This is a genomic window from Aeromonas intestinalis (assembly GCF_054052485.1).
Map to the genome: position 1 here is coordinate 1 of NZ_JBSTYK010000021.1, position 56273 is coordinate 56273.

Here is a 56273-nt window from a genome sequence, read left to right on the forward strand (position 1 = left end):
TGCTGATATAACATGGAGTTGGCATGGAATTGCTCCTGATTGGTTAAACGGTAATGACACTCAACCGAAACCGTTAGCAGCGTCCATGCCACCTTGTTTACTCCTTATATTTCAATGAATTACCAACACCTCCGCATATCCATCAGCACAAATGGCGCAACAAGACGTCCCTATCAGCCTATTTAACTACCCAATATTGCATTTACAGAGTATTACGCTGATAAATAGGCAATCCATTGCGCATGACCGACGAGTCCACTGCTACTCATCCACATTGGCGACCGATGCCAGCTCCACATTCAGCCTGACGACCCCCTGCTTGAGTGCCCAGGAGATGGCCTGGCACTTGCTGTTGGCCCCCAGCTTGGTCACCACGTTATTCAGATGGAACGTCACCGTGCGCGGGGTGATCCCCAGGATCTGGGCGATGTCGCTGGTCTGCTTGCCCTCGGCCGCCCAACGGCACACCTCCAGCTCCCGCAGGCTCAGGGCGTCGTGGGGGGAGATCCCCACCAGACAGACTCGCGCCACGGCTTCGAAGATGTGCATGGAGAGCCAGGTGAGGGAAGGCACATCCGCCAGCCACTGTGACTCGGTGCGCGGCGCCGTGGTGATGAGGGAGAGCAGACCGACATGACCGTTGGCCCCGTGCCAGGGGAAAGTGATCCCATCGCACAACCCCGCCTCCCGGGCCAGGGTCATGACCGACAGACTCTGCGCATCGCACACCCCCTCCTTCATGAGGTCCGCCCACAGGATGGGGGTACTCTGCACCATGCCACGCTGCACCACGGGATCGATGGCGAAGAAGCTGGCCTGGGTATAGGCATCCACCCAGGCCTGGGGGCAACCGTTGAAGATGATGACATCCGGCCGCTGTATGGTATTGGGGAAGATCAGGGCCATGCGAAAATGCTCGAACCCCATGTGTGCCGTCAATGTCCGTAACAGCGCCACTATGGTGCGCTCATCGTCAGCCTCGTCAAACCGGGCGATGAGATCTAATGCGTCAGTTGTATCCATGTCATTGTCTTGCTTGAAACGGTAGCCATATTGTTCAACCCCAACCCCAATGGGCGCTGAACCAGCCGTTAACGAATTGCAACAACCAGGCTACAAAAAACAAAAAGCCCGGTGACGCGAGTCATCTGGGCCATATGAAAGAGGGGTGGAACCACTCGAAACCAAATCTAACCATCCCATAAAAAGGGGAAAAGTGATAATTATTAATATATTTAGTAAATAAAAACTCCAATTGACATATTTAACACAACCAAATCCCATTAAATGCAGCATATAAAACTACAGCAGGGTGCGAAGCGGGCCATCCAGAGGTGCGTCGCCCATCGTTCATTGCACAGCGCGCCCCCACAGACGCTGTCCACGAGGATCCCGGCAGGCTGATTCGATGCTGACACCTGAGCCGACCTGCACCGGACACAGCAAAGGCCCAAGCCGGGGCAAACAACGGGCCGTCAGCTCCCGGCAAGGACGCATGACCATGAGCCCTTGCCCTCCGTCAAATCGATGGACAACGCTTCTTCTCAGGGACGCTCCCCCAGCGCCAACCGGCGGTTGATGTCGGCAATCACGGGCGCGATGTCTGCCAGGGTGTCGATGACATAGTGGGCCCCCGCCGCGCGCAGCTTGGCCTCGGCGGGAGCGCGGCGCACAGCGACCTCCTCCTGCCCCATGGCCGCAAACTCTTCCCAGGTGGCACCGAATTCGTTGCCGGAGACAGAGAGCCCCACGGTCCACATGCCGGCGTTCAGCCCCTCGCTGATGCCGGGCACGGCGTCATCCACCTTGATGCAGCGATGCACCGCGCCTATCCCGAGCGCTATCACGTTGGCCAGCGCCATCCAGGGGCCGGGACGCCCGCCCGCCTTGAGATCATCGGTGGCGACCCAGTGATCCGGGCGATAGCCCAGCTCGGCCGCGGCCGGCACCAGGGCCTCCATCACGGGACGCGGATAGCCGGAGCAGGAGCCGATGCGCAGACCCTGCTCCCGCAAACTGGCAAGCACCGGCAGAACTCCGGGGATGGGGGCGGCGAAGCGGGTCACCGCCGCTATCTGCAGCGGCATGAAGGTGTGATAGAGGTGATCCACCTCGTCGCGGCTCATGGGGTGGCCGAAGCGGGCCTGCCAGCGGGCATCCACCGAGGGCAGACGGCCGAGGGTGGCGATGTGATCCCACTTGCCAAGACCCATGGGCTGGCGTGCTTCCTCCAGAGTCACCTCGAAATCAAACGCCCGGGCAAAGGCCTCCACGAAGATGGACGTCGGCGCGAAGGAGCCGAAGTCCACCACGGTTCCGGCCCAGTCGAGGATCACGCCCTGAACGTCAGTGGCGGGGTGAGAAGCGGTCTGCATGTCAGTCATGTGAGTTTTCCTGTTCCTGTGAGGTTTCGATCTCGCCGAGGGCCTGATCGAGGATGGCAATGGCCTGCACCAGATCGGCGCGGCTGATGTTAAGGGGGGGTGAGAGCTGGATGACGTTGCCCTGGGAGACCTTGAAACTGAGGCCCAGCGCCAGGCAGCGATAGAGCAGCCGCTCGGCGGCCTGGCTGGCCCGGGCCCGGCTTTGGTGGTCAGTCACCAGATCCAGCGCCCACAGCAGGCCGATGCCGCGCACCTGGCCTACCAGGGGATGACGCTCGGCGAGCTTGCCAAGTTCGGCGGCCATGAAGCGGCCATCCTCCTGCGCCTTGGCCAGCAGCCCCTCTTCGCGGATCACCTCGATGGTGGCCAGCGCCGCCGCGCAGCCGATGGGGCTCTTCTCATGGGTGTAGTGACCGAGCGAAATGGCGGCCGCCTGATTGAAACGATCCCGGGTGATGAGGGCTGCAAACGGCACCACACCGCCCCCCAACCCCTTGCCGAGGCAGATGATGTCCGGCTCGATGCCGAACTCCTCGAAACTGAACCAGTGACCGGTACGACCCAGGGCATTGGGGATCTCGTCGACGATGAGCAGCACCCCATGGCGATCGCAGATCTCCCGCACCCGCTGCCAGTAAGCTTTGGACGGTACCTGCACATCGGTATTGCGGATGGGCTCGGCGATGAAGGCGCCTATCCCCCCTTCCTTCTCGATCACGTATTCCAGGTAGTCGGCGTAGTGCAGATCCTCCCCTTCCCCGCGATACCAGGCTCCGCGATAACGGGTAGGGGGCGGGATCCGCTCCACCCCGGGGAGCAGCGGCCCCATCCCGACCCGAAAACAGGCCTCTCCCCCCACCGAGATGGCATCGAGGGAAGCGCCGTGAAAGGCATCCCACAGCGACACCACCTTGCTGTTGCCGGTGATGAAGCGGGCAAGCTTGAGGGCGATACCCACCACCTCGCTACCCCCGGGGGCAAACAGCACCCGGTTGAGATCGCCGGGGGCCAACTCCGCCAGGGTGCGGGCACAGTCGATGGCGACCGGATGGGTGTAGCGACGCGGCGCAAACGGCAGCTCAGTCAATTGCTGCTGCACCCGCGCCACCACCTTGGGGTGGCCATGGCCGAGCTGATGCACGCTGTTGCCGTGAAAATCCAGATACTGATGGCCGGAGGCACTGGTCAACCGGCACCCCTGCGCCCCCGCCAAGAGATCGAGACAGGGGCTGGAGAGGGCCTGATGGAGGAAATAGCGGCCATCGTCGGCCAAGCCATCGCGCACGGGTTCAGGCTGACCCGCCCACCAGCGCTGGCGCGCCGCCCCCAGATTGATGTCCCCCTCGGTGTCGGCGAGGCCGCCGCCGGGCAGGGTCGGGTAGCCGCTCATCGCGCTCCCTCCTGCCAGTAGCAGGCATCCGCCATGGCGGCCAGCAGGTCACGCACCTTGGCCGGCGTCACGTCGCCGATGTTGCCGATGCGAAAGCAATCCGCCCGTGAGACCTTGCCCGGGTAGATGACGAAGCCTTGGGCCTTGAGGCGCTGATAAAAATCGACGAAGCGGTAGTCGGGATGGGTGGGGGAGTAGAAGGCCGTGATGATGGGAGATTGCCAGGCCGTGGGCAGCAGAGGCTCGAAACCGAGGGCGGCCATGTCTGCCACCAGGGTGCGCTGGTTCTCCTGATAGCGGCGATGGCGCGCGGTGATGCCCCCCTCCTCTTCCAGCTCCCGCAGCGCCTGGGCGAACGCCAGCACGGTGTGGGTCGGCGAGGTGAAGCGCCACTTGCCCCCCTGCTGCTCCATGGTCTGCCACTGGGCGTGCAGATCGAGGGAGACGGAGCGGGCCCGTCCGGCGCAAGCCGCGAGGGCGGCGCGGCGGGCGATGACGAAACCAAAGCCCGGTACCCCCTGGATGCACTTGTTGGCGGAGCTGATGAGGAATTCGATGCCAAGCTGCCCCATGTCGATGGGGATGCCGCCGAAGCTGCTCATGGCATCGACGATGAAGCGGATGCCGCGGCGCTGGCAGAGCGCCGCCACCTCCTCCAGCGGGTTCAGCATGCCGGTGGTGGTCTCGCAGTGCACCATGGCCAGGTGGCTGATGCCGGGATGCCCATCAAGCAGGGCGTCGATGGTCGCCACCTCGGGGCGCTCGGTCTCGCCACAGTCGAGCTCGAGATGATTCAGGCCGAGGCAGCGCGCCATCTCCACCATGCGGGCCCCGTAGGCACCGTTGTTGATGATGAGCAGGCAGTCATCTTGCCCGAGCGCCGAGCCCAGCACGCTCTCCACCACATAGCTGCCGCTGCCCTGCAGCAGCACGGCACTGTAGTCGGCGGCATATTGCGAGGTCATGGCAAGACGCACCAGCTCGCGGCGGATGGGCTCCACCACCCCCAGGTTGTAGTCCGCATCCCAGGTGCAGCTGTCCTGCAACATGGCGGCGCGCACCGTGGGGGTGGTGGAGAGGGGGCCCGGGGTCAGCAGCAGGTAGTCGACGGCAGCGGGGGCGGCAGGAATGTGGGTCATGGTTTGCTCCATTTGGTATATACCAGATTGAGCTTATTGTGCTGAACGCCCCCTTCCGGGTCAAAGGGGTGCCCCTACGTGCAACAAAAAATTCATTTTTGGCGCCATCATCGCGATAATCTAGAGATCCTGAATCGGGGACCAAAACTGGTCTCTACCAAGCATGTTTTCGTCCACAAGGATCCCCATGAGCAAACCTCAATACCTGCAGATCAAGGATGCCCTCACCACCCAGATCCAGGCGGGCGGGCTGCAGGCCAACGACAAGCTCCCCTCCGAACGGCTGCTGGGAGAGCTTTACGGCACCACCCGGGTCACCATCCGCGAGGCCCTGGTGCAGCTGGAGGCAAACGGCCTCATCTACCGGGAAGACAGGCGCGGCTGGTTCGTGACCCCGCCCCGCTATCGCCTGAACCCGAGACTCACCTCCAACTTCCACCAGATAGTGCGCGAGCAAGGGGGGGAGCCTTGTACCGAGCTGCTGGAGAAGGGCCGCCAGCCGGTGCCCCCCGCCCTGATGACGCGGCTGCAGCTCAAGCCATTCGACAGCCTGTTCCTGCTCAAGCGGCTGCGCTACGCCAACGGGCGCGCCCTCTGCTACTGCGAGAACCACTGCCTGCCCGAGCGGGTGCCCGGCCTGCTCGAACTGGATCTCAACGGCAGCCTGACCGAGATCTACGAGGCCCACTACGGTCTGCAGTACGCCCGCATGCAGGTGCGCTTCTTTCCCACCGCCCTGCCGGACGAGGTGGCCAAGGCGCTGGGGGCCACCGCCGGACTGCCGGCCCTGCGCCTTGAGCGACTCAACTTCGATCAGCACGGCCGGGTGCTCGATTTCGATCTGGAATACTGGCGCCACGACAGCCTGGAGATCGAGGTGGACACCGGGGAGTAGCCTCATCAAAACGTCACGGGGCTGTCACCCGAACGTCACAAACCTCCCCTAGCCTCTCTCTCGACCAATCTGGTTTATACCAACACTTGATGGAGACAGAGGATGAAACAGGGAACCCCCTTGCTGGCGAGCGCACTGCTGGCCGCCATGACAGCCCCGGTGATGGCCGCGACCGACCTCACCGTCTATACCGCCTTCGAGCCGGAGCAGCTCGCCGAGCTGAAAACCGCCTTCGAGCGCCAGCACCCGGATATCACCATCAAGTGGGTACGGGACTCCACCGGCGTGGTCACCGCCCGGCTGCTGGCCGAGAAGGCCCAGCCCAAGGCCGACGTGGTGTGGGGACTGGCGGCCACCAGCCTGATGCAGCTCGACCAGCAGCAGATGCTGGCAGGCTATGCTCCCAAGGGGCTGGACAAGCTCGACAGCCGCTTCCGTGACCCCAAGGCCGAGCCGCACTGGATCGGGCTTGACGCCTTCTTCAGCGCCATCTGCTTCAACAAGGTCGAGGCCGAGAAGCAGGGGATCCCGGCGCCGACCAGCTGGAGCGACCTCACCAAGCCCATCTACAAGGGCAAGGTGATCATGCCGAACCCCAGCTCCTCCGGCACCGGCTTCCTGAGCGTGGCGGGCTGGCTGCAGACCATGGGCGAGCAGCAGGGGTGGCAGTACATGACCGGCCTGCATCAGAACATCGACCGCTACACCCACTCCGGCTCGGCCCCCTGCAAACTGGCGGCCAGCGGCGAGACAGTGGTCGGCATCTCCTTTGACTTCCCCGCCACCAGCCTCAAGGGCAAGGGCGCTCCCATCGACGTGATCTTCCCAAGCGAAGGCTCGGGCTGGGACATGGAGGCCGCCGCCATCCTCAAGGGCACGCCCAAGCTCGAGGCCGCCAAACAGCTGCTGGACTTCGCCGCCACCGAGCAGGCCAACAGCCTCTACAACAAGTCCTTCGCCGTGGTCGCCATTCCCCAGGTCGCCAAGGCCAGGGACGGGTATCCTGCCGACATCAAGGGCCAGATGATCGAGAACGACTTCGCCTGGGCCGCCCGCGAGCGCAACCAGATCCTGAGTCAGTGGACCGCCAGCTTCGACGGCAAGTCCGAAGCCAAGCAGTAAGCGCCGTTCAGGTGAACAGCTGTCAACAAGGCCGACTCCCGTCGGCCTTTTGTCGTTGCGGGCAAGCGGCGCGTCCGACATCCATTCCCACCAGGGTGCTTGCCTTGCCCCCTCCGCCCTGACCCGCCGTCACGGCCCCGACCATCACGTTCCCGTCATCTTTCTGTCATGGCACGGTCACACTCCAATCGCAAACTGGTATATACCAAAACAGCAGTGAGCTCGACCATGACCCGGCCCTATCTGGATATCCAGCACCTCAACAAGCACTTCGGGCACTTTCAGGCCCTGACAGAGATCTCCCTTGGCATCGAGCAGGGGGAGTTCGTCTGCTTCCTCGGCCCCTCCGGCTGCGGCAAGACTACCCTGCTGCGGGCCATCGCCGGCCTGGATCTGCCGGACGAGGGCGAGATCTGGCAGGGAGGGCGCGACATCTCCCGGCTGCCCCCCCAGCAGCGGGACTTTGGCATCGTCTTTCAGTCCTATGCCCTCTTCCCCAACCTGACGGTGGCCCAGAACATCGCCTTCGGCCTCGAGAATCAGGGGCAGGACAGAGAGAACATCCAGCAGAAGGTGCAGCACTGGCTGGCCCTGGTCGGCCTCGATGCCCAGTCCCACAAGTATCCGAGCCAGATCTCCGGCGGCCAGCAGCAGCGGGTGGCACTGGCCAGGGCCCTGGCCCTCTCCCCCGGTCTGCTGCTGCTCGACGAGCCCCTGAGCGCCCTCGACGCCCTGGTGCGCACTCATTTGCGCAGCGAGATCCGCGCCCTGCAGCAGCGCCTCGGCATCACCACCATCATGGTGACCCACGATCAGGAGGAGGCGCTCACCATGGCGGATCGCATCGTGGTGATGGAGGGGGGGCGCATCGTGCAGGTAGGCACCCCGCAGGAGATCTACCACCAGCCGGCGAACCGCTTCGTGGCTAGTTTCGTCGGCACCATGAACTTCCTCGACGCCCTGGTGCTGAGCCCGCAGCAGGTACGCCTGAACGAGCAGCCCCTGGCGCTCGCCAACCGGGCCCAGGCCGGCAGCAAGTTGCAGCTCGCCATCCGCCCCGAGACCATCAGTCTGTCTCCCTCAACCCACGGCGGCTTGCAGGCCGAGGTGGAGCAGGTGGAGTTTCTGGGCGCCACCCAACGCCTCATCTGCCGCGCCCAGACCTATCTCGGCCCCCAGCAGGTGCTGGTGCAGCGCCCCAACGACGAAAAGGCCCAGTGGCGTACCGGCATGACCTGCTCCCTGCACTGGCCCGCCGACGCCGTACGCTGCTTCGACGGGGAGGCCTCATGATGATGCAACCCAAGACCCTGGGGACAAACCGCCCAAGGCTTCGCTGGCGCCAGCACCTCGGCGGCTGGAGCCGGGACAGCGTCATCCAGCTCGCGCTGCTGCTGATCGGCATCCTCCTGCTGGCCGGTGGCCTGCTGCTGCCCCTGCTCGCCATGCTGCAAAAGAGCCTGCAGGATCTGGACGGCAACTGGGTGGGGCTCGCAAACTTTCGGGACTACTTCCTCTCCCCCCACCTCACCCGCACCATAGGCAACACCCTCTGGCTCGGCCTGCTCATCACCACCCTGGTGATCACTGTCGCCTTCGGCTACGCCTACGCCCTCACCCGCACCTGCATGCCCGCCAAGGGACTGTTTCGCCTCATCGGCCTCATTCCCCTGCTGATGCCCTCCCTGCTGCCCGCCATCAGCCTGGTCTACTGGTTCGGCAATCAGGGGGTCGCCAAGGGGTTGCTCGGCGGGGAGAGCATCTATGGCCCCATCGGCATCGTGATGGGGCTGGGTTTCTGGTGCTTCCCCCATGCCCTGATGATCCTCATCACGGCGTTGGGTCACAGCGACGCCCGCCTGTACGAGGCCGCCAGGGTGCTCGGTAGTTCACCCCTTCGCACCTTCCTCACCGTGACCCTGCCCACCGCCCGCTACGGCCTGCTCAGCGCCGCCATCGCGGCGTTCACCCTGACCATCTGCGACTTCGGGGTGGCCAAGGTGATCGGCGGCCAGTACAGCGTGCTGGCCACCGACATCTATCGCCAGGTGATCGGCATGCAGAACTTCTCCCTGGGGGCGGTCGCCAGCGTCACCCTGCTGCTGCCCGCCCTGCTGAGCTTCGCGCTGGAGCACAGGGTGCGCAGCAAGATGCAGGAGCAGAGCAGCAGCAAGTCCGTCCCCTATCGGCCAAGCCCCCACAAGGTGCGGGATCTGCTGGCGCTGCTCTGGTGCGGGCTCTGGGCCCTGCTATTCCTGGCCCTGGTCGGCATGGCCATCTACGGCTCCCTGGTGCAGTTCTGGCCCTACAACCTCAACCTGACCCTGGCGCACTACGCCTTCGACAGCAACAGCGTCTACGGCTGGCAACCCTTCACCAATACCCTCAAGCTCGGCGCCCTCACCGCCATCTTTGGCACCGTCCTCATCGTGGTGCTGGCCTGGGCCCAGGAGAAGGGGCGCCACTTCGCCCCCCTGCGCCAGCTGATGCACCTGCTCGCCATGCTCTCCCTGGCGGTGCCCGGCATGGTGCTGGGGCTGGGTTACATCTTCTTCTTCAACCGGCCGGACAGCCTGCTCGGCAGCCTTTATGGCACCCTGCCGCTGATGGTGCTCTCCTGCATCATCCATTACTACACGGTGGGGCACATGACGGCGCTCACCAGCCTCAAGCAGTTGCCGCGGGAGCTGGAGCTGGTCGCCATCTCCCTTCGCATCCCGCTGCTCAAGGCATTCTGGCGCGTCACCCTGCCCGCCAGCCTGCCCGCCCTGCTGGAGATCTTCATCTACCTGTTCGTCAACGCCATGACCACCACCTCGGCGGTGATCTTCCTCTACTCCAGCGACAGCGTGCTCGCCTCCATCGCCGTGCTCAACATGGAGGACTCCGGCGACACGGCCGCGGCCGCCGCCATGGCCACCCTGATCCTGCTGGCCGCCGCCAGCGTCAAGCTGCTGCAACTCGGTCTCAGCCGCACCCTGCTGGCGCGTACCCAGCGCTGGCGCCAACCCTGACGTTCAACGGAGACAACATGCCCCACACTCAACTCTCCTTCTGGCTAGCCGAGGCCCTGGCCGCCGAGCAGCCTGCCGAGCCTACTCCTTTGCAAGGGCAACATGACGCGGATGTCTGCATCGTCGGCGGCGGCTTCACCGGGCTCTGGTGCGCCATCCAGCTCAAACAGGCGCAGCCCGAATTGCGGGTGCTGGTGCTGGAGAAGGGGCTGTGCGGCGGCGGTGCCTCCGGTCGCAACGGCGGCTGCCTGCTCACCTGGTCCGCCAAGTACCCCAGCCTGTGCAAGCAATTTGGCGAGGCACAGGCCGCCTGGCTGGTACGCACCTCGGAGCAGGCGGTGCACGAGATAGCGCGTTTTTGCGAGGTGCACGGCATAGCGGCAGAGCTGCGAGTGGAAGGCACCTGCTACACCGCCACCAGCGAGGCCCAGCGCGGCGCCATGGCTCCCATCATGGCGAGACTGGATGAAGCGGGATTGAACCGGTGGCAACCCATAGCGGCGCAGGATCTGGCGGGTCAGTGCGGCTCGGCGGCACATCTGGAAGGCGTGTTCAGCCCCCACGCGGGCTCGGTGCAACCCGCCCTGCTGGTGCGCGGCCTGCTGCGGGTCGCCCGCACCCTCGGGGTGGCGGTCTATGAACAGAGCCCCATGCTGCGCCTCGATGCCGGCCAACCGGCCCGCGTTCAGACGCCAGCGGGGAGCGTCAGCGCCGGCAAGGTGGTGCTCGCCATGAACAGCGCCATGGTGGAACATTTTCGCGAGTTTCGCCGCGCCATCGTGCTGGTCTCCTCCGACATGGTGATCACGGAGCCCGCCCCCGAGGCCCTGGCCGCCCAGGGAATGGATCACGGTCGCAGCACGGTGGATGGACGCACCTTCGTCTACTACGCGCGCTCGACCCCGGCCGGGCGCCTGATGCTCGGCAAGGGGGGCAACACCTTCGCCTTCGCCAACCGTCATCTGGCCAGCTTCGATGAACCCAGCCGCTACCTGGCCCCCCTCACCCGGGCCTTGCACCGCTTCTTCCCCGCCCTCAAAGACGTGCCCATCGCTGCCAGCTGGTGCGGCGCCTCGGACCGCTCCGTGGACGGCCTGCCCTTCTTCGGCCACTGACGCCGCCAGCCGAACATCGTCTACGGCCTGGGTTATTCCGGCAACGGGGTGGCCCAGAGCTGGATCGGCGGCCGCATCCTGGCGGCCATGGTGAGGGACGATAAACGGCAAGAGGATGCCCCCTGGCGCCGGTGCGCCCTGGTGGGGGGGCCGCGCGGCTACTTTCCACCCGAGCCCGTGCGCTGGCTGGGGGCCATGCTGGTGCGCAGCGCCATTCGCCGCAAGGAGCGGGCGGAGGATGCAGGGCTGCCCGTGCGCTGGTTCGACAAGCGTCTCGCCCGCCTCGCCGACGCCGCCGGCAAGGCCGACAAATAGCGAGCGTTGAGCCCGGCCAAGCGCACGATGGGCGAAAAAGGCCCCCATTATTCATTCAGTGAATGACAATCAAAAAATCATTCACCGTATTTATGGGGCAAGGGAAATGCCGCCTTGAGGAGCGTTCGGGCCAAGGTGGCGAGCAAAAACAGGGTCGAGCCCGGCAGCCCGGCGAGGAGATGGATGAATGGGAAGAGAGGAAAACAAAAGAGCCCAGATGATGAAATCATCTGGGCTCTTGAATGAATGGCGGAGGAGGTGGGATTTGAACCCACGGATGGTCGCCCATCGCCGGTTTTCAAGACCGGTGCATTCAGCCGCTCTGCCACCCCTCCGCAGCAGTGCGCCGAATACTACCCATCGCCTTCCCCCTTGTAAATCCCCGCCCCATCCGTTTGCCGATTTATTGGCCTAAATGACGCACAAATCCCGCAAACTGGGCATAACCCGCGCTTTTTCAATCGGATAACTTGACTTGAAAACAGACTCAACCACTATAGGGCCCACCCCCATATTCCCAGCAAGATGGACTTATGAGAATCAAACATGCCCTCTGTGCCGCCCTGACCGGCGTGACCCTGTTCGCCGCCCCGCTGCAGGCGAGTGAGCTGACCAAGAGCGATGTCGAGCAGATCGTGCGCGATTATCTGGTCAAGAATCCGGAAATTCTGGTCGAGATGTCCAATGCCCTGCGCGCCAAGCAGGAGAGCCAGCAGGCCGAGAGCGACAAGGCCCTGATCCAGGCCCACGCCAAGCAGCTCTACGCCAACAACGACGCCGAGAGCGGCAATCCCAAGGGCAGCCTGACGGTGGTGGAGTTCTTCGACTACAACTGCGGCTACTGCAAGCGCGCCCATCCCCTGGTCAAGCAGCTGCTCAGTCAGGACAAGGACATTCGCTACATCTACAAGCAGTTCCCCATCCTGAGCGAGACCTCCTACTACGCCGCCCGCGCCGCCCTGGCGGTGCAGCTCGGTCAGCCGGACAAGTATCAGGCCTTCCACGACAAACTGTACGCCCATCAGGGCCCCCTCGCCGACGAAGCCCAGGTGAAAGAGATCGCCAAGGCCGCCGGCGTCGACTGGAGCAAGGTCGAGGCCAAGATCAAGGATGGCAGCATCGACAAGAACCTCGGCACCAACCGGGCTCTGGCCGAAGCCATGAGCATCTCCGGCACCCCGGCCTTCATCGTCGGCGACCAGATCCTGCGCGGTGCACCGCGGGATCTGGCGAGTCTGCAGGCCATCATCAAGGACGTGCGCGCCGGCAAGAGCATCCAGTAAGCCCGCCCGTCGCCCATAAAAAACGCCCCGGCCATGCCGGGGCGTTTTGCTATCTGCGCACTGGCCGCTCAGGCCTGATAACCGTTCGGGTTCTGGCTTTGCCAGCGCCAGGTATCGGCCATCATCTGCGTGAGGCCCCGCTCGGCCTGCCAGCCCAGCTCGTCCCGGGCCAGGGTCGGTTCGGCCCAGCACTCGGCGATGTCGCCGGGACGACGGGGTTTGACCTGATAGGGGATGGGGCGACCGCTCGCCCCTTCAAACGCCTTGACCATCTCCAGCACCGAGTAGCCCTGGCCGGTCCCCAGGTTGTAGGTGAAGACGCCGGTGTCGCTCTCGATGCGCGCTAATGCCTTCAGATGGCCGATGGCGAGATCCACCACGTGGATGTAGTCGCGCACTCCGGTGCCGTCCGGCGTCGGGTAGTCGTCGCCAAACACCCCCAGCTCCTTGAGTTTGCCGACCCCGACCTGGCTGATATAGGGCAGCAGGTTGTTGGGAATGCCGTTGGGATCTTCACCGATGAGGCCGCTCTGGTGGGCGCCGACCGGGTTGAAGTAGCGCAGCAGCACGATGGCCCAGCGCGGGTCGGACTTGGAAAGGTCCCGCAGGATCTCTTCCACCATCAGCTTGGAGCGGCCATAGGGGTTGGTGGCACCGGTGGGGAAGTCTTCCCGCAGGGGCACCGAGGCGGGATCGCCGTAGACGGTGGCCGACGAGCTGAACACCAGCCGGAATACCCCCGCCCTGGCCATCTCCTCGCACAAGACCAGGGTGCCGGTCACGTTGTTCTGGTAGTAGGTGAGCGGGATCTGGCTGGACTCCCCCACCGCCTTGAGACCGGCGAAGTGAATGACAGACTCTATCTGGTAGCGGGCAAACAGCCCCTGCAGGCAGGCCCTGTCCAGAATGTCCCCTTCGACGAAGTCGACCGCCTTGCCGGTGATCCGCTCGACCCGTTTGAGGGACTCCGGCGAGGCGTTGGAGAGGTTGTCCAGCACCACCACTTGCTGGCCCGCCTCCAGCAGTTCGACCAGGGTATGGGAGCCGATATAGCCGGCGCCCCCGGTAACCAAGATTGTCATGTGTTATCCCGTATGCCGATGAAACTGGCCAGAGTGTACCCGCCTGCTCGGTGCGGGAAAAGCACAAGTCTCTGATGACACCATCAGTAATCCAGGCTGATATCCCCTTTGGCGGTGCAGGAGCAGGCCAGCGCCACCCCGCTCTCGAGATCCTGCGGGCTCAAGGTCATCACGCTCTGGCGCTCGATCTCCCCCGTGGTGGTGCAGCGGCAGGCGCCGCAGACCCCGGCGCGGCAAGCGGCCATCATGGTCTCTCCCGCCCCTTCCAGCGCCGCCAGCAGGGTTTGGCCCGGCAAGATTTTCACCTTCTTGCCGCTTTTTTTCAGGGTCAGCCAGAAGTGGTCGTTGCCGGCTGCAACCGGCGCCGCTGCCGGCAGGCCGAAGGACTCCTGGTGCAATTGGTCGGCGGGCAACCCCAGCTCCGCCAGCATGGCGCAGACGGCGGTCATGTAAGGCGCCGGCCCGCACAGATAGACGTGGCGGCTCAAGAGATCCGGCGCCAGCTCCTGGAGCATGACGGGGGTCAGGCGGCCAACCCAGGGGTGAGTGGCGCAGGCTTGCTCCAGCACCAGGGCATGACGCACGCCGGGGTGGACCTCGGCCAGCGCAGCCAGCTCGGCGGCGAAGATCACGTCCTCGGGGGAGCGGGCGCTGTGGATGAAGCGGATATCTGCATCCGGCCGCTTGGTGAGTTCATCCCGCAGCATGGCCCACATGGGGGTGATGCCGGAGCCGGCGCTCAAGAGCAGCGGCCGCTCGCAGGGGATCGCACTCAGGTTGAAGTCGCCGAAGGGGCCATCGACCCGGATCTCGTCCCCCACTTGCAGGCTCTGGTGCAGATGATGGGAGACCAGTCCCACGTCCTTGATGGTGACCTGCCAGCAGGCATCCTGCGGGCTGGAGGACAAGGTGTAGGCGCGGCACTGGGGCTGGCCGTCAATGTGGGTATGCAGGGTGACACACTGGCCCGCCAGCACGGGGGGCAAAGTGCCCGTCAGGGGGGCGAACTGCCAGCTCACCACATCGTGAGTATCTGCCCGGCGGCCGATGCACCGCAGGGTCAAAGAGGTGGAGGTCATCGCAAGGCTCCTCTTGTTGAAAATAGGGGGAATCCGTCTTGGAAAAAAGGCGAGCCATCAGGCTCGCCAAAGGCTTACAACATCTGGGTCCGGCCCGCACAGGGGCCGGCACAAGGGTCAGGCTGCCAGGATCTCGGCCAGATCCGCTTCGGCACTGGTGGTGCCCTTGAGGCCGAACTGCTCCTCCAGCACCTTGAGCAGGGCCGGGGTGAGGAAGGCCGGTGCGGTCGGACCGGTACGGATGTCCTTCACGCCGAGCGCCAGCAGGGTGAGCAGGATGACGATGGCTTTTTGCTCGAACCAGGAGAGCACCAGGGTCAGGGGCAGATCGTTGACGCCGCACTCGAACGCCTCGGACAGCGCCAGCGCCAGCTGGATGGCGGAGTAGGCATCGTTGCACTGACCCACGTCCAGCAGACGGGGGATGCCGCCGATGTCGCCAAAGTCGAGCTTGTTGAACTTGTACTTGCCGCAGCCCAGCGTCAGCAGCAGGCTGTCTTGCGGGATCGCCTTGGCAAACTCGGTGTAGTAGGCGCGCTCGGCGCGATCACCGTCACAGCCCCCCACCAGGAAGAAGTGGCTGATCTCGCCGGCCTTGACCTTGTCGATCACCGCGGGAGCGGCTTGCATCAGGGCGTTGCGGGCAAAGCCGATGGTGATGAAGTGCTCGAGCTCGGTGTGCTTGAAGCCATCGAGCGCCTGGGCCTTGGCCACCACGGCAGAAAAATCTTCCCCTTCCAGATGGGTGACGCCGGGCCAGCCGACGATGGAGCGGGTGAAGATGCGATCCGCATAGTCGCCCACGTTCGGGTCGATGATGCAGTTGGAGGTCATCACCACGGCACCCGGGAAGTTGGCGAACTCTTTTTGCTGGTTCTGCCAGGCGGAGCCGTAGTTGCCCACCAGGTGCGGGTACTGCTTGAAGAAGGGGTAGGCCAGGGCGGGCAGCATCTCGCCGTGAGTGTAGACATTGATGCCGGTGCCGGTGGTCTGCTCCAGAATGAGTTTGAGATCCACCATGTCGTGGCCGGAAACCAGGATGCACTTGCCCGGCACGGGAGTGACACGTACCTGGGTCGGTTCCGGATGGCCGAAGGCGGTGGTCTCACCGAGATCCAGCATCTCCATGATCTTGAAGTTCAGCAGACCGATGTCCATGGCGCACTTGAACAGGGGATCCAGATCGCTCGGATCCGTGCCGAGCCAGCTCATGATGCGGTGGAATTCGGCGGCGACTTCGCTGTCTTGCTGGCTCAGTACCCGGGCATGCTCCATATAGGCGGCGGCACCCTTGAGACCGTAGAGGCAGAGCAGACGCAGCCCCATGATGTCTTCGTTGACTTCACTCTTGCCACGGTTGACCGCAGTCTGGGGCGCATGGGCCAGCTGTTCCAGCAGCTCGGCACCCGGCTCGAAACCGGCGGCGGCGGGCAAGCCGTTGACCTGCACCGCCAGCTCGGCCAGGCGAGCGGCAAGGTGGCGACGATGGGCCAGCGCCTGATTGACGTAGGCAACGATGCGGGCGGAGTCGAAGTTGACGTTGGTGAGGGTGGCGAAGAAGGCTTTGGGCACGAAGGCATCGATCTCGGCATCGACGATGCCGTGCTCGCGGGCGGCCAGCGCCCAGGCGCTGAGGCCTTGCAGCGTATAGATCAGCACATCCTGCAGATCCGAGGTTTCCGCCGTCTTGCCACACATGCCTTGTGCATAAGCACAGCCATTGCCTGCCGGGGTACGAATTGTTTGTTCACATTGCACACAAAACATCATGCCTCTCCTAATTGGACATTTCAGTTGTTTGTTTTGTGGCGATTCTATTCCCCTCATGGAAAACTTAATAGGCATTCAATTTACCAATTAAGTTTTCATTGATGCAGATCAAAAACAAAAAAGCCGCCCGAAAGGGCGGCAACAGGGTGGATAAAAGGAGAGACAACTCAAGGATCGGGTGACGGGAAAGCGGGTCGGGTCAACCCGCTTTACCCCCATTTCAAACCATCAGGCTGGATAAATACGCAGCTGCTTTCCAGCCTGTCAGGCCAGATAGGCGCGCAGCATCCAGACCAGTTTTTCCTGCTGCTGCACATAGTCGGAGAGGATGGAGGCCGTGCCCTCGTCACCGGCATCACCTGCCTGCCCCAGGATGCGGCGCTGGGCCACCAACAACTCGCGGAAGCTCTCCAGCAGGGATTCGACACAGGCGCGGCCGTCGTGCAGCCCCTTCTGTTCGGGGATGGCGGAGACCTTGAGGTAATCGCTGAAGCTGTGCATGGGCACGCCGTCCAGGGTGAGGATGCGCTCGGCCAGGGCATCGACCTTGAGCAGCAGATCGTTGTAGATCTCCTCGAACTTCAGGTGCAGTTCGAAGAACTGGTTGCCGCGGATGTTCCAGTGGAAGCCACGAACGTTCATGTAGAGGATCTGGTAGCTGGCCAGCAACTTGTTCAGCTCGGCAGCCAAGGCTTGTGATTGAACGGTATCAAGACCGATTGGGCTTTTCATCATTCACCTCCAGGTGGACATCAAATTGGGGAACAGGGCTAGAATATCCCCGCATAGACTCAAAGGACAATCGACTCTCCCTTGCCCATCCATAGTGAATGTCTATCAAAGCTCCCCTGCTCACCGGGTTGAACCATATACACCCCTTCGCCACCAGGACGAGACCGCAGGCTAGTTCCAGCCCATATGCCAGCGCGCCCCATCCTCCAGTTCATGGCAATCGAGTTCCTGCTCCTGCAGGGTATTGATATCCTGCAGCACCACCCTCGCCAGCCGCCCCTGGGCATCCCGCTGGCAGGAGACCACCAGATAGAAGTGCGCCCCCGGTCCTTGCTGGCCCTCTCGGGTCCACTTGGAAAACAGCAGAGTGTCGGTCGAAAAGGTGCTCATATTGGCTCCCCCTCCAGCTTGACCCATTCCCATATCCGGATCTGCGCTGCGACAGCGCATGGATCCCGACTCCCAAGACAAGTGTATCGGCTCCGGGGCAGCGCTCATCATACAGGGGATTTTTCCCCGCCCCCATCCGTCATCGCAGATTGCCAGCCACGCCTGAACGCGCTCAGGCGCCCAACCTGGCTCGCAGGGTGCGGACAAACCGTCCGAGCAGGGGCACTTGCTCATAGAGCATGGCGCCGAGATCGAAATAATCCCGCTGCAGGCGCACCTTGCCCCAGGGGTCGAACTGCAGCCGGGTCGCCCCTTCCACCCGTATCGGCTTGCCACCGGCGAGACGCGGGTGAACGAAGGTCATCACCCAGCCGAGCCAGGCCTCATCCCCCTGCTGTTGCTGGCTCACTATCTCGACGCGGCAATGCTCGAAGCGCCGATAGAGGGCGGAAAAATACCGGGTCAGCGCCGCCAAGCCCTCGATCCGGCAGACAGGATCCACGAACACCACCTGCTCCGCGTAGATCTCTGGCAGCCGGTGCCACTGCTGCCGATCCCGCTGCAGATAGATGACGATGAAATGGGCCAGCGGTGCATTCATCCTATTTTCTCTCCAGTTTCCGGAACATCTCGATGGCCCTTATGCGTGCCGCAGCGTGATCCACCATGGGGAGCGGGTAATCATGTCTATCATGCTGCTGCAACCACTCGTGAGGCCTGTGCAACTGGGCGGTCGGCACATCTGCGAGCTCTGACACCCAGGTACGGATGAAGGCTCCGTCCGGATCAAAACGTTGCCCCTGGGTGGTGGGGTTGAAGACCCGAAAATAGGGGGCCGCATCGGCACCCGTGCCCGCCGCCCACTGCCAGCCGCCATTGTTGGCGGCGAGATCCCCGTCGATGAGCTGGCTCATGAAGTAATCCTCCCCGAGCCGCCAGTGCAGGTGCAGATCCTTGGTGAGAAAACTCGCCACTATCATCCGCAGCCGGTTGTGCATCCAGCCGGTGGCATTGAGGCAGCGCATGGCGGCATCGACGATGGGATAGCCGGTGCGCCCCTCACACCAGGCAGAGAGCGCTTCGGGATCCCAGCCCCAGGGCAGGGCCCGGGTTTCGTCCCTGAACGGCAGGTTCATGGAGAGGTTCGGCACCAGCATCAGCAGGTGGCGGTAAAACTCGCGCCAGATGAGCTCGTTCAGCCAGACAAAGCCTGGCTGCGCCCTGGACTGGGGCCGATAGCCGAGCGTCTGCTGCAGCGCCGCCACACACTGGCGTGGGCTGATGATCCCCGCCGCCAGATAGGGGGAGAGGGTGGAGGTACCAGCCTGGGCCGGGAAATCCCGGTTCTCCCCATAGTCCAGCACGGCCTGCTCCAGAAAATCGTGCAGCCGGCGCAGGGCTTCGACCTCCCCCACCGGCCAGCGGGCCGCCTCCTCAGGTTCGCGTGCCATCCCCTCCACCAGGCCGGTCTCGGCAAGGGGAGTCCAGGGCAAGGGGATCCCCCGCGGCGCCGGGGAGCGATGAATGACGAACCCCTCCTCCTCCAGGGCCTTGAGCCAGGCCCGGCTGTAGGGGGTGAATACCTTGAACATCTCCTGACTGCCCGTCAGCACCCGCCCCGGCGGCAGCACGCAGCAGCCGTTGAACCAGTGACTTCGGATATCCATCCCCTGCAGCGCCTGGCTCACCGCCCGATCCCGCCGCTGCTCGTCGAGCTCGATGGCCTGATTGGCGTAGAGTTGGCGCACCCCGAGCCGGGTCGCCAGGGCCACCATCTCGGCCGGCACCTCGGCGAATGTCTCGACCCGCAGCAAGTGCAACCGAATGCCGAGGGCCGCCAGCCCCTTGCCGAGTTCATCGATCTGGGCCAGCAGGAAGCGCTGGCGGATGGGGGCCATCTTGTGTGCGCGCCACTGGGCCGGGCTGATGACAAAGAGCGCGGCGACGCCGCCCTCTTCATCCCCGCAGGTGGCGCAGGCGTGGCGCAGGGCCGGATTGTCCGCCAGCCTCAGATCGTTGCGAAACCAGATGAGCCTCATGGCTGTCTCCCCTGCGGTTCATCCATGGGTGTCACGAGCGGGCGATCAAGGGTCGGCGACCAGGCATGCACCGAGAGCCAGTCCGGCTCATAGAGGGTACCCAGAGGGCCGAACAGCTGACAGGTAACCGGCCAGGGTTCGGCGAGCTCCCCCTTACCAAGCCCGGCCCCCAGCAGCACCCGCCACGCATCCGGCACCCTTCCTGCCAGCAGAGCGGCCCCCCTGGGATCGCACGGGCCGACCAACTGCACCTCATGACCCTGGTTGATCAGCTCATAGGCATGCCAGAGCAGATCCAGCGGCCCGACCTGGCCCCAACTCGCCAGACAGACGGGGCTCCCCTTCTCCTGCCCGATGAGATGGCGCGCGAAGTGGGCCTGCAGCCAGCCCAGCCAGAAGCGCTGCAACCACTCCCCGTCGGGTCGCTCCCGCCAGAGCCCCAGCAACTGCGCCTGCAAGGGTTGCAGCACCCGCTCGCGTACCAGTTCGAAGGGATAGCTGGCGAGCAGCTCCTGCAGCTGCGCCTCCGCCCTGCGCTGGTTGAAGGCGAGCATGGCCTCCCCCAATTGCTGCAGGCTCTGTTGCCAGTGATCGCGGCTCAGCGGGAGATGGGGCTCGCTCAAGAGCCCCTTCACCTGACCGATGCTGACCCCGCGCTCCAGCCAGCTCAGGATCTCCCCTATCTGGCGAATGTCCTGCGCGCTATAGAGACGATGGCCCTTCTCGGTACGGGCGGGTTGCACCAGGCCGTAGCGCCGCTGCCAGGCCCGCAGGGTGATGGGGTTGACCCCGGTCAGGCGAGCGACGTCGCGAATGGGGTAGAGCCCCTCGTCATCAATCTGTTGTGGCATGAATCGTCCGTTCAATGAGCAATGCCGGGGGGCGCCTTGCCCCGCATCGGCGAAAAATTGTCTCCCTCCCCTCACAGGCCATATCGGAGCCTGAGGGATTCCGGGTGGGGATTGAGATAGACCTGACGAGCCAGATAGGGATTCGGGTGCTCGCGCAGGTGGTGGCGCAGCAGGGTCAGGGGCACCAGCAGGGGCACCAGGCCGGTACGGTACTTGTCGATGAGCTCGCACAGTTCCTGCTTCTGGGAGGGGGTCAGCACCCGCTTGAAATAGCCCTGCAGGTGCATCAGCACATTGGTGTGACCCCGCCGGTTGGCCCGCAGGCCAAGGGCTTCCATCAACCCCTGGATGTAGCGCTGCGCGATCTCGTCGAGGGGGGCTCGTCCCAGATCCCCCAGCAGGCGACCGAGGGTCTTGTAATGGCTGGTGGCGTGGGAGAGCACCAGATACTTGTAGCGGGCGTGAAAGTCCGTGAGGCTGGCGGCGCTGAGGCCGCGGGCACAGAGCTGCTGCCAGTCGTGGTAGGCGAAGACCCGCAGCACGAAGTTCTCCCGCAGCACGGGATCGCACAGCCGGCCATCTTCTTCCACCGGCAGCAGGGGGTTGGCCGCCATCAGCGCCCTGGCAAACAGGCCCACCCCCTCCTTGGCGCCTCCTTCCCCACCCGACCCCTTGTCGTTGGCGGCATAGACGCGCACCCGCTCCATGCCGCAGCTCGGCGACTTGGCGCAGAGGATGTAACCGGAGAGAAAATCGAGGCGCCCGGCCTGCTGCTCGCTGAAGGCGATGAGCCGCTCGGTCACATCCAGCGCACCGTCCCGGCTCTGGGCCCGCAACTCACCATCCCGCCGCACCAGCCGGATGGCGGCGCGGGGCGCACCGAGGCCGATGGCCATCTCGGGGCAGACGGGGTGATAGTCAAAGTGGGCGCCGAGCTCGCGCTCGCAGAAAGAGGAGTGCTTGTGTCCCCCGTCGAAGCGTACCGCCTGACCGAGCAGGCAGGCGCTGATCCCGACCCTTATCTTGTACATGACAAAGCCTCGCGTATAACTATTTCTCAGTTATAGCACTTATACAAGATTGGTAAAGCCGTATAACTTTTTTGCGCGCAGGACCACAGAAACAAGAAAGCCCATGGTCGACACCATGGGCAAAAAACCAAGACACTACTACGGACAGGAAGATCAGAAGCTGTACTTCACACCCAGGCTGGTGATGGACCCCTGTTGCAGATCCCAGTGGCGATAGGTGTAGTCGGCGGTCAACGCCAGATTCTGGGTCAGCTTGTAGGCGCCGCCCACTTTGAAATCGTGCATGTCATCGGTCATGTTGGCGTAGCGATAGCCGGTGGAGAGCTCGACCGCACCGATGTCGTAGCGCAGGCCCACTTCACCGTACAGGCTGCCGCTCTGCTTGCGGGTGATGTTGTCCCAGCCGGAGTCGTTCACGTTGGAAGCCAGTTCCCGCTCCATGCTGTAACCCATCAGGCCCGCTTCCCCATAGAGGTTCAGACCGGTGCTGAGGGGGGTGAACACCCCCATCCCCAGGTTGGAGATGCTCATGCTGTCGTTGCCGCTGTTGCGGGAGCTGTATTCGGTGCCCAGACGGCCGTAGAAATTGGAGCCGAAGCTCTTGGAGAGATCCAGGCTCAGACCCCCGAAGTCACGGTTGTTGCTGTCCTTGCCGCCGACGTAGTCGGACTTGGCGTGGGTCCAGGTCGCTGCGCCCTTGGCATAGCTGAAGGCATCCTGTGCCATGACGGAGGTGGAAGCGAAACCGGCCAGAACCAGAGCGGAGAGTGCGACTTTTTTCATGGGATTGACTCCATTTGTTGAGCTAGTGAGGACTAGCTGGAATGGGGTCATTGTGACGGACAAAGCGCGCGGTGCCGAGCGGCAAGCTGTTGCCAAAGCATTGCAGATGTAAGCAAATATTGCAGGGGATTGCCGGTGCAACATTCAAGAGAAAGGGGGCCCGGCGACCCCCTGCATCCCTCACCTTGCCGGCGCCTTTTCAAGGGCCGGGACGTTGACCTCCTGGCCTGATAGCGTCTTGGTGGAAGCGATTTATCTGCATAAATCGCAATTTCATGGTCTATTTAGCCACAAAACAAGCGACTGACAGCATGATCGCGATGGAATTAGCGGAATTCCACCTCGTCTATCTGCACCCTCACCCGCGGTTTGCCGCTCAGACCGGCGGGGCGGGCCACTTCGATGGCGCGGGAGGGACGCTGCTCGCCCTTGCGCAGGTAAGACTCCGGCAGGCGGTTCTCACCGGCCCAGAGGCGCACGGGCTGGCTGCCAAGCTGCACCCCTTGCTCGCTGAACAGGGTGACGCTGCCGTTGACCCGCACCACATTGCGGGTGCCGGTGTTGCTCAGCTGGAAGTGCAGTAGCAGGGGATCGGCCCCCTCCACCAGCTCCAGTTTGGCGGTGATCCCGTCCCGGGTCGCCTGGGAGAGCAGCTCGGGGTTGGCCAGCGCCTGCTCGGTCAGCACCGGAGCCGCCACCGTGGTGGCCGCGACTGTGCCCTTGGCGCCCGTCGCCAGCTCGGCGGGGGCCGCCGGCTTGACCAGCAGATACTCCCAGGTGAAGTCATCGTTGAGCTGGATCTGGCGGCCGTCCGGCAGGGTAACCTGGGTCAGGGGGGCGGCCTGCACCAGCAGGGGGGAGAGGCAGAGGGTGATCAGCAGTCGGGACAAGGGTTTCATAGGCGATGGCTCGATAGATAAGCGAAAGCCGTCAGTATAAAGAGTCGGGCGACCCTTGCCTATGACCGGCCTCACGCCCCGACTATCGACCGCTCAGACCACCCGCTCGAGGGGCTCGTCGATGACCGTCATGTCCAGGGTCACCAGATCGAAATCCGTGCTCTTCAATGCCTTGAGGATGCTGCCCTGCATGTCGAACACCCGGGCCCGCAGCCGCTGGGGCACCCGCACCCTGGCCAGGGTGGTGACCCGGTCCGCCAGGGTGTGGAAGAAGACTTGCGCCTCCTCCAACCCCATGTCGGAGAGCATCTGTTCGGCCATGTCCACCATGCGCAGATGGTGTCTGTCCAGGGTGACGGGGTCGATGAAGCGGCTGCTCAGACAACCGTTGCCCCCCTTGCCCCAATGATCCAGCCGCCGCTTGTGAAAGCCGTAGCGGAAGTCCTGATCCGTCATCCCCTGCTCGGCAAAGCACCAGAGGGTGTTGGCGGGCAGGCTGTCGAAGCGTTGCAGATAGCAGCGCTGCTCATCGATGGAGGCCGGCAGCAGTATGGGTTGATGGCCCCAGTTGCTCTCGAGGCAGGCCAGCTCGCACACATAGCGGATGGGGTCTATCACCTTGCCCAGCCGGCCCAGGTAGTTGCAGATGAGGATCTCGTCTGTCTGGATCACCTTCTGCTCGATGCCATGGTGCTGACAGTAGCGTTTGGCCCGTGACACCGCCTGGCGGCTGAGGGTGGGGCTGTCCAGGGTGACGGCGCGAATGCGAACCCCGCTGGCCCGGCAGAGATCCATGCAGTAGCAGGCGGCAAGCCTGCCCGAGAATGAGACGACGAGCTCATCATAACTGGCCAGGGTCTCGATGATGCGCTGTTCCCTAGCCTGAAAGGTCTGATCGTATCCCCGATTCAGCATGACAACATTGGCATCCATACAACGACTCCGGATGGTGAATTGGATACCATTTTGTTGTTATAAAGCTGAATAGACCCTTAAAGAATGAGGGTAAATCCATTTTTTATTCTGAAAAGATTTACCTTCCATGCTTTTTATGCTAGGAAATATCCGACTGACAGAGGCAATATCGCCCCTCAGATTGGCAATAATTTGCGCTCAATCATGTCATCTCGGCACATCTTATGGTCGAGAAAGATCAAGCCCTGCAGGCCGAGGGCCTCGGCGGCCCTGACATTGGCCGGACTGTCATCGATGAACAGGCACTCCTCCGCCTTGAGATCGAAAGAGACCAGCAGGTAGCGATAGATGTCGGGCTCGGGCTTCATCATCCGCACCCGCGCCGACACCACCTTGCCGCTGAAGAAACGCCAGAACGTCTGGTGCTGCTCCAGCCAGTCGATGCTGGCATGGCCCATGTTGGAGAGGGCATAGAGGCGATGACCGGCGCCATGCAGCTCCTCGATGAGGTGCACCATGGCGGGATCCGGCAGCAGGGAGGCGGGCACCGCCTGCAGGATGGCGAGGTTCTGCGCCGCACTGAGCCCGGTGCGCGCCTCGGCCTGGCGCGCCATGGTGTGAAGGGATAAGGTGCCCCTGTCCACCTCCAGCCAGTCCGGGTGATTGAACAGCCGCTCGGCCAGCCGTTCGGCATCCACCGTCCCCATCACGGAGCGCACGATGGCCACCGGATCCCAGCTCACCACCACGCGTCCCAGATCGAAGATAATCACCATCGTCTCACCTCCTGCATGCGGCCTGTGACGCCGCTGAAATCGGATGTTGAAAAAGGGACCAGTACGGCACTGACACCAGCCAGCCCCAGCTTCCCTACCCTGCCTTCAACACAGGGGGGCGGGCAAGTTTTACTTGCATCGGATGCCCAAATCCCTTAATGCTTATGGCGTTAACTCAAGGACACACCCATGCACGCACCATTCTTCTTCGTTTTCTCGTTTATCCGGCCCACATGAGGGAAGGCCCTGTCGTCGCATGAACAGAAAACAAAGACGAATCGAGCCTCCCCTAGCGGAGGCTTTTTTTGCATTCACCATCATCGAATAGTTGGATAGGGAACCACAATGGCGACGCTCGACGAGATCAGACAGGACATTACCCAGTTGGATGAGGAGCTGCTCGCTCTGCTGGCCAAGCGCAAGACCCTCAGCATCGAGGTAGCCCGTGCCAAACAGGCCAATCCGCGCCCCATCCGCGACACCCAGCGCGAACAGGACCTGCTGGTCGCCCTGATCCAGAAAGGCCGCCCCCTCGCCCTGGATGCCCAGTACATCACCCGCATCTACCACACCATCATCGAAGATTCCGTGCTCTCCCAGCAGGCCTATCTGCAGAGCCTGCTGAACCCCGAGCAGCAGGAGCCCATGACCAGCGTCGCCTATCTGGGCCCGCGCGGTTCCTACTCCAGCCTGGCGGCCCGCAAGTACCTGGCGCGCTACAAGGATCAGGTGATCGAGGTGAACTGCCAGAACTTCCGCGAGGTGCTCGACAGCGTGGAATCCGGCCGCGCCGCCTTCGGGGTGCTGCCCATCGAGAACACCAGCTCGGGCTCCATCAACGAGGTGTATGACGTGATGCAGCACACCACCCTCTCCATCGTCGGTGAGCTGACCTACCCCATCGAGCACTGCATCCTGACGGCGGTGCCGACCGAACTCTCTCGCATCAAGACCTTCTACGCCCATCCCCAGGTGTTCCAGCAGTGCTCCCATTACCTCGGCAAGCTGGACGGGGCCCGCCACGAGATCTGCGACTCCTCCTCCAGCGCCATGATGAAGGTCAAAGAGCTGGCAAGCCCGGACGCCGCCGCCATCGGCAGCGCCGCCGGCGGTGAGCTCTATGGCCTGGATGTGCTGGCCGAGCAACTCGCCAACCAGAAAGAGAACTACAGCCGCTTCATCGTGGTGGCGCGCAAGCCCATCGACGTGGCCTCCCAGATCCCGGCCAAGACCACCCTCATCATGTCCACCTCCCAGAAGCCCGGCTCCCTGGTGGAGGCGCTGCTGGTGCTGCGCAGCCATGACATCAACATGACCAAGCTGGAATCCCGGCCGGTGCAGGGCAACCCCTGGGAGGAGATGTTCTACCTGGATGTCTCCGCCAACCTGCAAAACCCGGAGATGCAGGCCGCCCTGCTGGAGCTGACCGCCATCACCCGCTACATCAAGGTGCTGGGCTGCTACCCGAGCGAAGACGTCAAGCCGACCACGGTGCCGCCGGTGCTGATGGGCAGCTAAGCCGCCCCCAATGCGCGAGGCGAGCCAATGGCTCGCCTCGCTTTTTTCACTCTCCGCCCCTCTCTCCCTGAACTTGCCTCTGCTTGTACCCCATGCTCACACCCGCCTAATCGTTTAATCAAATTGAACGAGAAGCACCCGGCATTTAGTTTTTTGATACAAAATGGACAACCTGCATGGCCCTCAGGCGCGCGGGATACGGTATTGGCGCTCACGTGGCGCCGGGCAGGCCAGATCCCGGACAGCAAAAAGGCGAGCCCCGGGCTCGCCTTGTTTGCATGGCGGCAGACCGCCCCTAGAACTGGCCCGCCATCAGCTGGTTGAGGCTATAGAGATTGCGGGTATCGAGCTCCATCTCGGTGGCATAGGTGTTGCCACGGGGATAGGTCGCCACCACCCGGGCACCGCGCACCACGCCAGCCACCGACACGTCCAGGGAGTTGGCGGTCTGGGTCAGATCCTTGTAGCTGCTGCTGCCCCGCACCTGCTGACCGTTGAGCTGTTCTGCCAGCTCCCGGTAGGCATCCATCTTGGAGGCACGAATGGCCTGCAGCATCTTCTCGGACTGGGAGGGGCCCGGCTGGATGTCGATCACCGCGTAGCCCACCGCCTTGAGCACGGGAAAATCGTCCGGCTTTTGCGCCACGTCGTAGTTCACGACCCGATTCCCGCTACAGGCGGTCAACAGCATTGCCATCAGGCAGCCCAACAGGATTTTCATCGCATCTTCCTCATCAGGGGGTCAGGTTGACCAGATGGCCGGACGGGCTCTGGCCCCCCCGCATCAGGTAACCCCGGTTGACGGATGCCCGGCCAAACGAGTTGCTGGCACCGGACAGATATTGTTGCGGGATCAGGCTCTGGGCCGTGGTCTCCACCATCTTGGTCCGCAGGTCGATGATGCGGGCATTGACCAGGATCCCCTGGGAATTGCGGCTGAAGGTGCCGGTCAGGATGCGGGAGATGGGCAGCCGGGAGGAGAGATCCTTGTAGTTGCGGCTCATCACGAAATCCCCCTGGGGGGTCACCTGGATGTTGCCCGTGGTCTTGAAGTCCACCACCACCTCACCGCGCCGGTTCAGCTCGTAGATGAAGCTCTCCTCGATCTGCTGGCCCATCCAGTTGGTGTCCTTCAGGGTGTCGAGATCGACGAAGGAAGCCACCGCAATGGGCTCGGTCAGGGTGGTGAGGGACTTGCGCTCCATCAGCTGATCGGTCATGCGCGCCACCAGCCAGTTGAGCTCCATCCCCTTGGCCGCCTGCCTGGGGTCGCCCTGATCCCGGTTGATGGGGTCGGCGGAGCCGCAGCCGGCCAATGCCAGCGCCAGGGTCAACGCCGTGAAGAATCTGTTCATTGATACCTTTCCTGTATCTACACCTGACTCTGTTATCGGTCGCGGCGGCCAACACTTGAGGCCCGAATTGCGCCGAGGATCGCGCCGGATCCGCAGAAGCGGATCCCGTTACCTGGCGCCAGATGGCCTCGGCCCTGACCTGGCGGCGATCCCGAAGAATGAGGCATGGATCTTGCTTTTATTTCGGGCAATGACATAGGCCTGCCGGTGCAGGCCGTTGGTCGACCTGCGCCCCCGTTGGCAACGGCCGATGTGGTCCGTCTATTCAAGGTATCTGATATGAGAGTTGCGCTGCTGTTAACCCTGCTGCTGGCCAGCCTGTCGGCCCGGGCCGAGATCATCGAGGCCCAGGGCAGTGCCGCCATCATCGGCGGCGATGAGGCCTATGCCCGCGAGCAGGCGACCCGGGATGCCCTGCGCCAGGCGCTGCTGGCAAGCGGCGCCGCCGTCTCCAGCATCCAGCGGCTGGAGAACGGTAGCCTGCGCTCTGAGCAGATCCAGATCCGCTCCGGTGGCGACATTCGCCAGTATCGACTCAAGCGGGAAGAGGTGCGCAACGGCCGCATGTACATCACGGTGCAGGCCGACATTCTGGCGGAACGCCAGCTCTGCCAGACCCAGCACTACGCCAAGGATTTGACGCTGGTACGCCTGCGCATGCGCTACCCGGATCAGGCGAGCCCGGGCGCCCTCGACGACATGCCGGCCGATCTCTCCCGCCAGCTGTTCGAAACCCTGGCCGCCGCACCGCAGGGGGTCGTCGCCCGCCAGTGGCTGGACGAGAACCTGCGCATCGACCCGTTGCATCTGCAGCAGGGGGATCGCAGCGTGCTGGAGGAACTCAAGGCCTTGAGTCTGCGCACCGACAGCCAGTACCTGGTGCTCGGCAGCATCGACGATCTCTCCCTCGAGCCCCAGGGCAATGAGCTGACCCGCTGGTACAAGGATCCCATCCGCAATTTCCGCATGCAGCTCTACCTGTTCGACGGCATCAACGGCAGCCTGCTCGGTCGCAAGGAGTACAAGGGGCGCGCCGAGTGGACCTTCTCCAAGCGCGATCAGGTCGGCAGCAACAGTGGCCAGTTCTGGCAATCGAGCTATGGCCAGGAGGTGAATTACCAGTTGCAGGAGGCGGCCCGCGACATCATCGCCGAGCTCTCCTGCGCCCAGGTCACCGCCCGCATCGTCGGCCAGCACGAGCGCGGCCCCCACATCAATCTGGGCAGGCGCAACGGGGTCAAGCTCGGGGATCAGTTCCGCGTCCAGCACAGCGCCGACTTCGTCGACCCGTATGGCAAGTCCCGCGTCATGCGCAACCCGGCGGCCGGTCTGTTCGAGGTGGTGCAGGTGTTCGAGGATGGCGCCGTCATCAGCAGTCAGAACAAATATTCGCCGTTTAACATCCAGGTCGGCGATTTGGCGGTATTGGAATAGGAATCAAGGGTTTAAAAGCGGGCGGCTTCTTGTATAATGCCCGCCACAAGGTTCCCGTAGCTCAGCAGGATAGAGCGGTCCCCTCCTAAGGGACAGGCCACTGGTTCGACTCCAGTCGGGAACACCATATAAAGCAAGGGGTTGGCATCATCAGATGCCAACCCCTTGGTCGTTTTGGACAAGTGCCACGGACCATCCCTTGGCGTCTTCCAGCAAGAGGAATGCGCGGCCTGAAGTGCCAGTGCAAACCTCGCTGACAGGAGCACCGCGATACGCTCGCGGCGTCCTCTTATCTCCCGGCATCATTCACCGCGCTCTCAGCGCATTACCTTCCGGCCATATGCGTTGGCGCAATGACGACATTGCAATCAACAGGCGAGCATTTGCCCTTTTCATTAATCCTGAAAATAATCGTCGATATATTTCAATACCGGGTTATTGCACCGGTAAAAATAATGATTTCGTTATTTTCGTCACCCACCATGAAATAACAATCCGTTTCAGCTTCGCTCATGTTTCTCAATCTGTTGATCCTGAATGATCTTGAGCAGGGATGGCAGAAAATCACGCTGCTGGTAATTGTCTTTATTCCAGAGCCCCCCCTTCATCAGTGCCTTGGGGCAATGGAATAACAGGGTATCGATAGAGACCTTGATAACCAGCTTGGGCACAGTCTTGCCATCCAGGCATATTTCACGGCTCGCTTCATCGGCATGAATGGATGCCGTCCCCCGAATTCTGACGACATCTTCGATGCCTGGCACCACAAACAACAGGCCGACTTTCGGGTTTTCGAGCAAATTGGTCAGCGTATCCAGACGGTTATTTCCCGGACTGTCGGGAAAGCCCAGAGTCTTGTCATCGAATACCTTCACAAACCCCGCATCGCCCCCCCGGGGGGACAAGTCCAGAAAGCCCTCTTTCGTGTGGGAAGCCAGAAAGAACAGGGTGCTGTTCTCGATGAATGTCCGGGTATGTTGATCGATATGGTGAAGGTCTTTCGCCACCGCCAACGGCGCCGGCAGGCTGTAAAGTTCCCTCAGTTGTTCCAGTGTGGTTATCTGACTCATCACATGCATTCTCTTTGGTTATCGGTCATGAACTATTTGTAAATGACACTGACTTTCGGCTCACTTCTAACTGCTAATGGTTTCCATTATCATAATCGCGCTCATGATAACGAGCCCCCAGCCACCCCTGCAATCAAATAGTGATTCGATTGAGTAGAAGCAAAACTGATGTTTAATGTTAAAGCGATTGTCATCACCCTTGTATTGGCACTGACCAGCACCCTGTGTCTGGCTGAAAATAATGTCAGTTATCCCATCACCATTACTCATGCCTTTGGCACCACTGTGATACCGAAAAAGCCACAACGGGTGGCGACGGTGGCCTGGGCCAATCATGAAGTTCCGCTGGCGCTGGGTATTGTGCCGGTGGGGTTTGCGGCCGCGAAATTTGGCGATGATGACGGGGATGGCGTATTGCCCTGGGTAAAGGCTCAACTGGATTCATTGCATGCCCCCATTCCCAAATTATTCGACGAGGGGGATGGCATCGATTTTGAAGCCGTCGCCGCCACTGAGCCCGACGTGATCCTGGCCGCCTATTCCGGGCTGAGCCGCTCGGACTATGACACCCTGAGCATGATTGCCCCCGTGGTCGCCTACCCCGATGCCCCCTGGGCCACGGATTGGCGCAGCATGATCCGCATCAACAGCCTGGGGCTTGGCATGGTGCAAGAGGGGGAGGATCTGATTGCGCAGATCGAGCAGGATATTGCCCGGCGTCTTGCCAAGTATCCCGAGCTGCACGACAAGACCGCCATGTTCATTACCCACCTCGATCCCACCGATTTGAGCGTGCTGCGCTTCTATACGGCGAACGATTCCCGCGTCAAATTCTTTGCCGATCTGGGTCTCGCCTCCCCTCGCAGCATCGAGGCGCTCAGCCGCTCCGGGCAGTTCTCCGGGGAGGCCAGCATCGAGCAGGTCGATGCCTTCGATGACGTCGACATCTTCGTCACCTATGGCGGCAAGGCCTTGCTCGATCCGCTTTCTGCCAACCCCTTGATGGCCAAGATGCGGGCCGTCAAGCAGGGCTCCATGGTCATGCTGGGTGGCGGGACGCTGGCGACGGCGGCGAATCCGACGCCGTTGTCCATCTCCTGGGTGCTCGACGATTATCTGGAGGCGCTGGCAGCCGCTGCTCGCAAGGTGAAATGAGCGGCATGCCATTGAAGCGCCATGCCTCTTCCGCCCCGCTGCTGAACCGCTCAACCAGCCTGTTGCTGCTGGTGCTGGTACTGCTCATGCTCAGCCTGCTCTCGGTCACCTTCGGCACCCGTGATGTCTCCTGGGCCGAGATCACCGGCGCGCTGCAGGGGCAGATCGATACCGTGGGGGAAGCCGCCGTCGCCATGCGCATTCCCCGTACCCTGCTGGCGGTGATCGTTGGCGCTTCCCTGGGCCTGTCCGGCGCCGTCATGCAGGGGATCACCCGCAATCCGCTGGCGGATCCCGGCATTCTCGGGGTCAACATAGGGGCGGCCTTCTTTGTGGTGATAGGCCTGGCGTGGTTTGGGATCGAGCAGCTGCACAGCTACGTGTGGATGGCCATTCTGGGCTCCGCGGTGACGGCGGCCTTCGTCTACACCATCGGCTCCATGGGCCGGGGCGGAGCCACCCCTCTGAAACTGGCGCTGGCTGGCGCCGCCACCTCCGCCGCCCTCTCCTGCTTTACGCTGGCGGTGGTCCTGCCGCGCAACGACATCGCGGGCGGTGTCCGATCCTGGCAGATAGGCGGGGTCGGCGGGGCCACCTTCGAGGCGATGCAATTCGTGCTGCCTTTCATGCTGGCGGGCCTGGTGATCACCCTGGCGACCGCAAGAAAGTTGAACTCCCTCGCCCTCGGGGATGACTTGGCCGCCGGCCTCGGTGAAAACGTGGCCTGGGCCAGGGGAAGTGCCGGACTCGGTGCCATCCTGCTGTGTGGCGCCGCCACCGCCATCTGTGGCCCCATCGGTTTCGTGGGCCTGGTTGTTCCGCATTTCTGTCGGCTGCTGGTCGGGGTGGATCACCGCTGGCTGCTGCCCTTCTCTGCTCTCGGCGGCGCCAGCCTGCTGGTGCTGTCAGACCTCGTCGGTCGCCTGATCGCCAGGCCCAGCGAATTGGCCGTCGGGGTGGTAACGGCCTTCATCGGTGCCCCCTTCTTCATCTGGGTGGTCCGTCGTCAACGGGTCAGGGAGCTGTGATGAATGAGCGAGTAAACCTGATCCGTCAGGTAAAAGCGGTACGCTTGCAACGATCCCGCCGCTGGATGGGCATCGCCTTCACCCTGTTGCTGCTCTCGGCGGCGGCCTGGTGGCTCACCCTGCTGCTGGGGCAGTCTTACACCCCGCCCTCCGTCGTCTGGCAAGTGCTGACCGGTGAACAGGTGCCAGGGGCCAGCTTCACCGTGGGGCAGCTGCGCCTGCCCCGCGCGCTGATCTCCCTGCTGGTGGGGATGAGCTTTGGCCTGGCCGGGGTCGTGTTTCAAACCATGCTGCGCAACCCGCTGGCCAGCCCGGATATCGTCGGCGTCTCATCGGGTGCCAGCGCCGCCGCCGTCTTTGCCATCGTGATACTCAAGATGGATGGATCCTCCATCGCACTCTTTTCCATCGCGGCCGGATTGGCGGTGGCCCTGTCGGTATACGGGCTCTCCTACTGCAACGGGGTCGCCGGCACCCGCCTTATCCTCATCGGCATTGGCGTATCGGCGATGATCGAAAGCTTCATCGCCTATCTGCTCTCCCAGGCCAACTCCTGGGATCTGCAGGAGGCGATGCGCTGGCTGGCGGGGAGCGTCAACTCGGTCCAGCTCCATCAGGCCTTGCCCCTGCTGTGCTCCCTTGCCGTCTTTGGCGGTCTGTTGCTGCATCGCGGCAAAGATATTGAAGCCTTGCGGCTGGGGGAGGACACGGCCGCGGCCTTGGGGGTGAATATCGGGCTGACACGTCTCGTGGTGATGATCTGCGCCGTCGGACTGATTGCCGTCGCGACGGCGGTAACCGGCCCCATCGCCTTCGTCGCCTTCCTGTCCGGCCCGATTGCGGCACGCATCGTCGGCACGAACGGCTCTCTATTCATTCCGGCGGCCCTGGTGGGCGCCAGCCTGGTGTTGGCTGGGGACTACATCGGCCAGTTCTTGTTGCCAAGCCGTTATCCCGTTGGTGTCGTCACCGGGGCCCTGGGGGCGCCGTACCTCATCTATCTCATCATCCGTGTCAATCGTAAAGGGGGTGCGCTGTGACCATCGCTCATCGCATGGTGGTTGAGCAGTTGTCTGCTGGCTACGGTGAAAAAACCATCCTGCAGGATGTGAATCTCGACATCATGCCAGGCAAGATCACCGCCATTGTCGGGGCCAATGCCTGTGGCAAATCGACGCTGCTGCGTACCCTGTCCCGCTTGCTGGCCCCGACCCGGGGGCAGGTTCTGCTGGACGGGAAATCGGTCCATCACACCCCGACCCGCATGCTGGCCCGCACCCTGGGACTCTTGCCGCAATCTCCCATCGCACCCGAGGGGATCACGGTCGGGGATCTGGTGGGACGAGGGCGCCACCCCCACCATCAGTTCATGTCCCGCTGGAGCAGCCGGGATGATGAAGCCGTGGCCAACGCCCTGGCGCTGACCAAGACCGCAGATCTTATCGACCGGGACGTGGATCAGCTGTCAGGAGGGCAGCGCCAGCGGGTATGGATTGCGATGGCCCTGGCCCAGGAGACGGACATCTTGCTGCTCGACGAGCCGACCACCTTCCTGGATGTCACCCACCAGATAGACGTGCTGGATCTGCTGGTCGATCTGAATCTGCAGCGCGGCGTCACCATAGTGATGGTGCTGCATGATCTCAATCTGGCAGCACGTTATGCGGATTATTTACTGGCGATGAAGAATGGCCAGGTTCACATCCATGGCGAGCCGCCAAAGGTGTTCACCAGAGAGATGATCCAGACGGTTTTCGGCTTGAATAGCCATATTATTCAAGATCCGATCTCGCATATTCCCATGATGATCCCGATCGGACGCCACAAGCAGAATACATCCCTGTAAACATCGCAAAATAATGCCCATCGCAACACGATGGGCATTATTTATTCATGCTGAGACAGGAGTTCGAGAAAGGTGCTGAGTGCAGGGTTGTCGGAGGTGTGTTTATAAATGAAGTGCAGTGGTGTCGTCTGGGGCAGAATATCCAGGGAGGTATAGCGGATCATTTTTGATTGACGACTGAGGTGGCGTTCATTGACGATGGCGACGCCATTGCCAGAGGCAACCAATCCCAGCATGGTGCCTTCACCGTGCGCCCATTGGGTAACTTCCGGCCGCCATTCCATCTCCTGGAATAATGCCTCTTGCCAGTCGTAGTAATTGGGATCCGTGGTTCTGGGCAGACGAACGGCAGAGAACTGATTCAACTCTTCGACCGTGATGGAACACGGAATATGAATATCCCAACTGGCCGGGTAGGCAAGCACGAGTTTATCTTGTGCGATCGGTTGCACCACATATTCAGAGGGGAGTTCAGGGAAGTGATACAAGAAGGCGCCGTCTATCTGGTCCAGCTCTAGGCGTTTTAGCAACACCATGGGCGTATCCGAGTAGACTTCCAGTTCGACCTCGATATTGGTGTGGTGAAACTGGTTAACACATTGTGTGACTTCGCCTTCCCATAATACGAAATCCGGCGCACCCAGTGTGAGCGAACCATATTCCGTATGGGTAAACTGGCGCATTCTCTCATTGGCATCGTCAATTTGACGAATGATGGCCCCCAGTTCCTTCTGATAGACCTTTCCCGCCCTGTTTAAACGCAGCCCTCTCGGCAGGCGATCAAACAGTTGCACACCCAATTCGGATTCCAGTTCTTTTATCTTTCTTGAGATGGCAGGTTGAGTGACGTGAACCCTTTGGGCAGCTGAACGGATATTTTGCGTTTCAGCAACGGCCAGAAAGTACTTCAGCTGACGTAATTCCACTCGACTTCTTTCCCTGTCGGCATCAATCGATGTTTATATATTAATTTAATTTGTTGCAAATGACAAGTATTATCATTTGCGTTATCACAACGTTAAAAGCTTGTCAAACGGAACCGGACAGAATGAATAATACTAGCAGTGGCACTCTCTCACCTATAAATCGCTATAAAATCAAATACCTGTGGTTATGTTGCGCCTCTGCGCTGACTTGCTCAGGATTTACCTACGCGGAGGACAAGGTCGACGATCAGCAAACCGAGGCCTATCGCATCAACACCATCACTGTCTATGGCCAGCCGGTATCGGACGATAGTGAGACGACCGTCTCCAAGGAGCTGTGGGTGGGCGGCAAGGTCGCTACCAGCGTGCTGGATACGCCGGCCCTCGTCTCCGTGATCACCGAGAAAGAGATCAACCAGCGCAACGCCACCACCACGGAAGAGGTGTTGCAGTATTCCCCCGGCCTGGTCACCGACTACTATGGCTCGGATGATCGCAACGACTACTTCACCATCCGTGGCTTCCAGGCCACCACCTATCGCGATGGCCTGACCCTGGGATCCATGCGTGGCGTGCGTGAAGATCCATACGCCTATGAACGCGTGGAAGTGATCCGCGGCGCCAACTCGACCCTGTTTGGCCCGGCCGATCCGGGTGGTTCGGTCAACTTCGTGAGCAAGCGCCCCAAGTTCAAGCGCTTCGGTGACAGCTACATCTCCTACGGCTCGTTTGACAGCAAAGAGATCGGGGTCGATTTTGGCGACACCCTGAACGAAGACAAGACCCTGGCCTACCGCTTCACCACCAAGCTGAAGAAGGGGGAGCTCGAATACGATCATTCGAAAGATGACTCCCAGCTGGTGATGGGCAGCCTGACCTGGCAGCCCTCCGCGGATACCACGGCCAGCCTGATCATCGACTACCTCGGCCGGGACTCCACCCCGAACAGCGGCGGATATCCTCTGGATAAAGAGTATGATCGCAGCAGTTTCTATGGCGAACCTGACTACAACAAGCACGATGTAGAGCGGACCAACGTCAGTGCCCAGCTCACCCACTATTTCTCCAGCGATCTCAAGCTGAGCGCCAACCTGCGTTACAGCGATCTGAAGGACAACTTCGGGTATATCTACCTCTACGACTTCGTCGGTCGTACCGGCAGTGACGTCTCCCGCTACTACTTCGGTACCGACACCTCGTCCAACGAGCTGATCGGCAACACCATGCTGCAATACGATGCAAACTTCGGCCGCATCGACAGCAGCACCCTGATCGGGCTGGAATACCGCGATGCCTCGAGCAAGGATCAGTCCGTCTATGGCTCGGCCAGCCCCATCAACATCGACAATCCGGTCTACAGCGGTGTCCCCGTCATCGGTGCCCCCTACAGCAAGAACGATCAGGACTACCAGACCACCTCGGCATTCTTGCAGCAGAACCTCTCGCTGGACGATCGCTATATCCTGACCCTGGGTGCCCGTCATGACTACATGGACTTGTCGAGCCGCGACATCAGCGACGTGGAAACCAGCGATGACTTCTCCGAGACCTCGCTGCGGGCGGCCCTGACCTACAAGCTGACCCAGGAGTGGTCCACCTATGTCAGCCAGGTTGAATCCGTTGCCCCGCCCGCCATCGGCGTCAAACCCGAGCGCGGCGAGCAGCTTGAATTGGGGGTGAAATACGCGCCCGAGTCGGTCAACGCCCTGTTCTCTGCCGCCATCTACGACCTGAACAAGAAAGATGTCACCATGGCCATCGTTCAGGACAACGGCACCATAGAGCGGGAAACCGTCGGTGAAACCCGGGTCAGAGGCTTTGATCTGGAGATGAAGGCGGAAGTGGCCAAGAACTTCAACCTGACGGGCGGCTACTCCTACATGAAGTCCGAGGTCGTGCGCGGCTCCACGCGCTCCGGCGCGTCCCTGGAAGGTAATGAGTTCGCCAGCACGCCGAACCACTCCGCGTCCTTGTGGGGCTACTACACCCTGCCCATCGAGACGATGGATGTCGGCCTGGGTGCCCGCTATGTTGGCAGCTATTACTTCGACCCGGACAATACTGCCAAGAGTGAAGCCGCCACCCTGCTGGATGCCGCCTTCGCCTACCGCATCACCAAGGATGCCAACCTGTCGTTCAATGTCTCCAACCTGACCGACAAGCAGTACGTGGTCGGCTCGGCAACCGCCAACTACTACAACCCGGGCCGCGCGTTCAACGCAGCAATCAATTACGCCTGGTAAGTCGTGATACCCCCTAAAGAGCCGCCATCGCGGCTCTTTTTTTTATGGGTGTCCTGCAACCCCGGCAGCGTCACTCCGTCTGCAGAGTCCGCCAGAATGAGCGCAGCCATTGCGATGCCCCTCCCTGACCATGCCGCCCGGCACAGACAAGACGCACGGGGCAATCTGTGATCCCGGCCGCTTTGGCTCCACCTGTGGCTATGATGGCCCGCATCCTCATGTACACTCAGAAAATCGGTCGCCGATACCGGTGGCCAGACGTCATGGCATCGCTGCAAGAGAAGGACATCATGGGCAACAAGAAGAAAACCAAGGCAGAACAGGCGGCGCCGACGCCAGAGATCAAACCCCTTGGCACCAAGGAGTACGAAAAAGAGCTGCGCCGCCTGCACGTGGAGCTGGTGAAGCTGCAACGCTGGGTCGTCCACAAGGGGCTCAAGGTCTGCATCGTGTTCGAGGGGCGCGACGGGGCCGGCAAGGGGGGCGTCATCAAGGCCATCACCGAGCGGGTCAGCCCACGGGTATTTCGGGTGGTCGCCCTGCCTGCCCCCACGGAGCGGGAAAAGAGCCAGCTCTACATGCAGCGCTATGTCCCCTTGCTGCCCGCCGCCGGCGAGATAGTCATCTTCGATCGCAGCTGGTACAACCGGGCCGGGGTGGAGCGGATCATGGGCTTTTGCACCCCGGAGGCGAGCGACAAGTTTCTGGCCAGCACCCCGCAGATGGAGTGGTCCATGGTCGATGCGGGCATCATCTTGCTGAAATACTGGCTGGAGGTCACGCCAGAGGAGCAGGAGCGTCGCCTGCGGGACAGGATCGACGACGGCCGCAAGATCTGGAAACTCTCCCCCATGGACATCAAATCCTTCGACCGCTGGGATGACTACACGGAGGCGCGGGACGCCATGTTCGCCGCCACCGACACCACCTGGGCTCCCTGGTTCGTGGCCCACTCGGAGGACAAGAAGAAGGTGCGTCTCAACATCATCTCCCACCTGCTGGCCCACATCCCCTACGAGGAGCTGCCGGTGGATCACGTCAAGCTGCCCAAGCGCAAGATTGGCAAGGCCAAGCCCACCGATCACCCCTTCCGCTACGTGCCGGAACTGTTCTGATCCCCAGCCAGCCCCTGCCCGTGCAGGGGCTGGCCACATCCTGTGTCGCCCCTTTCCCTCTACACTTCAGCCATGCCGATGTTGACCACGCCAGGATCTTGAGAGGAGGTATCCCTTTGTTTTCACTCTCTGTTCGACTGCTTGCCCTGCTGCTGATCTGCCTCGCCACTCCGTTGCGGGCCCTGACCCTGACACCGATCGCAACCGATCTTGCCCATCCCTGGGGACTGGCCTTCCTGCCGGATGGCGAGATGCTGGTGAGCGAGCGGCCCGGTCGCTTGCTGCGCATCGATGCCAAGGGAGAGCGCCATCCGATCGCCGGCCTGCCGCCCATCGCCAGTCAGGGTCAGGGAGGCTTGCTGGATCTCGCCCTGGATGGAGATGGCTGGCTCTATCTCAGTTACAGCGAGCCCGGTGACGGAGGGGCCGGCACCGCCGTGGCCCGCGCCCGCCTGCAAAAAGATGCGCTCGTAGACTGGCAACTACTGTTTCGCCAGCAACCCAAGGTAGCCGGCGGTGCTCACTTCGGCTCCCGGCTGGTGCTGATGGATGATTACCTCTTCATCACCCTGGGCGATCGCTACACAGAGCGAGAGCGGGCCCAGAGCCTCGACAACCATCTCGGCAAGACAGTGCGCCTCCACAGGGACGGCCGGGTGCCGGACGACAATCCCTTCGTCAAGGCGGCCGGGGCCCTGCCCGAGATCTGGAGCCTGGGTCATCGCAACATGCAGGGGGCCGCCCTGCGCCCCGGCAGCCAGCAGTTCTGGACTCACGAGCATGGCCCCCAGGGGGGCGACGAGATAAACCTCATCCAGCCCGGCCACAACTACGGCTGGCCCAAGGTCACCTTCGGCGAGGAGTACGGGGGCGGCAAGATTGGCACGGGCCAGAGTGCCCCCGGCATGACGGCGCCGCTGTGGATCTGGGTGCCTTCCATCGCCCCCTCCGGCATGACCTTTTATCAGGGGACGCTATTCAAGGAGTGGCAGGGGGATCTCTTCGTCGGTGCCCTGCGCGGCCAGGCCCTGGTGAGGCTCAGTTTGGAGGGGGACAAGGTCGTCTCGCAGGAGCGCCTGCTCACCGATCTGGGGGAGCGGATCCGCACCGTCAAGGAGGGGCCTGACGGCGCCCTCTATCTGCTGACCGACTCGGGCAAGGGGCGCCTGCTGCGGCTGACCCCCTGATCTGGATGAGAACGCTGGCCAAGAGCCGCAAGGAGGAATCATGAACAAGCGTCGACACCTGCTGGTACTGTGCGCCAGCCTCTGGTTGCTGGGCTGCAACACCATTCACGGCATGGGTCGGGATGTGGAGCGGGCCGGGGAAGTCATTCAGGGATCGGCCAAGCTGGCGGACGAAACGGCCCGCTGAGCAGCGGCAGATCCCGACCCTCAGTCCGTGCCGGCCGCCGCCATGGTGAGGGGGGCCATGGTCAGCTTGACCCCGTGCTGGGCCAGCAGCTCCCGGGCGCTGTCGGGCAGTTGATCGTCGGTGATCACCTGATCGATGGCATCCCAGCCCACCACGTTGAAGGTCCCCACCTTGCCATATTTGGACGAGTCGCAGATGAGGATGCGGCTCGCCGCCGACTCCACCACCGCCCGCTTCACCGGCACCTTCTGCTCGCTCGGGGTGGAGATCCCCTGCCCGTCCCAAGAGGAAGAGGAGAGGAAGGCCACGTCCAGGTGCAGGTTGCGCAGGAAGTGGGCGGTCGCCTCACCGGCGCAGGACTGGTTGTCACGAATGACCTGACCGCCGGTGTGATAGAGCCGGCAACGGCCGTGCTCGATGAGATAGGCGCAGACCATGAAGTCGTTGGTCACCACCATGAGATCTTCTCGCAGCGCCAGCTCGCGCGCCAGCTCCAGGGAGGTGGTCCCCGCATCCAGATAGACGGTGCAGCCCTCCGCCACCTGGGCCGCCGCCAGCCGGGCAATGGCGAGCTTGGCTCCCTGCATCAGGCTGCGCTTGGTGGCATGGGAGGGCTCGCTCTTGATCCGCTGGGAGAGGCTGACCCCTCCCGACACCGAAAGCACCCGCCCCATCTGCTCCAGTTTCTGGATGTCCCGCCTGATGGTCATGTGGGAGACCTGCAGCAGGTCGGTCAGTTCCACTATGCTGACCACACCGCGCTCTGCCAGCAGGTGCAGGATCTGTTGCTGTCGCTCTACGGGTATCATGGGGTTCACACCTTGGGAAAAGAGGGGGGCATTCTACCCCAGTGACATGGGAAAAAATGATAAATAAGCTCGAAGCGACTCACAAATCACATTTATTCACATAAAACTGCGACCCATACAAATCCAACCTCAACGAAATAACAAAAATTAACACCATAATAGTTAATTTTTGTGACAACCGCCTGATATTTCATCGCTACAAGCCTCTACTATCGGCTCATCAGTCGTAACCGAGGAATCACAAGATGAGCACTCCCTTCCACGTCGCCGTTATCGGCCTGGGTGCCATGGGCATGGGCGCCGCCCGTTCCTGCCTGCGGGCCGGGCTCACCACCTATGGCATCGATCTCAGTGAATCGGCCCGCAGCCAGCTGCAGCAAGCCGGGGCCGCCGCCGTCATGGCCGACGCCAGACCGCTGGCCGAGGTGCTGGACGCCGTCCTGCTGCTGGTGGTCAACGCCGCCCAGGTGCGCCGCATCCTGCTGGGAGAGGAAGGGCTGGCCCCTCATCTCAAACCGGGCACCGCCGTCATGATCTCCTCCACCATATCGGCGGCGGATGCGGCTTCCCTCGCCGACGAGCTGGGGCAGCTTGGGCTGCTGATGCTGGATGCCCCCGTTTCCGGCGGCGCCATCAAGGCCGATGCGGGGGAGATGACCGTCATGGCGGCGGGCGCCGAGGCGGCCTTTGACAAGCTGGCCCCGGTGCTGGACGCGGTCGCAGGCCGGGTCTACCGGGTCGGCAGCGAACCCGGCCAGGGCAGCACGGTGAAGATCATTCACCAACTGCTGGCCGGGGTGCACATCGCCGTGGCCGCCGAGGCCATGGCGCTGGCGAGCAAGGCGGGCATCTCTTTGGACCTCATGTATGACGTGGTCACCCACGCCGCCGGCAACTCCTGGATGTTCGAAAACCGCATGCCTCGCGTGCTGACCGGCGACTACCAGGCCCGCTCCGCGGTGGACATCTTCGTCAAGGATCTCAACCTGGTGGCGGACACGGCCAAGGCGCTGCACTTCCCGTTGCCGCTGGCCAGCACGGCGCTGAACATGTTCCTCGCCGCCAGCAACGCCGGTCACGGCCAGGAGGACGACAGCGCCGTCATCAAGACGTTCTCCGGCATCCAGCTGCCGGGACAGGGGGAAACACCATGAAACTCGGGGTTATTGCAGACGATTTCACCGGCGCTACCGATATAGCAGGATTTTTGGTTGAGAACGGTCTCTCTACCCTGCAGCTCGCAGGCGTCCCGGAAGAGCATGATCTGCCCGAGGTGGATGCCATCGTCATCAGCCTCAAGAGTCGCTCCTGCCCGGTAGACGAGGCGGTGCGCGACTCCCTGGCGGCGCTGGCGTGGCTCAAGGCCCGCGGCTGCCCGCGCATCTACCAGAAATATTGCTCCACCTTCGACAGCACGGCCCAGGGCAACATAGGCCCGGTCACCGACGCCCTGCTGGCGGCTCTTGGCAGTGACTTCACCCTGATCTGCCCGGCCCTGCCGGTCAACGGTCGCACCGTCTATCAGGGCAACCTGTTCGTGGGATCCCAGCCGCTCGACGAATCCGGCATGCGCCACCACCCCATCACCCCCATGCAGGACAGCAACCTGTTGCGGCTGATGGAGTCCCAGGCCGCTGGCCGCGCCGGTCTGGTCCCCTTCGCCACCATAGCGCAGGGTGCCGAGGCCATCACCAGCGCCTTCGAGCAACTGCAGACCGAGGGGGTGCGCTACGCCGTGGTGGATACCCTGACGGAACAGCACCTGCTGGATATCGCCAGCGCCAGCCTGACGCTGCCGCTGCTCACCGGCGGCTCCGGTCTCGCCATCGGCATGGCCCGCGCCCTCAGCCGTGGCGATCTGCAGGGGGCCCGTGAGGCGGGTTGGCCCCGCGCCACACGGGCCGTGGTGCTGTCGGGCTCCTGCTCCGAGATGACCAACCGCCAGGTGGCCCGTTACCGCGAGCTGGCCCCTGCTCTCGCGCTGGACGTGGATGCCTGCCTCGGCCACCCGGATTATCCCGAGGAGCTCGCCCGCTGGGTGCTGGCGCAGCCCGCCGCCCCCGCGCCCATGATCTATGCCACCACCAGCCCGGCCGATCTTGCCCGTATCCAGCAGAGCCACGGCCAGCAGGCGGCAAGCGAGGCGGTGGAGCACTGCTTCGCCCGGCTCGCCCAGTTGCTGCGCGGCGCCGGGGTGGATGGCTTCATCATCGCCGGTGGCGAGACCTCGAGCCGCATCACCCAGGCCCTCGCGGTCAAGGCATTCCACATCGGCCCGCAAATTGCCCCCGGGGTGCCCTGGGTGCGCGCCACGGATGCCCCCCTGTCGCTCGCCCTCAAGTCAGGCAACTTCGGCGATGAGGCGTTCTTCACCAAGGCACAGGAGTTCTTTCATGACTGAGCAAGCCTTGCGCGACACCATGGTGATGCTGGGAGCCTCCCTCTTCCAGCGTGGTTACGCCACCGGCGGAGCGGGCAACCTCTCGGCCCTGCTGCCGGATGGCACCCTGATCGCCACCCCCACCGGCTCCTGCCTCGGTCGCCTGAGCGCCGAGCGCCTCTCCCGGGTCAGCCTGCAGGGGGAGCACCTGGATGGGGATCGGCCCTCCAAGGAGGTGGCGTTCCACCTGGCGCTTTATCACAACAATCCGGCGTGCCGGGCCGTGGTGCATCTGCACAGCACCTATCTCACCGCCCTCTCCTGCCTGGACGGGCTGGATCCGGCCAACGTCATCCGCCCCTTCACCCCCTACTACGTGATGCGGGTCGGCCAGCTGCCGCTCATCCCCTACTACAAGCCGGGGGATGCCCGCATCGCCCTGGAGCTGGGACAGCGGGCGCAAGATGGCAAGGCCTTCCTGCTCGCCAACCACGGTCCCGTGGTGACAGGGCACGATCTCATCGATGCGGTCAACAACATGGAGGAGCTGGAGGAGACGGCCCGTCTCGCCCTGCTGCTGCACGGCCAGTCCATCCGTTATCTGAGCGAACACGAAATCGATGAACTCCGGAGGATGAAACCATGAGCAGACCCTGCTGTGCCCCTCTGACCCGATATGACAACACCGCATTGAGGAACATCATGCCATGAGCAAATTTGCTGCCAATCTCACCATGCTGTTTACCGAGGTCCCCTTCCTCGAGCGTTTCGCCGAGGCGCGCCGCGCCGGCTTCGAGGCGGTGGAGTTCCTCTTCCCCTACGACTGGCCCGCCGCCGAACTGGGCCGCCAGCTGCGCGAGCAGGGGCTCTCCCAGGCGCTGTTCAACATGCCGCCGGGCAACTGGGGCGCGGGGGAGCGCGGCATGGCCGCCATCCCGGGTCGGGAGGCGGAGTTTCGCGCCCACCTGCCCATGGTGCGGGACTACGCCCTGGCGCTCGGCTGCAAGAAGGTGCACGCCATGAGCGGCATCGTCGACCCGGCCCATAGCCTGGCGGCCCACCGCCAGACCCTGGTCGACAACATCCGCTTCGCCGCCGACTACCTGGCGGTCGATGGCATCCGCGTGCTGCTCGAGCCCCTGAACGACAGGGACGTGCCAGGCTACTTCCTGGCCCACCAACTCGATGCCCTGGCCCTGGTGCAGGAGATAGACAGACCCAACGTGGCGGTCCAGCTCGATCTCTATCACGCCCAGATCATGGATGGGGATCTCACCCGCCTCATCGGCAAGCTGGGCCCGGCCATCGGCCATGTCCAGATAGCCTCGGTGCCGGATCGTCACGAGCCGGACGAGGGGGAAATCGCCTACCCCCATCTGTTCGAGGCACTGGCCGAGGCCGGCTACCACGACTGGATAGGCTGCGAATACAACCCCAGAGCCGGCACCCGTGAAGGGCTCGGCTGGCTGACCCAACAATAAAAAAACACAACCTACACACGAACGAGTCTGAGGATAACGAGATGCAAATCATCATCACCGGCGGTGGTGGCTTCCTGGGCCAGAAACTGGCCAAAGCCCTGCTGAAAAGCACACACCCCTTCACCGAACTGCTGCTGGTGGATATCCAGCTGCCCCAGGCACCACTCCCGGATGCCAGGGTGCGCTGCCTGCAGGCGGATCTCACCGCCCCCGGCGTGGCCGAGTCCCTCATCGGCGAGCAGACCGCCATCGTCTATCACCTGGCGGCCATCGTCAGCAGCCATGCGGAGCAGGACTTCGATCTCGGCTGGAAGGTAAACCTGGACACCACCCGCACCCTGCTGGAGGCCTGCCGTCATACCAAGCCCGGCATCCGCTTCATCTTCACCAGCTCGCTGGCGGTCTACGGCGGCCGCCTGCCGGCCCTGGTGGACGACGGCACAGCGCTGACCCCGACCTCCTCCTATGGTGCCCAGAAGGCCATGGGGGAACTCCTGGTCAACGACTACAGCCGCAAGGGCTATGTGGACGGCCTGGTACTGCGCCTGCCCACCATCTGCGTGCGGCCGGGCAAGCCGAACCGGGCCGCCTCCTCCTTTGTCAGCAGCATCATCCGCGAGCCCCTGCAAGGGGAGCAGGCCATCTGCCCGGTGAGCACGGATCTGCGGCTCTGGCTGTCGAGCCCGGCCACCGTGGTCGCGAATTTCCTGCTGGCGGCCAACCTGCCTGCCACCGGTGACTGGCGCAGCGTCAACCTGCCCGGCATCAGCGTGACCGTCAGCGAGATGCTGGAGGCCCTCGGCCGTACGGGTGGCGCCGCGGCCAGGGAGCGAGTGCAATTTGCCGCCGATCCCGCGGTAGAGCGCATCGTCGCCAGCTGGCCCGGCCGCATCGACAACCAGCGGGCCCATGCCCTCGGCTTCACGGCAGACAGGACGTTTGCCGACATCATCGACAGTTTCATCACCCATGACATGCAGGAGGCATCATGAGCGACATCCCAACCCCCATCATCGGCCTTATCATCGCCGTATTCGTACTGGTCTTCCTGGTGGTTCGCACCCGGGTACACGCCCTGATCGCCATGCTGGCGGCGGCCTGTATCGCCGGCATCACGGGCGGCATGAGCATCGACAAGACCCTCACCGTCATCACCCAGGGCTTTGGCTCCACCCTTGGCAGCATAGGTATCGTCATCGGCCTCGGGGTCATGATGGGCCGTCTGCTGGAGGTCTCCGGCGCAGCCGAGCAGATCGCCTACAGCTTCATCAAGTGGCTGGGCAAACGCCGTGAAGAGTGGGCGCTGGCCATCACCGGCTACATCGTCAGCATCCCCATCTTCGTGGATTCCGCCTTCGTCATCCTCTACCCGGTCGCCAAGGCCCTGGCGAAAAGCGGCAAGCGCTCCCTGCTCACCCTCGGCGTGGCCCTCGCAGGCGGCCTGGTGGTGACCCACCACACGGTGCCGCCGACCCCGGGGCCGCTCGGCGTCGCCGGTCTGTTTGGCGTGGACATCGGCGCCATGCTGCTGATGGGCATGGCACTGGCCATCCCCTGCGTGCTCGGCATCGTCTTCTATGCCCAGTGGCTGGACAAGAAGTACCCCGAGTTTGCCGCCCAGGTCGCCCAGACCCCGGATGAGCTGCAGGTCACATATGAGACCTATCTCAAGGAGAAGGAAGGCAAGAGCCTGCCGAGCCTGACCCTGTCGCTGCTGCCGATCCTGGTGCCGATCGTGCTCATCTTCCTCAAGGCCATCTTCACCACCCTGGCCACCCTGGAAGGCATGGAGAACTTGGCCGCCAACCCGCTGGTGCAGGGCGTCAACTTCATCGGCACCCCCATCATCGCGCTGGCCATCAGCGTGCTGCTGGCGGTCTACACCCTGGTGCCTCACATGGACAGGCACGCCACCGCCGCCCGCCTGGAAGAGGGGCTGCAATCGGCCGGTATCATCCTGCTGGTGACCGGTGCCGGTGGTGCGCTCGGCGCCGTGCTGCGTGACAGCGGCGCAGGCCAGCAACTGGCGGAGCAGATTGCCCAGCTGCCCATATCCCCCATCCTGATCCCCTTCATCGTCGCGACCCTGGTGCGTCTCATCCAGGGGTCCGGCACCGTGGCCATGGTGACGGCGGCCTCCATCTCCGCCCCCATACTGGCCCAGATCCCCGGGGTCAACATGCTGCTGGCGGCCCAGGCGGCCACCATGGGGTCGCTCTTCTTCGGCTACTTCAACGACAGCCTGTTCTGGGTGGTCAACCGCATGATGGGGATCTCGGACGTGAAGCAGCAGATGATCGTCTGGTCCATTCCCACTACCATCGCCTGGGCCATCGGCGGCACCGGCGTCGCCCTGCTGAACCTGATGTTCGGCTCAGGTGGCACCTGGTTTGACCCGGTTCTGCCGCTGCTGGTGCTGGCGCTCATCGTCTGGTACGTCAAGGGCCAATCCCTGGCCCCTGCGGCAAGTGCGGTGGCGAGCCGGGAGTCATAAGGGTTCACTCCACACACCCACTACCCAGCGAGGGCCAGTCTGCTAGACTGGCCCTCTTTTTCATCCACCGACAAAGGAGTGTTGGATGTCTGCTGTTTCCTGGTGGGATAGGTCCACCGCCCTGGCCCTGCTCACCATCTTGCTGTGGGCCTCCCTCGCCGCCCTCACCTCCCGGGTCACCAGCGTCTCCCCCCTGGTGCTGGTGGGGCTGGTGCTGTTCTTCTGCGGCCTGGGGGCCCTGCCCTTCTGGCGCCAATGGCGGGCCAGCGCCCTCAGCTGGCTGGTGACCATCACGGCCCTGCTGCTCTACCACAGCCTGCTGTTCATGAGTTTTCGCCACGCCCCCGTGCTCGAGGCGAACCTCATCAATTACCTCTGGCCACTGTGCATCATCCTGTTCACCCCGCTGCTGCTGCCAGGCCACCCCCTCAAGCCCCAGCATCTGCTGGCGGGGGCGCTGGGTCTCGTCGGCTCGGTGCTGGTGATGGTGGATGGGGAGCTGAAGCTGCAGCAGGCCTATCTCCCCGGTTACCTGCTGGCGCTCGGCGCCGCCATCGTCTGGGGAGCCTACTCCGTGCTCTCCCGCCGCCTGCCTCCCGCCCCCGCCGTGGTCACCGCCGCCGCCTGCCTGCCGGCGGGTCTGCTGGCCCTGCTGCTCGCCTGGGGGCTCGAAGGCCCCTTGCCCCTCGCACAGATCCCCCAGGCAGACTGGCTGCTCATCGCCGGGCTGGCCCTGGGGCCCATGGGGGCGGCCTTCGTCACCTGGTATCTGGCGCTGCGAGACGGGGATCCGCGCCGCATCGGGGCGCTCGCCTACCTGACGCCACTTCTCAGCACCCTGCTGCTGGTGTGGCTCAACGGTGAAGAACTCACGTCCCGTCACCTGCTGGCGGGGAGCCTCATCATGGGGGGCGCCCTGCTCGGCCTGATGGTGAAATCCCCCAAGAGTCAGAGGGTTGTAAAACCCTTGTCATAAAAACGCCATCACTCCTGCTTAAGCTCGCAGCCATTGCGTGGTTCAAGCAGGATGTTGACGTGAAAATTGCCCATTATGCCTCCCTCTCCTCTCTGATATTGCTGCTGGTGGCCGCCACCCAGGCCACCGCCCTGTTCCATGGCTGGCAGCAGCTCAATGACACCGAACAGGATCAACGCCAGCACGAACGGCTCCAGCAGCGATTGAGCGGCCCCCTGCAAGAGGCGCTGCGGGACTATCTCGGCAGCGGTGACCCCCTGCGCCTGACCGAGGCACAAGGGGTACGCAAACAGGCGCTCGGCCAACTGGAACAACAGGATCCCGAGCAGAGTGCCCCGCTACGCACCCTGCTGGAGCAGATGGGCAGCCGCATCGACGGCGACTATCTGGCGGCAGGCAAGCTCTCCGGCAATAGCCAGCTGCTGCTGCAAAATGCCGAGAGCGAGCTGACCGCCCACGCCAAGGCGCTGCTGCGCTACGGCCAGCAAGGCGCGGAGGCGACGGATCCGTCCAGTGCCGATCGCTACCGTCAGGGCGCCGCCGACATCCTGGCGGCCCTGCCTGCCCTGGCTCATCTGCGCCAGAACTACATGGATCAGGCCAGCCCCAAGTTGCTGGAAGGATTGAAGTTCGAACTGGCGGCCCTGCAACGGCAGGCAGACCAACTGGCGGTACTGCCGAGCCTGGAGCTGTTCGAGGAAGCCCCTGCCGACGAATTCACCCTGGGAGAGCCGGTGCGCAAAGAGCTCGGCGATCTCCCGCGCAGCGAACTGGTTTCCCTGCTAAAACGCTACCCCCAGGAGCTGGAGAACAGTCGCAAGGCCCTGCAACAGCAGCAGGAGGCACGCCTGATGGTGCAACAGGACATCAGTCGACTGCTGCAGGAAAGTGACAAACTGGGGGAGCGCCTCTCCGCCCTGCGCCAAGGGGTGAACCGGGAGCTCGCCGTCATTCTCGGCTCCCTGGCGCTCACGCTGGTGGGGGTGGCCCTGCTGTTCGCCTTGGTGCAGCGCCGCTGGTTGGTCAAGCCACTGCTGCAATTGCGCGGCGCCTTCCTGCAACTCGATACCACAGGGGAAGCACAGATGCTGCCCGAGGGGCGGGAGCGCAACGAGCTGGCCGACATAGTGGCGAGTTACAATCGCCTCATCCTGCGTTTGAAACAGGATCAGCAACAGAAGGCAGGGCAACTCTCCTCCGTCTCCCTGAGCCTGCAGGAAATGGTGGATCAGGTGCAGGAGATCCATCACAGCACCCGCACCACAGAACAGGCGGTGGACGAGAGCGACCACATGATGAATGAGCTGAACCAGCTCGCCAGCGAGGTGCACCAGGTCGCCGCCGAGATAGCCCAGCACGCCCAGCACAACGAGCACTCCATGAGCCAGAGCGAGCAGCTGGTCGGCGGCATGCTGGCCGCCACTGCCCAGACCGGACTCGCCATCGACGAGAGCAGTGCGGCCCTGGCCCAGCTCAAGCGTTCGGTGGAGGATGTCACCGCCATCGTCGACGTCATCGGACACATCTCCCAGCAGACCAACCTGCTGGCCCTGAATGCCGCCATCGAGGCCGCCCGCGCCGGTGAGCAGGGGCGCGGCTTTGCCGTGGTGGCCGACGAGGTACGCCACCTCTCCGCCGATACCCAGCGCTCCCTCGGCCAGATCACCGAGATCCTGACAAGCCTGACCCAGGCCGGGGATCAGCTCGCCACCGTGATGACCCGGATCACCAGCGAGGCCGCCGGCCAGCGTCAGCAGGCCGAGCAGTTGCGCCAGACCACATTGACGGTGCGGGAGATGGCCCGCAGCACCGCCGTCATCGCCCTGCAAGGGGCCGACAACGCCAGAAGCCAGGAGCACAGGCTGGCCAGCTTCGCCGCCCTCATCGGCCGCATCAGCCAGCATGCCCGCCAGGGCAGCCAGCTCTCGGTGCAGGTGTCGGAACACATTCACCATCAAGCCCAGCAGATCCCCCGCATCCTGGGACAAGCCTGATCCCTGACGACTGACCCACCATGGCCCCGCCTCCCTGCGGGGCCATCTTTTTTTGCAACACAAAATTATCTGTTATCAGTCGGTTAACAAAGAAAGTTCAGCTTCCTCATCGAGTTTCATCCACGGAAACGGCCAACCCAGCATGAAAGCGTTGTCATTGTTGATATGAGCGGGATCACAGTGTCCACAACAAGGGTCATGATTATTTGCACTCGGTCATATTTTTGAAACTTCGATGGAACTTCATGTTGATATTTCGCACCGCGAACGTACTCTTGTGGTGTCCGGTCGCCAAGGGCCGCACATAAAAAATAAAGATTGTAAATACACAGATACCCCCACTGATGCGCCAAGGCATGCAGGGAGGGGCACAGCACAGACAAACGATTTTTTTGCCCTCCGGGGCCTTGATTGCAATGCCATTACCGAGCGGCGGGCCCGTGCCTGACTGCCGGACAAAAAAAAGCTAAGTCCATAAAATCAGGAGCAATACAAAATGGAAAAAGTGATTTTCAAGCGTGCCGCCTTGAGCGCCGCTGTGGTTGCCGCACTGGCTGCCCCGGGAATGGCCTTCGCCGCCCAGGACACTATGGGTCCGGGTTACGGAAAATCCTATGAGGCGTTTGCCGAAGACGCCAAAGTCACCGGTGGTCTGTTCTACTTCCAGCGCGACCGTGAACGCAAGCAGGCCGGTCCCGGCCAAGATGGCAAATACCACTCCAACCTGAGCCACGCCACTACCCAAGCTGCCCTCAACTTCAACTCCGGTTATGCCTGGGATGTAGTCGGTATCGACGTGGGCGGCTTCGGTGCCTATGACCTGGCCGTCGACGAGAGTAACGGCGTCAACGAAGAGAACGAGTTCTCCTTCTGGGGCAACAAGTGGGGTTCAGGTGGTGACGGTGTTCCCGAGAATGGCTTCAGCCTCTCCACCGCCGCCCTGAAACTGAAATTCTTCGATGGTGCCGTCACCGCCAAGGGTGGCTTCACCCAGCTGTACGTACCCGGCATCCTCGGTGTGAACTGGTCCTATCAACCCGGTACCTACCGTGGTGGCCAGATCGAAGGCAACTTCGGTGGTCTCTACCTGACCTACGCCATCGCCGATGAGTACAAGGCGCCCTGGTTCAAGAATACCGTCGGCTTCTCCAAGAGCAGCCCCTATGCCAGCGACCCCTTCACCGATGCCAACAAGATCGACTACATCCACGGTCTGGCCGCTCGTTACACCTTCGAGGATGGCACCGCGGTCACCGGTGGCTTCGGTCAGTCCGAAGGCTACATGGACAGCTACCACTTCAAGCTGGCTCACAAGTTTGACGTCCTGGGTGGCCTCTCCACCAGCTACCAGTTCTACGGTTCCGACACTGACAACAGCGATTACGATGGTCTGGCATGGCAGCAAGCGCTGACCGCCGCCTGGAACTACGCCCAGTACGGCTTCCGTCTGGAAGGTATGTGGACCAAGGCCGAAGGGGATCTGGGCAACTACCTGCCCCGTCTGACCCGTGGCTACGGCAACTCCCAGGGCGCGAACGAGATCTGGTGGGATTCCCGCTCTGACTGGAACCACAACGACGAGAAGGCCGTGTTCTTCGGCGTGACCCGTACCCTGGATGATCTGGTGGGTGCACCTGGCTGGGCACTCGGTGTCTCCGGCGCCTACGGTTGGGATGCCAACAATGGCGACAAGTCCCTGGAAGGTGGTAAAGAGTGGGCGGCCAACTTCGACGTCATGTACACAGTGCAAGACGGCAAGCTGAAGGGCACCCTGTTCAAGCTGCACTACACCGACTACAACAACGAGCAGGATGACAAGGGCAGCTGGTACTACCCGAACATGTTCAGCTCCGAGCATGACGTCAAGTTCCACATCATCATGCCGTTCACCATCCTGTAATCGGGAACGTGAATTGCTGAAAAACCGGGCCCTTGGGCCCGGTTTTGTTTTTGGGCCGGGCAGGCTACCATGCCCCATCACAGGACTCGACACCGCAAGGATCCCCATGCCCCACCCCTTCGTGCTCATCACTGGCTGCTCAAGCGGCATCGGCCTGTCCGCCGCCAAGGCGCTCGGCGAACAGGGTTTCACCGTCATCGCCTCGGCCCGCCGGGAAGAAGACGTGGCGCGGCTGCAACAGCTGGGATTGCTCGCAGTGCGGCTGGATCTCGCCGATGAAGACAGCATCACCCAGGGGGCGGCCGAGGCGCTGGCCCTGGCTGGTGGTCGCCTTTATGGCCTGTTCAACAACGGGGCCTACGGTCAGCCGGGGGCACTGGAAGATCTGCCCACGGCGGCGCTGAGAGAGCAGTTCAACACCAATCTGTTTGGCTGGCATCAGCTCATTCGCGAAGTGCTGCCCGCCATGCTGGCGGCGGGAGAGGGGCGCATCGTGCAAAACAGCTCGGTGCTCGGTCTGGTAGCCATGAAGTATCGCGGCGCCTACAACGCCAGCAAGTTTGCCCTCGAGGGCTATACCGACACCCTGCGCCTCGAACTCGCCGGCACCGGGGTACAGGTCAGCCTGATAGAACCCGGGCCCATCGACACCCGTTTTCGCGCCAATGCCCGCGCCGCCTTCCTGCGCCACATCGATCCCGACACCAGTCGTCACAGCGCCGCTTACCAGCAGACCCTGAGCCGGCTGGAGCGCGAGGGCGGAGCCCGCGGCTTCACCCTGCCAAGCGAAGCCTGCCTGCCGCCGCTCATCCACGCGCTCACCAGCAAGCGGCCCAAGCACCGCTACCCCGTCACCTTCCCGACCAGGCTGTTCACCGTGCTGCGCCGCCTGCTGCCAAGCCGCTGGCTGGACAGACTCCTGATAAAATCCGCCTGACACAGGGATTGGGCCGATAGCCCGATCCCCCTCATCACTCAGTAGTGCTGACCGTTGCTGTAGTACTGGCTTGGAACTATGGGCAGCACCTGCACCACCACATAGGTCTCCTCCCCGAGCACCGCTTTCAGATGACGGGTGATGAGGGTCGCGGCGGCATCCTGCATCTCCTGGGGCCGTTCGAACCAGACCAGCTCCACGAAGGGGAAACCCGCCTCCGGCTGACCGTTTCGCACCCATTGGCTCGGTACGCACTCCAGGGTGACAAACTCCGGCTTGCCGCCGGTGAGGGCGCAGAGATCCGCCAGCAAGGGCGTGCTGATCCGTTGCAGGGTGTCGACAGAAACTGCCCGAAAACGAAGGTGGGGCATGGGAAACCTCTTGGCTGTGACGAATGAGGACTTATCATAGGGTTTATTGCCATGAAGCCAAGTCACCCGTTCATACAAGGAGCCCCATGAGATTCCATCGACCGCTGTTCTCCTTCCTGGTCTGCCTGCTGCTGCCGCTGCAGGCCCTCGCCGATCCGGCTTTCTATCGCATCGAGAAAGGCAGTGAACAACACTGGCTGCTGGGCTCCATCCACGCGGGCAAGCCCTCCCTCTATCCACTGCCGGATCCCGTGGAGCGGGCCTGGCAACAGAGCCGAGCCCTGGTGATGGAGGTCGACATGACCCATGTCAGCAAGGAGCAGTGGCAGGAGATGGGGGCCATCACCCGGCTTGTCGACGGCAAGACCCTCAAGGATCATCTGCCCATCGACCTCTACCGGCGCACCCTGATCGCCGCCGGTCAAAACGGTCTCAATGAAGCCATCCTGACCCCGCTGCGTCCCTGGTTTGCGGCCATCACCCTGACCCAGGCAGCCCTTGAGCGCACCGGATTCAGCGGGGAATACGGGGTGGATCAGCACTTCGCCAAACGGGCAAGCGAGGGGGGCAAGCCCATCGTCGGCCTGGAGACCCTGCTGGAGCAGCTCGGTTATCTCGCCAGCGTCGGTGACAACCAGACTCTGATGCTGGAGAGCACCCTGGATGAGCTGCCGGAGCTCGAGAAGGGCTTTGGCGAGGTGATGAGCGCCTGGCAAAACGGCGATCAGGCGACCCTGATCAACCTGCTGAAAGAGGAGATGGCACCGCCCAAGCTGCAGGCCTGGCTGGAGCAGACCCTGCTGGCGGAACGCAACCGCAACTGGGTGGCGAAGTGGCCGACCCTGCCAAACGAAAGCTTTATCGTGGTAGGGGCCCTGCATCTTTACGGCGAACAGGGACTGCTGGCCCTGCTGGAGCAGCAAGGCTGGCGCATCACACCCCTCACCGAGCCAACCCTGCCTGCGGTCCAGTAGCCCTCCTCTCGCGGCCTTCCCTCCCCCTGAGTGGGAGGCCGCTCACAAAACCCGCTGCTGATTAAATAACCACGGCGGGACTTGATCGGGATCATCCTACTCCACCCAAAGAGGTATTTATCATGCCTGTCACCAAGGGATGACAGGAGTGGATGTGATGGAATTCTGGATGAACCTGATGTTCGGCAACAGCGTGGGACTGATGTCCATGCTGGTGATTATCGGCACCTTCCTGCTGATCAGCGCCTATGCCGTCTACTTCATCTACAAGGTGATGCACGCCAAGCCACCGACGGAGGAGCAATAGCCTCTTCTCCATGCGGGTGATGCCCCCAACCTGCCAGGCAAAGCGCGACCAGACCCGTGCGCCCTCCCCATCAGCCTTGGCCGCCTTAGCGGACGGCCATTCTAAGCGGGGGCAGGGCCCGTTATAATGTCTCCTCATTTTCATGGGGGGAGCCTGCCGTGCCACATGACGACGAATACTCACTCTTCCTGCAGGAGGTCGCCGATGTGCGACCCCTTCGCAGCGACCAGATAGCACCTCAACGCGGCGACAGCGCCCCGACCGAGGCTCAGCTCGCGCGCCGCCAGGCCGCCAGCGCAGGCCCGCTACCCCAGGACATGCTCAGCATGGAGGCCATCACGCTGCTGGATCCCCACGACATCGTCGGCTTCAAGCGCGACGGCGTGCAGGAGGGGGTCTACAAGAAGCTGCGGCTCGGCAAATACGAGCTGCAGGCCAGCCTGGATCTGCACCAGAAGACCCTCAACGAAGCACGTACCGCCCTGGCGCAATTTATCGCCGATTGCGAGGTGCGGGACATCCGCTGCCTGCTGATCCTGCACGGCAAGGGGGAGCGCAGCACCCCGCGCGCCATGCTCAAGAGCCATGTCAGCGCCTGGCTGCCGCAACTGCCGGCGGTCATGGCCATGCACAGCGCCGAACGCCGCCACGGCGGCAGTGGCGCCCTCTATGTGCTGCTGCGAAAGAGCGAGCGCAAGAAGGCCGAGAACCGCGAGCGCCACCAGAAGCGCCTGCCCTGAGATCCCGAAAGTGGCAAGGCACCCGACGCCGGTGCTAGCATCATGACGCCCCGATCATGCCAGGTACGGGGTGCATACTCTCAGGGACGATAACAAGGACAATCCCATGTCATATCAAAAGCTTGAAAAACATCAGCAACAGCTGCACCGACTCTCCCATCTCTCCGCCATCTGCGGCTGGGATCAGGCCGCCATGATGCCGGAAGGGGGCAACGAGGCGCGGGCCGAAGCCATGGCGGAACTTGGCGTGCTCATGCACCAAAAGCGCACCGCTCCCGAGCTCGGCGACTGGATAGCCAAGGCAGAGAGCGAGAACCTGGATGCGACCCAGCGCGCGAACCTCGCTGAGATCAAGCGCCACTGGCAGGATGCGAGCCTGCTGCCGGGGGAGCTGGTGGAGGCGCTCTCCTTGGCCGGCAGCAAGTGCGAACACGCCTGGCGCCGCCAGCGCAAGGAGAATGACTGGGCCGGTTTTTCCCCGAATCTCAAGGAGGTGGTGAAGCTGTCGCGGGAGGTCGCGACCTTGCGCGCCGAGGCGCTGGATCTGCGCCCCTACGACGCCATGCTGGCGCTGTATGAGCCCGGCATGACCAGCGCGCGGCTGGACGGCATCTTCGGCGATCTGACGAGCTGGCTGCCCGATCTCATCCAGCGCGTGAGCGAACAGCAGAAGCGCGACACCCTGTTGATCCCGCAAGGCCCCTTCCCCATCCCGACCCAGCAGGCGCTCGGCCAGGAGGTGATGGGGCTGCTCGGCTTCGATTTCGCCCACGGCCGGCTCGACGTGAGCAGCCACCCGTTCTGCGGCGGTGTGCCGACTGACGTGCGCATCACCACGCGCT

At 62.8% G+C, this 56273-nt stretch carries 53 protein-coding genes, 2 tRNA genes, 1 pseudogene and 1 other annotated feature (1 of these 57 running past the window's edge); of the genes and pseudogenes, 32 read left to right on the top strand and 24 right to left on the bottom strand.

What is annotated here, in order from left to right; genetic code table 11:
• Positions 1-261 precede the first annotated feature (261 nt).
• The 4 genes from ACW5W7_RS19575 to phnW form a co-directional block, all read right to left on the bottom strand.
• A complete protein-coding gene (locus tag ACW5W7_RS19575) occupies positions 262-1023 on the bottom strand; it encodes a LuxR family transcriptional regulator (protein ID WP_456502780.1) in 762 nt (253 codons plus the stop codon).
• 521 nt (positions 1024-1544) lie between these two features.
• Positions 1545-2384, bottom strand: a complete 840-nt coding sequence (gene phnX, locus ACW5W7_RS19580) for a phosphonoacetaldehyde hydrolase (RefSeq protein ID WP_456502781.1) — start codon at positions 2382-2384, stop codon at positions 1545-1547.
• Positions 2377-3774: an aspartate aminotransferase family protein gene (locus tag ACW5W7_RS19585; RefSeq protein WP_456502782.1), complete on the bottom strand. Its 1398-nt coding sequence runs from the start codon at positions 3772-3774 to the stop codon at positions 2377-2379. The genes phnX and ACW5W7_RS19585 overlap by 8 nt, the downstream gene beginning before the upstream one ends.
• A complete protein-coding gene (gene phnW, locus ACW5W7_RS19590; RefSeq protein WP_456502783.1) occupies positions 3771-4913 on the bottom strand; it encodes a 2-aminoethylphosphonate--pyruvate transaminase in 1143 nt (380 codons plus the stop codon). Before phnW ends, ACW5W7_RS19585 begins: the two co-directional genes overlap by 4 nt.
• 187 nt (positions 4914-5100) lie before the next feature.
• Here phnW and phnR point away from each other — a divergent pair, with 187 nt between their 5' ends.
• From phnR to ACW5W7_RS19615, 5 genes and pseudogenes are all read left to right on the top strand, one after another.
• Positions 5101-5808, top strand: coding sequence for a phosphonate utilization transcriptional regulator PhnR (gene phnR, locus ACW5W7_RS19595; protein ID WP_456502784.1), 708 nt, complete (start codon positions 5101-5103; stop codon positions 5806-5808).
• A 102-nt stretch (positions 5809-5910) separates the two neighbouring features.
• A complete protein-coding gene (locus ACW5W7_RS19600) occupies positions 5911-6930 on the top strand; it encodes a putative 2-aminoethylphosphonate ABC transporter substrate-binding protein (RefSeq protein WP_456502785.1) in 1020 nt (339 codons plus the stop codon).
• 228 nt (positions 6931-7158) lie between these two features.
• Complete coding sequence (locus tag ACW5W7_RS19605) at positions 7159-8223, top strand: putative 2-aminoethylphosphonate ABC transporter ATP-binding protein (protein ID WP_456502786.1); 1065 nt, start codon at positions 7159-7161, stop codon at positions 8221-8223.
• Positions 8223-9944 carry a putative 2-aminoethylphosphonate ABC transporter permease subunit gene (locus tag ACW5W7_RS19610; protein WP_456502822.1) on the top strand — a complete coding sequence of 574 codons (1722 nt, stop codon included), beginning with the start codon at positions 8223-8225 and terminating at the stop codon, positions 9942-9944. The genes ACW5W7_RS19605 and ACW5W7_RS19610 overlap by 1 nt, the downstream gene beginning before the upstream one ends.
• A 17-nt stretch (positions 9945-9961) precedes the next feature.
• A pseudogene (locus ACW5W7_RS19615) lies at positions 9962-11374 on the top strand (FAD-dependent oxidoreductase).
• A gap of 247 nt (positions 11375-11621) precedes the next feature.
• Here the strand turns inward: ACW5W7_RS19615 and ACW5W7_RS19620 are convergent.
• A tRNA-Ser gene (locus ACW5W7_RS19620) sits at positions 11622-11709 on the bottom strand.
• Between the two features lie 198 nt (positions 11710-11907).
• Here ACW5W7_RS19620 and ACW5W7_RS19625 point away from each other — a divergent pair.
• A complete protein-coding gene (locus tag ACW5W7_RS19625) occupies positions 11908-12657 on the top strand; it encodes a DsbA family protein (RefSeq protein WP_349921300.1) in 750 nt (249 codons plus the stop codon).
• Between the two features lie 68 nt (positions 12658-12725).
• Here the strand turns inward: ACW5W7_RS19625 and galE are convergent, their stop codons facing one another.
• From galE to ACW5W7_RS19690, 13 genes are all read right to left on the bottom strand, one after another.
• Positions 12726-13739: a UDP-glucose 4-epimerase GalE gene (gene galE, locus ACW5W7_RS19630; protein WP_456502787.1), complete on the bottom strand. Its 1014-nt coding sequence runs from the start codon at positions 13737-13739 to the stop codon at positions 12726-12728.
• Between the two features lie 83 nt (positions 13740-13822).
• A complete protein-coding gene (locus ACW5W7_RS19635) occupies positions 13823-14818 on the bottom strand; it encodes an FAD-binding oxidoreductase (RefSeq protein ID WP_456502788.1) in 996 nt (331 codons plus the stop codon).
• A gap of 117 nt (positions 14819-14935) precedes the next feature.
• A complete protein-coding gene (gene hcp / locus ACW5W7_RS19640) occupies positions 14936-16585 on the bottom strand; it encodes a hydroxylamine reductase (RefSeq protein ID WP_434668353.1) in 1650 nt (549 codons plus the stop codon).
• A 267-nt stretch (positions 16586-16852) separates the two neighbouring features.
• A complete protein-coding gene (locus ACW5W7_RS19645) occupies positions 16853-17320 on the bottom strand; it encodes a Dps family protein (RefSeq protein WP_349921296.1) in 468 nt (155 codons plus the stop codon).
• A 171-nt stretch (positions 17321-17491) separates the two neighbouring features.
• On the bottom strand, positions 17492-17710 hold the full coding sequence (locus ACW5W7_RS19650) for a TIGR02450 family Trp-rich protein (protein ID WP_456502789.1): 219 nt from the start codon (positions 17708-17710) through the stop codon (positions 17492-17494).
• A 172-nt stretch (positions 17711-17882) separates the two neighbouring features.
• Positions 17883-18311, bottom strand: coding sequence for a nuclear transport factor 2 family protein (locus ACW5W7_RS19655; RefSeq protein WP_349921294.1), 429 nt, complete (start codon positions 18309-18311; stop codon positions 17883-17885).
• 1 nt (position 18312) lies between these two features.
• Positions 18313-19749 carry a deoxyribodipyrimidine photo-lyase gene (gene phrB / locus ACW5W7_RS19660; protein ID WP_456502790.1) on the bottom strand — a complete coding sequence of 479 codons (1437 nt, stop codon included), beginning with the start codon at positions 19747-19749 and terminating at the stop codon, positions 18313-18315.
• Positions 19746-20600 carry a MerR family transcriptional regulator gene (locus tag ACW5W7_RS19665; RefSeq protein ID WP_456502791.1) on the bottom strand — a complete coding sequence of 285 codons (855 nt, stop codon included), beginning with the start codon at positions 20598-20600 and terminating at the stop codon, positions 19746-19748. The genes phrB and ACW5W7_RS19665 overlap by 4 nt, the downstream gene beginning before the upstream one ends.
• Positions 20601-20671: 71 nt before the next feature.
• Positions 20672-21631, bottom strand: a complete 960-nt coding sequence (locus tag ACW5W7_RS19670) for a YbgA family protein (protein ID WP_456502792.1) — start codon at positions 21629-21631, stop codon at positions 20672-20674.
• Between the two features lie 153 nt (positions 21632-21784).
• Complete coding sequence (locus ACW5W7_RS19675; protein WP_434666149.1) at positions 21785-22414, bottom strand: autotransporter; 630 nt, start codon at positions 22412-22414, stop codon at positions 21785-21787.
• A gap of 326 nt (positions 22415-22740) precedes the next feature.
• Positions 22741-23313, bottom strand: a complete 573-nt coding sequence (locus ACW5W7_RS19680) for a DUF3157 family protein (protein ID WP_456502793.1) — start codon at positions 23311-23313, stop codon at positions 22741-22743.
• 93 nt (positions 23314-23406) lie between these two features.
• Positions 23407-24246, bottom strand: a complete 840-nt coding sequence (locus tag ACW5W7_RS19685) for a hypothetical protein (RefSeq protein WP_456502794.1) — start codon at positions 24244-24246, stop codon at positions 23407-23409.
• Positions 24247-24404: 158 nt separating this feature from the next.
• Positions 24405-25004: an HAD family hydrolase gene (locus ACW5W7_RS19690; protein ID WP_456502795.1), complete on the bottom strand. Its 600-nt coding sequence runs from the start codon at positions 25002-25004 to the stop codon at positions 24405-24407.
• A 185-nt stretch (positions 25005-25189) separates the two neighbouring features.
• Positions 25190-25313, top strand: a sequence feature (Phe leader region).
• A gap of 36 nt (positions 25314-25349) precedes the next feature.
• Here ACW5W7_RS19690 and pheA point away from each other — a divergent pair.
• Positions 25350-26522 carry a prephenate dehydratase gene (gene pheA / locus ACW5W7_RS19695; protein WP_349921286.1) on the top strand — a complete coding sequence of 391 codons (1173 nt, stop codon included), beginning with the start codon at positions 25350-25352 and terminating at the stop codon, positions 26520-26522.
• A gap of 295 nt (positions 26523-26817) precedes the next feature.
• Here pheA and ACW5W7_RS19700 read toward each other — a convergent pair whose 3' ends face one another.
• Both ACW5W7_RS19700 and ACW5W7_RS19705 read right to left on the bottom strand, forming a co-directional pair.
• Complete coding sequence (locus ACW5W7_RS19700; RefSeq protein WP_349921285.1) at positions 26818-27243, bottom strand: LPP20 family lipoprotein; 426 nt, start codon at positions 27241-27243, stop codon at positions 26818-26820.
• 13 nt (positions 27244-27256) lie between these two features.
• Positions 27257-27877, bottom strand: coding sequence for a FlgO family outer membrane protein (locus ACW5W7_RS19705; protein WP_349921284.1), 621 nt, complete (start codon positions 27875-27877; stop codon positions 27257-27259).
• 279 nt (positions 27878-28156) lie between these two features.
• On the opposite strand from ACW5W7_RS19705, the gene ACW5W7_RS19710 reads away from it, so the two are divergent.
• The 3 genes from ACW5W7_RS19710 to ACW5W7_RS19720 all read left to right on the top strand — a co-directional run bounded on the left by ACW5W7_RS19710 (position 28157) and on the right by ACW5W7_RS19720 (position 29852).
• Positions 28157-29311 (top strand): flagellar assembly protein FlgT, encoded by a 1155-nt coding sequence (locus tag ACW5W7_RS19710; RefSeq protein WP_456502796.1) that lies wholly within the window; start codon positions 28157-28159, stop codon positions 29309-29311.
• Between the two features lie 50 nt (positions 29312-29361).
• A tRNA-Arg gene (locus ACW5W7_RS19715) sits at positions 29362-29438 on the top strand.
• Between the two features lie 72 nt (positions 29439-29510).
• Positions 29511-29852: a hypothetical protein gene (locus ACW5W7_RS19720; RefSeq protein WP_456502797.1), complete on the top strand. Its 342-nt coding sequence runs from the start codon at positions 29511-29513 to the stop codon at positions 29850-29852.
• On the opposite strand, the gene ACW5W7_RS19725 is transcribed toward ACW5W7_RS19720, so the two are convergent.
• On the bottom strand, positions 29812-30381 hold the full coding sequence (locus ACW5W7_RS19725; protein WP_456502798.1) for an MSMEG_1061 family FMN-dependent PPOX-type flavoprotein: 570 nt from the start codon (positions 30379-30381) through the stop codon (positions 29812-29814). The two genes, ACW5W7_RS19720 and ACW5W7_RS19725, sit on opposite strands and share 41 nt — an antisense overlap.
• 168 nt (positions 30382-30549) lie before the next feature.
• Here ACW5W7_RS19725 and ACW5W7_RS19730 point away from each other — a divergent pair, with 168 nt between their 5' ends.
• From ACW5W7_RS19730 to ACW5W7_RS19745, 4 genes are read left to right on the top strand one after another with little or no spacing between them, the layout of a single operon-like run.
• Complete coding sequence (locus ACW5W7_RS19730; protein WP_349921281.1) at positions 30550-31536, top strand: iron-siderophore ABC transporter substrate-binding protein; 987 nt, start codon at positions 30550-30552, stop codon at positions 31534-31536.
• Between the two features lie 5 nt (positions 31537-31541).
• The gene (locus tag ACW5W7_RS19735) at positions 31542-32564 is read left to right on the top strand and encodes a FecCD family ABC transporter permease (protein WP_349921280.1); all 1023 of its coding nucleotides are present in this window, start codon (positions 31542-31544) and stop codon (positions 32562-32564) included.
• A complete protein-coding gene (locus tag ACW5W7_RS19740) occupies positions 32564-33604 on the top strand; it encodes a FecCD family ABC transporter permease (protein ID WP_456502799.1) in 1041 nt (346 codons plus the stop codon). The genes ACW5W7_RS19735 and ACW5W7_RS19740 overlap by 1 nt, the downstream gene beginning before the upstream one ends.
• Positions 33601-34410 carry an ABC transporter ATP-binding protein gene (locus ACW5W7_RS19745; protein WP_319872978.1) on the top strand — a complete coding sequence of 270 codons (810 nt, stop codon included), beginning with the start codon at positions 33601-33603 and terminating at the stop codon, positions 34408-34410. Before ACW5W7_RS19740 ends, ACW5W7_RS19745 begins: the two co-directional genes overlap by 4 nt.
• Positions 34411-34451: 41 nt before the next feature.
• Here ACW5W7_RS19745 and ACW5W7_RS19750 read toward each other — a convergent pair whose 3' ends face one another.
• The gene (locus tag ACW5W7_RS19750; protein WP_349921278.1) at positions 34452-35336 is read right to left on the bottom strand and encodes a LysR family transcriptional regulator; all 885 of its coding nucleotides are present in this window, start codon (positions 35334-35336) and stop codon (positions 34452-34454) included.
• Positions 35337-35458: 122 nt separating this feature from the next.
• Here ACW5W7_RS19750 and ACW5W7_RS19755 point away from each other — a divergent pair, with 122 nt between their 5' ends.
• The 4 genes from ACW5W7_RS19755 (at position 35459) to ACW5W7_RS19770 (ending at position 40068) form a co-directional block, all read left to right on the top strand.
• Positions 35459-37579, top strand: a complete 2121-nt coding sequence (locus ACW5W7_RS19755) for a TonB-dependent siderophore receptor (protein ID WP_456502800.1) — start codon at positions 35459-35461, stop codon at positions 37577-37579.
• 290 nt (positions 37580-37869) lie between these two features.
• On the top strand, positions 37870-38694 hold the full coding sequence (gene ppk2, locus ACW5W7_RS19760) for a polyphosphate kinase 2 (RefSeq protein ID WP_456502823.1): 825 nt from the start codon (positions 37870-37872) through the stop codon (positions 38692-38694).
• A gap of 116 nt (positions 38695-38810) precedes the next feature.
• The gene (locus ACW5W7_RS19765) at positions 38811-39881 is read left to right on the top strand and encodes a PQQ-dependent sugar dehydrogenase (protein WP_456502801.1); all 1071 of its coding nucleotides are present in this window, start codon (positions 38811-38813) and stop codon (positions 39879-39881) included.
• 40 nt (positions 39882-39921) lie between these two features.
• Positions 39922-40068: an entericidin A/B family lipoprotein gene (locus tag ACW5W7_RS19770; RefSeq protein ID WP_456502802.1), complete on the top strand. Its 147-nt coding sequence runs from the start codon at positions 39922-39924 to the stop codon at positions 40066-40068.
• A gap of 20 nt (positions 40069-40088) precedes the next feature.
• On the opposite strand, the gene ACW5W7_RS19775 is transcribed toward ACW5W7_RS19770, so the two are convergent.
• Complete coding sequence (locus ACW5W7_RS19775) at positions 40089-40877, bottom strand: DeoR/GlpR family DNA-binding transcription regulator (protein WP_349921272.1); 789 nt, start codon at positions 40875-40877, stop codon at positions 40089-40091.
• 245 nt (positions 40878-41122) lie between these two features.
• Here ACW5W7_RS19775 and ltnD point away from each other — a divergent pair, with 245 nt between their 5' ends.
• From ltnD to ACW5W7_RS19825, 10 genes are all read left to right on the top strand, one after another.
• The gene (gene ltnD, locus ACW5W7_RS19780; RefSeq protein WP_456502803.1) at positions 41123-42031 is read left to right on the top strand and encodes an L-threonate dehydrogenase; all 909 of its coding nucleotides are present in this window, start codon (positions 41123-41125) and stop codon (positions 42029-42031) included.
• A complete protein-coding gene (otnK, locus tag ACW5W7_RS19785) occupies positions 42028-43278 on the top strand; it encodes a 3-oxo-tetronate kinase (RefSeq protein ID WP_456502804.1) in 1251 nt (416 codons plus the stop codon). The genes ltnD and otnK overlap by 4 nt, the downstream gene beginning before the upstream one ends.
• Complete coding sequence (otnC, locus tag ACW5W7_RS19790; protein ID WP_456502805.1) at positions 43271-43903, top strand: 3-oxo-tetronate 4-phosphate decarboxylase; 633 nt, start codon at positions 43271-43273, stop codon at positions 43901-43903. The genes otnK and otnC overlap by 8 nt, the downstream gene beginning before the upstream one ends.
• 61 nt (positions 43904-43964) lie before the next feature.
• A complete protein-coding gene (otnI, locus tag ACW5W7_RS19795; RefSeq protein ID WP_456502806.1) occupies positions 43965-44738 on the top strand; it encodes a 2-oxo-tetronate isomerase in 774 nt (257 codons plus the stop codon).
• 41 nt (positions 44739-44779) lie between these two features.
• Positions 44780-45730: a D-erythronate dehydrogenase gene (denD, locus tag ACW5W7_RS19800; RefSeq protein ID WP_456502807.1), complete on the top strand. Its 951-nt coding sequence runs from the start codon at positions 44780-44782 to the stop codon at positions 45728-45730.
• Positions 45727-47232: a GntP family permease gene (locus tag ACW5W7_RS19805; RefSeq protein ID WP_456502808.1), complete on the top strand. Its 1506-nt coding sequence runs from the start codon at positions 45727-45729 to the stop codon at positions 47230-47232. The genes denD and ACW5W7_RS19805 overlap by 4 nt, the downstream gene beginning before the upstream one ends.
• 85 nt (positions 47233-47317) lie before the next feature.
• Complete coding sequence (locus tag ACW5W7_RS19810; RefSeq protein ID WP_349921265.1) at positions 47318-48208, top strand: DMT family transporter; 891 nt, start codon at positions 47318-47320, stop codon at positions 48206-48208.
• A gap of 59 nt (positions 48209-48267) precedes the next feature.
• Positions 48268-50202 carry a methyl-accepting chemotaxis protein gene (locus ACW5W7_RS19815; protein ID WP_456502809.1) on the top strand — a complete coding sequence of 645 codons (1935 nt, stop codon included), beginning with the start codon at positions 48268-48270 and terminating at the stop codon, positions 50200-50202.
• Positions 50203-50698: 496 nt separating this feature from the next.
• Positions 50699-52102 (top strand): OprD family outer membrane porin, encoded by a 1404-nt coding sequence (locus ACW5W7_RS19820; RefSeq protein ID WP_456502810.1) that lies wholly within the window; start codon positions 50699-50701, stop codon positions 52100-52102.
• Between the two features lie 106 nt (positions 52103-52208).
• Positions 52209-53039, top strand: coding sequence for an SDR family oxidoreductase (locus tag ACW5W7_RS19825; protein WP_349921262.1), 831 nt, complete (start codon positions 52209-52211; stop codon positions 53037-53039).
• A 38-nt stretch (positions 53040-53077) separates the two neighbouring features.
• Here the strand turns inward: ACW5W7_RS19825 and ACW5W7_RS19830 are convergent, their stop codons facing one another.
• Positions 53078-53410 (bottom strand): DUF1904 family protein, encoded by a 333-nt coding sequence (locus ACW5W7_RS19830; RefSeq protein WP_434666088.1) that lies wholly within the window; start codon positions 53408-53410, stop codon positions 53078-53080.
• Positions 53411-53496: 86 nt separating this feature from the next.
• On the opposite strand from ACW5W7_RS19830, the gene ACW5W7_RS19835 reads away from it, so the two are divergent.
• The 4 genes from ACW5W7_RS19835 to ACW5W7_RS19850 form a co-directional block, all read left to right on the top strand.
• Positions 53497-54384, top strand: coding sequence for a TraB/GumN family protein (locus ACW5W7_RS19835; RefSeq protein WP_434666085.1), 888 nt, complete (start codon positions 53497-53499; stop codon positions 54382-54384).
• 157 nt (positions 54385-54541) lie between these two features.
• Positions 54542-54691 carry a DUF3149 domain-containing protein gene (locus ACW5W7_RS19840; RefSeq protein ID WP_434666082.1) on the top strand — a complete coding sequence of 50 codons (150 nt, stop codon included), beginning with the start codon at positions 54542-54544 and terminating at the stop codon, positions 54689-54691.
• A 158-nt stretch (positions 54692-54849) separates the two neighbouring features.
• Positions 54850-55431, top strand: coding sequence for a DNA endonuclease SmrA (gene smrA / locus ACW5W7_RS19845; RefSeq protein WP_456502811.1), 582 nt, complete (start codon positions 54850-54852; stop codon positions 55429-55431).
• Positions 55432-55537: 106 nt separating this feature from the next.
• On the top strand, positions 55538-56273 hold the 5' portion of the coding sequence (locus ACW5W7_RS19850; protein WP_456502812.1) for a carboxypeptidase M32. It continues 743 nt past the right edge of the window; only the first 736 of its 1479 coding nucleotides appear in the window; it begins with the start codon at positions 55538-55540; the stop codon falls past the right edge of the window.

Bases quoted from the DNA above. Each gene is read 5' to 3' on its own strand.
- ACW5W7_RS19575 (WP_456502780.1), bottom strand. From the start codon at position 1,023: ATGGATACAACTGACGCATTAGATCTCATCGCCCGGTTTGACGAGGCT.
- phnX (WP_456502781.1), bottom strand. From the start codon at position 2,384: ATGACTGACATGCAGACCGCTTCTCACCCCGCCACTGACGTTCAGGGC.
- ACW5W7_RS19585 (WP_456502782.1), bottom strand. From the start codon at position 3,774: ATGAGCGGCTACCCGACCCTGCCCGGCGGCGGCCTCGCCGACACCGAG.
- phnW (WP_456502783.1), bottom strand. From the start codon at position 4,913: ATGACCCACATTCCTGCCGCCCCCGCTGCCGTCGACTACCTGCTGCTG.
- phnR (WP_456502784.1), top strand. From the start codon at position 5,101: ATGAGCAAACCTCAATACCTGCAGATCAAGGATGCCCTCACCACCCAG.
- ACW5W7_RS19600 (WP_456502785.1), top strand. From the start codon at position 5,911: ATGAAACAGGGAACCCCCTTGCTGGCGAGCGCACTGCTGGCCGCCATG.
- ACW5W7_RS19605 (WP_456502786.1), top strand. From the start codon at position 7,159: ATGACCCGGCCCTATCTGGATATCCAGCACCTCAACAAGCACTTCGGG.
- ACW5W7_RS19610 (WP_456502822.1), top strand. From the start codon at position 8,223: ATGATGCAACCCAAGACCCTGGGGACAAACCGCCCAAGGCTTCGCTGG.
- ACW5W7_RS19625 (WP_349921300.1), top strand. From the start codon at position 11,908: ATGAGAATCAAACATGCCCTCTGTGCCGCCCTGACCGGCGTGACCCTG.
- galE (WP_456502787.1), bottom strand. From the start codon at position 13,739: ATGACAATCTTGGTTACCGGGGGCGCCGGCTATATCGGCTCCCATACC.
- ACW5W7_RS19635 (WP_456502788.1), bottom strand. From the start codon at position 14,818: ATGACCTCCACCTCTTTGACCCTGCGGTGCATCGGCCGCCGGGCAGAT.
- hcp (WP_434668353.1), bottom strand. From the start codon at position 16,585: ATGTTTTGTGTGCAATGTGAACAAACAATTCGTACCCCGGCAGGCAAT.
- ACW5W7_RS19645 (WP_349921296.1), bottom strand. From the start codon at position 17,320: ATGAAAAGCCCAATCGGTCTTGATACCGTTCAATCACAAGCCTTGGCT.
- ACW5W7_RS19650 (WP_456502789.1), bottom strand. From the start codon at position 17,710: ATGAGCACCTTTTCGACCGACACTCTGCTGTTTTCCAAGTGGACCCGA.
- ACW5W7_RS19655 (WP_349921294.1), bottom strand. From the start codon at position 18,311: ATGAATGCACCGCTGGCCCATTTCATCGTCATCTATCTGCAGCGGGAT.
- phrB (WP_456502790.1), bottom strand. From the start codon at position 19,749: ATGAGGCTCATCTGGTTTCGCAACGATCTGAGGCTGGCGGACAATCCG.
- ACW5W7_RS19665 (WP_456502791.1), bottom strand. From the start codon at position 20,600: ATGCCACAACAGATTGATGACGAGGGGCTCTACCCCATTCGCGACGTC.
- ACW5W7_RS19670 (WP_456502792.1), bottom strand. From the start codon at position 21,631: ATGTACAAGATAAGGGTCGGGATCAGCGCCTGCCTGCTCGGTCAGGCG.
- ACW5W7_RS19675 (WP_434666149.1), bottom strand. From the start codon at position 22,414: ATGAAAAAAGTCGCACTCTCCGCTCTGGTTCTGGCCGGTTTCGCTTCC.
- ACW5W7_RS19680 (WP_456502793.1), bottom strand. From the start codon at position 23,313: ATGAAACCCTTGTCCCGACTGCTGATCACCCTCTGCCTCTCCCCCCTG.
- ACW5W7_RS19685 (WP_456502794.1), bottom strand. From the start codon at position 24,246: ATGGATGCCAATGTTGTCATGCTGAATCGGGGATACGATCAGACCTTT.
- ACW5W7_RS19690 (WP_456502795.1), bottom strand. From the start codon at position 25,004: ATGGTGATTATCTTCGATCTGGGACGCGTGGTGGTGAGCTGGGATCCG.
- pheA (WP_349921286.1), top strand. From the start codon at position 25,350: ATGGCGACGCTCGACGAGATCAGACAGGACATTACCCAGTTGGATGAG.
- ACW5W7_RS19700 (WP_349921285.1), bottom strand. From the start codon at position 27,243: ATGAAAATCCTGTTGGGCTGCCTGATGGCAATGCTGTTGACCGCCTGT.
- ACW5W7_RS19705 (WP_349921284.1), bottom strand. From the start codon at position 27,877: ATGAACAGATTCTTCACGGCGTTGACCCTGGCGCTGGCATTGGCCGGC.
- ACW5W7_RS19710 (WP_456502796.1), top strand. From the start codon at position 28,157: ATGAGAGTTGCGCTGCTGTTAACCCTGCTGCTGGCCAGCCTGTCGGCC.
- ACW5W7_RS19725 (WP_456502798.1), bottom strand. From the start codon at position 30,381: ATGAGTCAGATAACCACACTGGAACAACTGAGGGAACTTTACAGCCTG.
- ACW5W7_RS19730 (WP_349921281.1), top strand. From the start codon at position 30,550: ATGTTTAATGTTAAAGCGATTGTCATCACCCTTGTATTGGCACTGACC.
- ACW5W7_RS19735 (WP_349921280.1), top strand. From the start codon at position 31,542: ATGCCATTGAAGCGCCATGCCTCTTCCGCCCCGCTGCTGAACCGCTCA.
- ACW5W7_RS19740 (WP_456502799.1), top strand. From the start codon at position 32,564: ATGAATGAGCGAGTAAACCTGATCCGTCAGGTAAAAGCGGTACGCTTG.
- ACW5W7_RS19755 (WP_456502800.1), top strand. From the start codon at position 35,459: ATGAATAATACTAGCAGTGGCACTCTCTCACCTATAAATCGCTATAAA.
- ppk2 (WP_456502823.1), top strand. From the start codon at position 37,870: ATGGGCAACAAGAAGAAAACCAAGGCAGAACAGGCGGCGCCGACGCCA.
- ACW5W7_RS19770 (WP_456502802.1), top strand. From the start codon at position 39,922: ATGAACAAGCGTCGACACCTGCTGGTACTGTGCGCCAGCCTCTGGTTG.
- ACW5W7_RS19775 (WP_349921272.1), bottom strand. From the start codon at position 40,877: ATGATACCCGTAGAGCGACAGCAACAGATCCTGCACCTGCTGGCAGAG.
- ltnD (WP_456502803.1), top strand. From the start codon at position 41,123: ATGAGCACTCCCTTCCACGTCGCCGTTATCGGCCTGGGTGCCATGGGC.
- otnK (WP_456502804.1), top strand. From the start codon at position 42,028: ATGAAACTCGGGGTTATTGCAGACGATTTCACCGGCGCTACCGATATA.
- otnC (WP_456502805.1), top strand. From the start codon at position 43,271: ATGACTGAGCAAGCCTTGCGCGACACCATGGTGATGCTGGGAGCCTCC.
- otnI (WP_456502806.1), top strand. From the start codon at position 43,965: ATGAGCAAATTTGCTGCCAATCTCACCATGCTGTTTACCGAGGTCCCC.
- denD (WP_456502807.1), top strand. From the start codon at position 44,780: ATGCAAATCATCATCACCGGCGGTGGTGGCTTCCTGGGCCAGAAACTG.
- ACW5W7_RS19805 (WP_456502808.1), top strand. From the start codon at position 45,727: ATGAGCGACATCCCAACCCCCATCATCGGCCTTATCATCGCCGTATTC.
- ACW5W7_RS19810 (WP_349921265.1), top strand. From the start codon at position 47,318: ATGTCTGCTGTTTCCTGGTGGGATAGGTCCACCGCCCTGGCCCTGCTC.
- ACW5W7_RS19820 (WP_456502810.1), top strand. From the start codon at position 50,699: ATGGAAAAAGTGATTTTCAAGCGTGCCGCCTTGAGCGCCGCTGTGGTT.
- ACW5W7_RS19825 (WP_349921262.1), top strand. From the start codon at position 52,209: ATGCCCCACCCCTTCGTGCTCATCACTGGCTGCTCAAGCGGCATCGGC.
- ACW5W7_RS19830 (WP_434666088.1), bottom strand. From the start codon at position 53,410: ATGCCCCACCTTCGTTTTCGGGCAGTTTCTGTCGACACCCTGCAACGG.
- ACW5W7_RS19835 (WP_434666085.1), top strand. From the start codon at position 53,497: ATGAGATTCCATCGACCGCTGTTCTCCTTCCTGGTCTGCCTGCTGCTG.
- ACW5W7_RS19840 (WP_434666082.1), top strand. From the start codon at position 54,542: ATGGAATTCTGGATGAACCTGATGTTCGGCAACAGCGTGGGACTGATG.